The 57671-nt window shown below is 51.2% G+C and carries 53 protein-coding genes (1 of these 53 running past the window's edge); 42 read left to right on the top strand and 11 right to left on the bottom strand.

Annotation, left to right across the window (positions count from 1 at the left end; translation table 11 throughout):
• The 4 genes from astD to speD all read left to right on the top strand — a co-directional run.
• Positions 1-779: the 3' portion of a succinylglutamate-semialdehyde dehydrogenase gene (gene astD / locus R3187_RS07125; RefSeq protein ID WP_318965995.1), read on the top strand. Its footprint begins 691 nt before the window's first position; only the last 779 of its 1470 coding nucleotides appear in the window; its start codon lies off the left edge, out of view; it ends in the stop codon at positions 777-779.
• 107 nt (positions 780-886) lie between these two features.
• Positions 887-1237, top strand: coding sequence for a DUF3802 family protein (locus R3187_RS07120; RefSeq protein ID WP_318965994.1), 351 nt, complete (start codon positions 887-889; stop codon positions 1235-1237).
• Between the two features lie 85 nt (positions 1238-1322).
• On the top strand, positions 1323-1751 hold the full coding sequence (locus R3187_RS07115; protein ID WP_318965993.1) for an OsmC family protein: 429 nt from the start codon (positions 1323-1325) through the stop codon (positions 1749-1751).
• A gap of 48 nt (positions 1752-1799) precedes the next feature.
• Positions 1800-2606, top strand: a complete 807-nt coding sequence (speD, locus tag R3187_RS07110; RefSeq protein ID WP_318965992.1) for an adenosylmethionine decarboxylase — start codon at positions 1800-1802, stop codon at positions 2604-2606.
• A 56-nt stretch (positions 2607-2662) separates the two neighbouring features.
• On the opposite strand, the gene R3187_RS07105 is transcribed toward speD, so the two are convergent.
• The 4 genes from R3187_RS07105 to R3187_RS07090 all read right to left on the bottom strand — a co-directional run bounded on the left by R3187_RS07105 (position 2663) and on the right by R3187_RS07090 (position 7633).
• On the bottom strand, positions 2663-3559 hold the full coding sequence (locus tag R3187_RS07105; RefSeq protein WP_318965991.1) for a phosphoribulokinase: 897 nt from the start codon (positions 3557-3559) through the stop codon (positions 2663-2665).
• A 137-nt stretch (positions 3560-3696) separates the two neighbouring features.
• Complete coding sequence (locus R3187_RS07100; protein WP_318965990.1) at positions 3697-5496, bottom strand: ExeM/NucH family extracellular endonuclease; 1800 nt, start codon at positions 5494-5496, stop codon at positions 3697-3699.
• 3 nt (positions 5497-5499) lie between these two features.
• Positions 5500-6795 (bottom strand): phosphoribosylamine--glycine ligase, encoded by a 1296-nt coding sequence (gene purD, locus R3187_RS07095; RefSeq protein ID WP_318965989.1) that lies wholly within the window; start codon positions 6793-6795, stop codon positions 5500-5502.
• A gap of 13 nt (positions 6796-6808) precedes the next feature.
• Entirely contained in the window at positions 6809-7633 is an 825-nt protein-coding gene (locus R3187_RS07090; protein WP_318965988.1) for a methyltransferase, read from the bottom strand.
• Positions 7634-7865: 232 nt separating this feature from the next.
• Between R3187_RS07090 and trmJ the strand changes: the two genes are divergently transcribed.
• The 23 genes from trmJ (at position 7866) to R3187_RS06975 (ending at position 31694) form a co-directional block, all read left to right on the top strand.
• A complete protein-coding gene (gene trmJ / locus R3187_RS07085; protein WP_318966323.1) occupies positions 7866-8627 on the top strand; it encodes a tRNA (cytosine(32)/uridine(32)-2'-O)-methyltransferase TrmJ in 762 nt (253 codons plus the stop codon).
• A 4-nt stretch (positions 8628-8631) separates the two neighbouring features.
• On the top strand, positions 8632-9441 hold the full coding sequence (cysE, locus tag R3187_RS07080) for a serine O-acetyltransferase (protein WP_318965987.1): 810 nt from the start codon (positions 8632-8634) through the stop codon (positions 9439-9441).
• Positions 9442-9541: 100 nt separating this feature from the next.
• Positions 9542-10024 carry a Fe-S cluster assembly transcriptional regulator IscR gene (gene iscR / locus R3187_RS07075; protein WP_318965986.1) on the top strand — a complete coding sequence of 161 codons (483 nt, stop codon included), beginning with the start codon at positions 9542-9544 and terminating at the stop codon, positions 10022-10024.
• Between the two features lie 19 nt (positions 10025-10043).
• Positions 10044-11258 carry an IscS subfamily cysteine desulfurase gene (locus R3187_RS07070; RefSeq protein WP_318965985.1) on the top strand — a complete coding sequence of 405 codons (1215 nt, stop codon included), beginning with the start codon at positions 10044-10046 and terminating at the stop codon, positions 11256-11258.
• A 30-nt stretch (positions 11259-11288) separates the two neighbouring features.
• Positions 11289-11672: a Fe-S cluster assembly scaffold IscU gene (iscU, locus tag R3187_RS07065; protein ID WP_019675682.1), complete on the top strand. Its 384-nt coding sequence runs from the start codon at positions 11289-11291 to the stop codon at positions 11670-11672.
• A gap of 6 nt (positions 11673-11678) precedes the next feature.
• Positions 11679-12002 (top strand): iron-sulfur cluster assembly protein IscA, encoded by a 324-nt coding sequence (gene iscA / locus R3187_RS07060; protein WP_217669865.1) that lies wholly within the window; start codon positions 11679-11681, stop codon positions 12000-12002.
• Positions 12003-12031: 29 nt separating this feature from the next.
• On the top strand, positions 12032-12556 hold the full coding sequence (gene hscB, locus R3187_RS07055; RefSeq protein WP_318965984.1) for a co-chaperone HscB: 525 nt from the start codon (positions 12032-12034) through the stop codon (positions 12554-12556).
• 8 nt (positions 12557-12564) lie between these two features.
• Positions 12565-14421 carry a Fe-S protein assembly chaperone HscA gene (hscA, locus tag R3187_RS07050; protein WP_318965983.1) on the top strand — a complete coding sequence of 619 codons (1857 nt, stop codon included), beginning with the start codon at positions 12565-12567 and terminating at the stop codon, positions 14419-14421.
• A 2-nt stretch (positions 14422-14423) separates the two neighbouring features.
• Positions 14424-14762, top strand: coding sequence for an ISC system 2Fe-2S type ferredoxin (gene fdx / locus R3187_RS07045; protein ID WP_318965982.1), 339 nt, complete (start codon positions 14424-14426; stop codon positions 14760-14762).
• A 92-nt stretch (positions 14763-14854) separates the two neighbouring features.
• Positions 14855-15286 (top strand): nucleoside-diphosphate kinase, encoded by a 432-nt coding sequence (gene ndk / locus R3187_RS07040; protein ID WP_318965981.1) that lies wholly within the window; start codon positions 14855-14857, stop codon positions 15284-15286.
• Positions 15287-15404: 118 nt separating this feature from the next.
• The gene (locus tag R3187_RS07035; protein ID WP_318965980.1) at positions 15405-16532 is read left to right on the top strand and encodes a bifunctional tRNA (adenosine(37)-C2)-methyltransferase TrmG/ribosomal RNA large subunit methyltransferase RlmN; all 1128 of its coding nucleotides are present in this window, start codon (positions 15405-15407) and stop codon (positions 16530-16532) included.
• 21 nt (positions 16533-16553) lie between these two features.
• Positions 16554-18581 carry a type IV pilus biogenesis/stability protein PilW gene (pilW, locus tag R3187_RS07030; RefSeq protein WP_318965979.1) on the top strand — a complete coding sequence of 676 codons (2028 nt, stop codon included), beginning with the start codon at positions 16554-16556 and terminating at the stop codon, positions 18579-18581.
• Positions 18578-19510 carry a RodZ domain-containing protein gene (locus tag R3187_RS07025; RefSeq protein WP_318965978.1) on the top strand — a complete coding sequence of 311 codons (933 nt, stop codon included), beginning with the start codon at positions 18578-18580 and terminating at the stop codon, positions 19508-19510. Before pilW ends, R3187_RS07025 begins: the two co-directional genes overlap by 4 nt.
• 2 nt (positions 19511-19512) lie before the next feature.
• Positions 19513-20625: a flavodoxin-dependent (E)-4-hydroxy-3-methylbut-2-enyl-diphosphate synthase gene (gene ispG, locus R3187_RS07020; RefSeq protein ID WP_318965977.1), complete on the top strand. Its 1113-nt coding sequence runs from the start codon at positions 19513-19515 to the stop codon at positions 20623-20625.
• Between the two features lie 76 nt (positions 20626-20701).
• Positions 20702-21991 (top strand): histidine--tRNA ligase, encoded by a 1290-nt coding sequence (hisS, locus tag R3187_RS07015; protein WP_318965976.1) that lies wholly within the window; start codon positions 20702-20704, stop codon positions 21989-21991.
• A gap of 90 nt (positions 21992-22081) precedes the next feature.
• Positions 22082-22711 (top strand): YfgM family protein, encoded by a 630-nt coding sequence (locus R3187_RS07010; protein WP_318965975.1) that lies wholly within the window; start codon positions 22082-22084, stop codon positions 22709-22711.
• Positions 22712-22723: 12 nt separating this feature from the next.
• A complete protein-coding gene (gene bamB, locus R3187_RS07005) occupies positions 22724-23899 on the top strand; it encodes an outer membrane protein assembly factor BamB (protein WP_318965974.1) in 1176 nt (391 codons plus the stop codon).
• Between the two features lie 71 nt (positions 23900-23970).
• Positions 23971-25455 (top strand): ribosome biogenesis GTPase Der, encoded by a 1485-nt coding sequence (der, locus tag R3187_RS07000; protein WP_318965973.1) that lies wholly within the window; start codon positions 23971-23973, stop codon positions 25453-25455.
• Positions 25456-25471: 16 nt separating this feature from the next.
• Positions 25472-27727, top strand: coding sequence for an arginine/lysine/ornithine decarboxylase (locus tag R3187_RS06995; RefSeq protein WP_318965972.1), 2256 nt, complete (start codon positions 25472-25474; stop codon positions 27725-27727).
• Positions 27728-28038: 311 nt separating this feature from the next.
• Positions 28039-29046, top strand: coding sequence for a DUF2795 domain-containing protein (locus tag R3187_RS06990; RefSeq protein WP_318965971.1), 1008 nt, complete (start codon positions 28039-28041; stop codon positions 29044-29046).
• A gap of 1 nt (position 29047) precedes the next feature.
• Positions 29048-29572, top strand: coding sequence for a DUF2795 domain-containing protein (locus R3187_RS06985; RefSeq protein WP_318965970.1), 525 nt, complete (start codon positions 29048-29050; stop codon positions 29570-29572).
• A 180-nt stretch (positions 29573-29752) separates the two neighbouring features.
• Positions 29753-30868 (top strand): DUF2157 domain-containing protein, encoded by a 1116-nt coding sequence (locus R3187_RS06980; protein ID WP_318965969.1) that lies wholly within the window; start codon positions 29753-29755, stop codon positions 30866-30868.
• Positions 30861-31694 carry a DUF4824 family protein gene (locus R3187_RS06975; RefSeq protein ID WP_318965968.1) on the top strand — a complete coding sequence of 278 codons (834 nt, stop codon included), beginning with the start codon at positions 30861-30863 and terminating at the stop codon, positions 31692-31694. The genes R3187_RS06980 and R3187_RS06975 overlap by 8 nt, the downstream gene beginning before the upstream one ends.
• Here R3187_RS06975 and R3187_RS06970 read toward each other — a convergent pair.
• From R3187_RS06970 to xseA, 3 genes are all read right to left on the bottom strand, one after another.
• Entirely contained in the window at positions 31678-32265 is a 588-nt protein-coding gene (locus R3187_RS06970) for a gamma-glutamylcyclotransferase (RefSeq protein WP_318965967.1), read from the bottom strand. The genes R3187_RS06975 and R3187_RS06970 overlap by 17 nt on opposite strands.
• 24 nt (positions 32266-32289) lie before the next feature.
• Positions 32290-32925: a hypothetical protein gene (locus R3187_RS06965; protein WP_290619084.1), complete on the bottom strand. Its 636-nt coding sequence runs from the start codon at positions 32923-32925 to the stop codon at positions 32290-32292.
• A gap of 87 nt (positions 32926-33012) precedes the next feature.
• A complete protein-coding gene (xseA, locus tag R3187_RS06960; RefSeq protein ID WP_318965966.1) occupies positions 33013-34344 on the bottom strand; it encodes an exodeoxyribonuclease VII large subunit in 1332 nt (443 codons plus the stop codon).
• Positions 34345-34497: 153 nt separating this feature from the next.
• Here xseA and guaB point away from each other — a divergent pair, with 153 nt between their 5' ends.
• The 6 genes from guaB to R3187_RS06930 all read left to right on the top strand — a co-directional run bounded on the left by guaB (position 34498) and on the right by R3187_RS06930 (position 44848).
• Complete coding sequence (gene guaB / locus R3187_RS06955) at positions 34498-35967, top strand: IMP dehydrogenase (RefSeq protein WP_290619079.1); 1470 nt, start codon at positions 34498-34500, stop codon at positions 35965-35967.
• Positions 35968-36023: 56 nt separating this feature from the next.
• Positions 36024-37601, top strand: coding sequence for a glutamine-hydrolyzing GMP synthase (gene guaA, locus R3187_RS06950; RefSeq protein WP_318965965.1), 1578 nt, complete (start codon positions 36024-36026; stop codon positions 37599-37601).
• A gap of 296 nt (positions 37602-37897) precedes the next feature.
• Positions 37898-38806: a VacJ family lipoprotein gene (locus R3187_RS06945; RefSeq protein ID WP_318965964.1), complete on the top strand. Its 909-nt coding sequence runs from the start codon at positions 37898-37900 to the stop codon at positions 38804-38806.
• Positions 38790-41243 (top strand): efflux RND transporter permease subunit, encoded by a 2454-nt coding sequence (locus R3187_RS06940; RefSeq protein WP_318965963.1) that lies wholly within the window; start codon positions 38790-38792, stop codon positions 41241-41243. The genes R3187_RS06945 and R3187_RS06940 overlap by 17 nt, the downstream gene beginning before the upstream one ends.
• 95 nt (positions 41244-41338) lie before the next feature.
• The gene (locus tag R3187_RS06935; protein WP_318965962.1) at positions 41339-43993 is read left to right on the top strand and encodes an ATP-binding protein; all 2655 of its coding nucleotides are present in this window, start codon (positions 41339-41341) and stop codon (positions 43991-43993) included.
• An 18-nt stretch (positions 43994-44011) separates the two neighbouring features.
• On the top strand, positions 44012-44848 hold the full coding sequence (locus R3187_RS06930; protein WP_318965961.1) for an HDOD domain-containing protein: 837 nt from the start codon (positions 44012-44014) through the stop codon (positions 44846-44848).
• Positions 44849-44855: 7 nt separating this feature from the next.
• On the opposite strand, the gene R3187_RS06925 is transcribed toward R3187_RS06930, so the two are convergent.
• Both R3187_RS06925 and R3187_RS06920 read right to left on the bottom strand, forming a co-directional pair.
• On the bottom strand, positions 44856-45764 hold the full coding sequence (locus R3187_RS06925) for a recombination-associated protein RdgC (protein WP_318965960.1): 909 nt from the start codon (positions 45762-45764) through the stop codon (positions 44856-44858).
• Between the two features lie 45 nt (positions 45765-45809).
• Positions 45810-47558: an ATP-binding protein gene (locus R3187_RS06920; RefSeq protein ID WP_318965959.1), complete on the bottom strand. Its 1749-nt coding sequence runs from the start codon at positions 47556-47558 to the stop codon at positions 45810-45812.
• A gap of 242 nt (positions 47559-47800) precedes the next feature.
• Between R3187_RS06920 and R3187_RS06915 the strand changes: the two genes are divergently transcribed.
• From R3187_RS06915 to ung, 7 genes are all read left to right on the top strand, one after another.
• Entirely contained in the window at positions 47801-48166 is a 366-nt protein-coding gene (locus R3187_RS06915) for a response regulator (RefSeq protein WP_318965958.1), read from the top strand.
• Complete coding sequence (locus tag R3187_RS06910) at positions 48163-48777, top strand: chemotaxis protein (RefSeq protein ID WP_318965957.1); 615 nt, start codon at positions 48163-48165, stop codon at positions 48775-48777. Before R3187_RS06915 ends, R3187_RS06910 begins: the two co-directional genes overlap by 4 nt.
• Positions 48777-49745 carry a diguanylate cyclase gene (locus R3187_RS06905; protein ID WP_318965956.1) on the top strand — a complete coding sequence of 323 codons (969 nt, stop codon included), beginning with the start codon at positions 48777-48779 and terminating at the stop codon, positions 49743-49745. Before R3187_RS06910 ends, R3187_RS06905 begins: the two co-directional genes overlap by 1 nt.
• Before the next feature lie 254 nt (positions 49746-49999).
• On the top strand, positions 50000-52468 hold the full coding sequence (gene thrA, locus R3187_RS06900; RefSeq protein ID WP_318965955.1) for a bifunctional aspartate kinase/homoserine dehydrogenase I: 2469 nt from the start codon (positions 50000-50002) through the stop codon (positions 52466-52468).
• 5 nt (positions 52469-52473) lie between these two features.
• Positions 52474-53469, top strand: coding sequence for a homoserine kinase (thrB, locus tag R3187_RS06895; protein ID WP_318965954.1), 996 nt, complete (start codon positions 52474-52476; stop codon positions 53467-53469).
• 2 nt (positions 53470-53471) lie between these two features.
• The gene (thrC, locus tag R3187_RS06890; protein WP_318965953.1) at positions 53472-54752 is read left to right on the top strand and encodes a threonine synthase; all 1281 of its coding nucleotides are present in this window, start codon (positions 53472-53474) and stop codon (positions 54750-54752) included.
• A complete protein-coding gene (ung, locus tag R3187_RS06885) occupies positions 54749-55417 on the top strand; it encodes a uracil-DNA glycosylase (RefSeq protein WP_318965952.1) in 669 nt (222 codons plus the stop codon). Before thrC ends, ung begins: the two co-directional genes overlap by 4 nt.
• A 35-nt stretch (positions 55418-55452) precedes the next feature.
• Here the strand turns inward: ung and R3187_RS06880 are convergent, their stop codons facing one another.
• Entirely contained in the window at positions 55453-55626 is a 174-nt protein-coding gene (locus tag R3187_RS06880) for a DUF3545 family protein (protein WP_019675643.1), read from the bottom strand.
• A 165-nt stretch (positions 55627-55791) separates the two neighbouring features.
• On the opposite strand from R3187_RS06880, the gene R3187_RS06875 reads away from it, so the two are divergent.
• Positions 55792-56520: an SDR family NAD(P)-dependent oxidoreductase gene (locus R3187_RS06875; protein WP_318965951.1), complete on the top strand. Its 729-nt coding sequence runs from the start codon at positions 55792-55794 to the stop codon at positions 56518-56520.
• A gap of 26 nt (positions 56521-56546) precedes the next feature.
• The gene (locus R3187_RS06870) at positions 56547-57443 is read left to right on the top strand and encodes an amidohydrolase family protein (RefSeq protein ID WP_318965950.1); all 897 of its coding nucleotides are present in this window, start codon (positions 56547-56549) and stop codon (positions 57441-57443) included.
• Positions 57444-57457: 14 nt separating this feature from the next.
• On the opposite strand, the gene R3187_RS06865 is transcribed toward R3187_RS06870, so the two are convergent.
• Positions 57458-57671, bottom strand: a 214-nt coding sequence (locus R3187_RS06865; RefSeq protein ID WP_318965949.1) for an enolase C-terminal domain-like protein, incomplete at its 5' end; no start/stop codon positions are given.

The raw sequence follows: 57671 nt of genomic DNA, 5'->3' as shown, positions 1-57671 counted from the left end.
TACATCAGCAATTTGCCGGTCGGCCAGAGAAAATTCTGGCACTGGAAATGGGCGGAAATAACCCGCTTATCGTTCAGGACGTCAGTGATATCGATGCAGCGGTGCATGATATTGTGCAATCGGCTTTTATTTCAGCAGGTCAGCGTTGTACTTGTGCCCGTAAACTGTTTTTACCAGCCAATGCCCAGGGTGATGCTATTCTTACCCGCTTAATTGAAGTAACCCGTAATATTAAAACCGGCCTGTATGATGCAGATCCGCAGCCCTTTATCGGCGCGATGATTTCTGTTGCTGCCGCCAAAGGCATGCGTGCTGCACAGCAGCAACTGGTAGAACTCGGCGCTGAGGTTTTGGTTGAACTACAGCATTTGCAAAGCGATACGGCGCTGGTATCCCCTGGTATTATCGAATGCAGCAATGTGAAGAACTTCCCAGATGAGGAGCATTTCGGCCCGCTGTTAAAAGTGTTCCGGTTTAACGACTTTGATGCGGCTATCGATGCGGCTAATAACACCAGTTTTGGTCTATCGGCAGGCTTGCTCAGTGACAGCCAGGAATTGTATCAGCATTTTTACCGGCGGATCCGGGCGGGTATTGTTAACTGGAACCGGCCAATCACTGGTGCCAGTTCAGCAGCGCCATTCGGTGGCATTGGTGGCAGCGGCAATCACCGGGCCAGCGCTTATTATGCGGCAGATTATTGTGCCTATCCGGTGGCGTCCGTAGAATTAGATCAGGTGTCGATGCCTGAGCAGCTGTCTCCCGGTCTGACATTTTAACCAGTAATTTCGGGGCTGCGGCCCCGATTTGTTTTCTTGCCGACATTTTGGTTAAATTGGGCTATTGTAATGGCTTTTAATGCCAAGTAATGCAGGTATCCTTTCACATGGTGACTGATCAACCCGGCTACGAGCATCTTATTCAGTTTTTAACTGAACATCTCGCGCTGTTTACTGAAGAAGGCACCGAATTGCCCTCTGCTAAAACAGTGGGCGTGATCCTGGAAGAACGTATTGCCGAGCAAATTATAACGCTTTGCACCCAGCATACCGAGCTGGAGATGAATCATCGCAGCATGATAATCCGCGAAGTGGATGGCATTATGTACGACTTTCAGGAAGTGCTGAGTAGTGTGCTGGAAAAAAAAGCAACCGCGGAACAGGCAGAGCTGATTAACGAAATTGCATTGTTAATCAAAAACCTGTTTGATAGCGCTATCGCCAGGTTGATGGACTAGCACTTGTTAGTGCTGGATTAATGCTGGCTACCCGCCCTATATTTCCGTAGAATATCCAGCCTAAAATTTCGTGTCAGGATCGGATATGCAAGCAAAAGTCAGCTGGGTTGATAACCTGAGGTTTATTGGCCGTTCTGCCAGTGGGCATTCGATGGTGTTTGACGCGGACAGCGCAGACAGCACGGCGCCAAGTCCAATGGAAATGGTGCTGATGTCGGCCGGTGCCTGTTCGTCCGTAGATGTGGTCAGTATTTTACAAAAAGCCCGCCAGCAGGTGCTCGGGTGTGAAGTGGAACTGACCGCAGAGCGGGCAGAGAGCGTGCCCAGGGTGTTTACAAAAATTCACCTGCACTTTGTCGTGTCAGGCCATGATCTCAGCGACAAACAAGTGGCTCGGGCAGTTGATTTATCTGCGGATAAATACTGCTCAGTGTCTATCATGCTGGCCAGCAGTGTTGCTGTAAGCCATTCCTATAGTATTAACAATGCAAACCAGACCGCCGCGTCTGCGTAATTGCCCAGCTAAACAATACAGCAGCGGCTGTAGTGGAGATTGCAGAAATTGGTAAAGCCTTTTGAAAAACTGAAACTGCACGGGTTTAACAACCTGACTAAAAGTTTAAGCTTTAGCTTATACGATATTTGTTATGCTAAAACCGAGCAGCATCGGCAGGAATATATCGAGTATATTGATGAGCAATATAACGCTGATCGACTGACCGATATCCTGACAGAGGTTGTTGATATTATTGGCGCTAATGTCCTGAACATCGCCCGCCAGGATTATGATCCGCAAGGGGCCAGTGTGACTATTCTGGTCAGTGAAGAGCCGGTACTGGTTGATCCTGATAATTCAGAAAATCCGGGCCCGTTGCCCGAGGCGGTCGTCGCCCATCTGGATAAAAGCCATATCTGTGTTCATACCTATCCGGAAGTGCATCCGCACGATGGTATCTGTACGTTCAGGGCCGATATTGAAGTATCGACCTGCGGCATTATTTCACCGTTGAAAGCACTGAACTTTCTGATCCACAGTTTTGAGTCAGACGTGGTAACAATTGACTACCGGGTGCGCGGTTTTACCCGCGATATCAGTGGTACTAAGCACTATATTGACCACCCAATCAGTTCGATCCAGAACTTTATGGACAGTGACACCAAGCAGGCGTTTCAGATGATAGATGTTAACGTTTATCAGGAAAACCTGTTTCATACCAAGATGATGTTAAAAGAGGCCGATCTGAATAACTACTTGTTTGGCATGGGCACCGACAGCATGACAGCTGACGAGCAGAAAGTGATCAGTAAGAAAGTGTTCAAGGAAATCCGGGAAATTTTCTACGGCCGCAATTTACCCGAGATGAAATAAGCTCAAGACTGCTAATAAAGCAAAGCGGCGCCAGCCGGCGGTAAGTGCAGCGGGGCTTATTTACCCAACCAGTCTGCCTGACCACGAGCCTGGCGCCGCTTTTGCATTATGGCTTCAATTAACGGTGTTAAAATCAGCTCCATTGCTAAGCCCATTTTGCCGCCTGGCACGACCAGAGTATTGACCCGTGACATAAAGGAGCCGTGGATCATCCGCAGGTAATACGGGAAATCAACATGTTTGATGCCGCGAAAGCGGATCACCACAAAGCTTTCATCCAGTGACGGAATGTCTTTGGCACTGAACGGGTTAGAGGTATCTACCGTCGGCACCCGCTGAAAGTTGATATGGGTACGGGAAAACTGGGGGGTTATATGATTTATGTAATCGTCCATACTGCGCACAATACTGGCCTGCACAGCTTCACGGCTGTGGCCCCGCTCTGAGGTGTCCCGGATAATTTTCTGGATCCACTCCAGGTTAACTATCGGTACCATGCCAATCAGCAAATCGACATGCTGCGCTACGTTGTGCTGCTCGGTGACTGCCCCGCCATGTAAACCTTCATAAAACAACAAATCGGTATTGGCGCGCAAGTCCTGCCAGGGGGTAAAGGTGCCTGGTAGCTGATTATAAGGTACGGCTTCATCAAAAGTATGCAGATAATGCCTGATCCGGCCGGTACCGGTTTCAGCATAGCTGGCAAAAAAGCTCTCCAGCGCGCCAAAGTCATTGGCTTCCGCCCCAAAATAACTGATATAGCGCCCGGCTTCTTTGGCTTTTCGCATGGCCAAGTCCATTTCCGGCCGGCTGAAACGATGAAAACAGTCACCTTCAACAAAAGCGGCATCAATACCGAGAGTGCGGAAAATATGCTGAAATGCGATCGTAGTAGTGGTGGTGCCGGCGCCTGACGAACCGGTGATCGCAATAATTGGATTTTTATGAGACATAAGCGGCACCATTAGCAAAGTTGCAGATACCATAAAGCAACATCGCTACCGGCTGCAACTTTTATCTGGTTAAGGGGTACCGCAGATGCGGTTCGGCAGCGGCCAGCATTCTGTTGCTGACCGCATTGACTATGAAGTTAAAAGCCGAAAGTGGCAATTATCGGGTTATGATCAGATGAACGGTACGGTGTTGGCCCGTATAAACGCTGCTGTGCTGCTGCTGATTTATAGCGACCGCTGTAATCAAGCAATACCGGTTCATCGGCATTAATAGCCCAGTGCCTGAGCGAGCGCAGGTTTTCTGCCAGCGGTTCAGTGGCCAGGGCATGGTCGAGCGAACCCACGCGGCCTCTGAATGCATAAGAAAAGCCAGAGTGTTGCTCATCGTCTAAATACTGCCAGCCAGCCTGCTCCAGCGCCCTTACCGGGTCTTCCATCCGGTAGGCATTTAAATCGCCGACTATCAGCTGGTAAGGGGTGTTAATCCCGGTGGGGGTCGTCGCTAACCATGCTGATAAAGCCTGGCTGGCTTCAACTCTGGCCGCATTCCAGCATGCCTGGCCATCGTTCTGATCAGCCTGCAGCTGTAACTGCGGGCTGTCATCGCGGGGGCAGCTGCCTTTAGATTTAAAGTGATTAACGGCGACGGTGATATTGTTACCACTGGCCTGATGTTGAAACGTCTGGGCAACCGGCGCCCGGTTTAGCCGGGTAAAAGGCTCAGCGGTCTGGGTAGCCGCAGTACCGACCTGACTGACGGCTGCCGGGCGGTAGATTAGCCCCACTTTTATTGCATCACTGCCGGGTGTCTCAGTGGTTTCCACCAGGGTGTAGGGTGAGCTGACAACCTGATTCAGCGCTCCAACCAGTGTCGCGATAGCACTACCACTGCCGTAGCCATTATTTTCCAGCTCGAGCAAACCAATAATGTCGGCATCCATTGCCGCCAGCGCACTGACCAGTTTCGCCTGTTGGCGGGCTAATTCGGCTGGGGTACGGGCGCCCCGGCGGGTGGGGAAGGGCTCTGCCTGACCATGGCCGGTAAAAAAGTTCAGCACATTAAAAACCGCTATTCGCAGCTCATCAGGTTGTCTGGCAGCAGGCGCTGCTGGCCGCGGATTGGTATTAATAAACTCAGGGGTATCAGTGGGAATAAGCCGGTAGCCGCGTTCATCCTGAAACAGCACGCCGGTTACGCCGCGCACGGTATCACCCAAGCGTAAACTATTATCTGCCGTCAAGCCGCCTGCTGGATAAGGCACCGGATCAGGGTTTTCCTGCCAGCGGCCATCATCCAGTACCAGCATCTGCCGCTGTTGCTGTTGCTCATACTGGCGGGCTTGCTCGCCTGGTTGCTTAACTTCAGTCGGCACAACTAAGCGTTGATCAGCGAGGATTAGCTCGCCATACCGGCCCAGTTGATAGCTGTCATTAACAATCAAATCCTGGCTGAAGCTCAACCACATCCCCTCTAATGCTTCAAAGCTCAGCTCTGGGCTCAGCGGCAGGGATACGGTCGTTGGCTCTGGTTGGCGGCTGCTGCCACAACGGGTCAGCTGGCTGATATCAACCAGCGATGTCAGCTCATTAATTTCAGCTACCGTGCCTTGCAACAGCAACACTTCGCCACGCTGGTAACTGCCGCTATCCGCCAGCTGAATAAACAAACCTTCTGAGGTGAGTGGCTCGTCATCTGCTGCCAGGCTTTGTAGCATTAATCCGGGAAATGGCGAGTCAGCATATACCTCGCTGATGACGACCCCCTGAGTGACGACTTGCTGGCCGAGTAACGGGCTTTGCTCTGCAACGCCCTGAATAGCAGAAATAGTGACCACGGCCCGCGACGGATTATCGCAGCTTAGCTGCTGTTCGGGTTTACTGCACGCTGTAAGACCCAGCAGTACCGCAATAAACGGAACTAATGACAATTTACGCATAATTCAGCCTTGCTGCTCTTGTTCACGGGCTACTGCGCGATAACCGATATCGCTGCGATAAAACATGCCATCCCAGCTGATATTGCCGGCTAATTGGTAGGCTGCCTGACGGGCGGTACTGACATTACTGCCAAGAGCCGTGGCGCAAAGCACCCGGCCACCGTTAGTCAGCACTGTAGTGTCTTTTAGCTCAGTACCGGCATGGAATACTTTGGCATTGTCTGTGTCTATACCATCCAGCCCCTTGATTTCCAGACCTTTGGCGTAGCTGTCAGGGTAGCCACCAGCGGCCAGCACCACCCCTACCGCTGCCTGCTCGGTAAAGTCAATATCCACCTGATCCAGCTTGCCGTCCACGGCTGCCTGACACAGCGCCACCAGATCTGATTTTAATCTGAGCATAATCGGCTGGGTTTCCGGATCGCCAAAGCGGCAGTTAAATTCCAGCACCTTAGCCGAGCCATCAGGGGCAATCATCAGACCGGCATATAAAAAGCCGGTAAAAACATTACCCTCAGCTGCCATACCGCGCACTGTCGGGTAAATAACCTGCTGCATTACCCAGTCATGTACTGCTGGTGTAACGACAGGGGCAGGAGAGTAAGCCCCCATGCCGCCGGTATTCGGTCCCTTATCACCATCATCACGGGCTTTATGATCCTGGGATGAGGCAAACGCCAGGGCATGTTCGCCATCGACCATAACAATAAAAGACGCTTCTTCACCGTGCAGAAATTCCTCGATGACCACTCTGCTGCCAGCATCACCAAATTTATTCCCTGCCAGCATATCGTCAATTGCAGCAAAGGCCTCTGCTTCGTTTTGGGCAATAATAACGCCTTTACCGGCTGCCAGACCGTCCGCTTTAATCACAATCGGTGTGCCCAGTTGTTTGACAAAAGCTTTAGCCGGGGCAATGTCGGTAAAGTTCTGGTAAGCGGCGGTCGGGATCTGATGGCGCGCCAGAAAATCCTTGGCAAAGGCCTTGGAACTTTCTAACTGCGCAGCCGCCTGGGTTGGGCCAAAAATAGCCAGCCCCTGCTCGCGGAACGTATCGACCACCCCTTTGGCCAGTGGGGCCTCGGGGCCAACGATTGTCAGCGCTATCTGCTGCTCTGTGGCAAAAGCCAGCAATCCCGGGACATCATCTGCCGCTATGGCTACGTTTTGCAGGTTGGCTTCGCGGGCTGTGCCGGCATTGCCGGGGGCCACAAAAACCTGGCTGACCAGAGGAGATTGCGCTGCCTTCCAGGCCAGGGCATGTTCGCGGCCGCCGCCGCCGATTACCAGTACTTTCATCGGGTTTTCCGTTTTATTGTGCTACAGGTTTACGAAATTTTAAGGTCATACGATCGCTTTCGCCAATCGCCTGATATTTGGCTTTGTCCTCATCACCTAATCGCAATACCGGGGGCAAAGTCCAGACACCCCGCGGGTGCGCAGCGCTGTCTTTCGGGTTGGCATTAATATCGCTGCGCTGCTCCAGTTCAAAGCCTGCTTGCTCAGCCAGACGAATGGTCAGTTGCTCAGGAAAATAACCGGTTTTAGTCCAGTCACCTTCTGCCTGTGCTGCTGGCAGACGATGTTCAACCACGCCAAGCACACCACCGGGTTTCAGGGCGGTATAAAAGTCTTCGAATATTGCTACCATGGCTTCATCGCCACCCTGACCATACCAGTTATGCAGGTTGCGAAAAGTCAGCACCACATCTGCGCTGCCCGCCGGAGCAATTGCATCACTGTTACCCGGAGCAAATTCAGTCAGTTTTACCCGGCTGTAAATCGGATCTGAAGCCAGCTTTTCTTTAAACGCGGCCAGATTTTTTTTGTAATAATCAGAGCTGCTGTCAGCCGGGAAATGCGCGGCATAATAAGTACCATGCGCGGCCAATAACGGCGCCAGAATTTCGGTATACCAGCCACCGCCCGGTGATATTTCCACTACGGTGCTTGTTGGGGTAACTTCGAAAAACTGCAGCGTTTGCACAGGGTTACGATACTTATCCCGGCTTTTATTTTGTTCACTGCGAACATGATGATCGGCAGCTTGCTGCAGGGCATCAGTAGTGCTGTCTGCCAATAGTGGCAGCGACAAGAGTATTGCTGATAACGTTATAACTTTACTAAGTGTTTTCATCTTCAGGCTCTCTTTGTTAAAAGTGGCGCTAGTTTAGCAAAGCAATCAGCTAATTGCAGTGATTATCGATAACTGCCATTTCTCGTATTTAGATGGCCAGACTGCTAAATTTCAATCAACAATTGGCGGGGCCTATGCTAGAATGCCTGCCTTTTTCAACAAGCGTTATCGGGTTATCACTATGGACAACACTGGGGGCACTGCTGTGACAAATGATATTGTGACAAACAATATGGCAAGCGGTATGCCGTCTGCCCTGGACAATATCAGAGTGGTTCTGGTGGGCACCACCCATACCGGTAATATTGGCTCGGTTGCCCGGGCAATGAAAACCATGGGTTTATCCCGGCTGTGCCTGGTAGCACCGAAAACAGCGCCTGACGGCCAGGCGTATGCGCTGGCCGCCGGAGCCAGTGAAATTCTGGCCGCTGCCACCACCTTTGATAATCTGGCGGAAGCAGTGGCAGATTGCGCGCTGGTTGTTGGCAGCAGTGCCCGCTCCCGCACCCTCAGCTGGCCAATGCTGGAACCGAGGCAGTGCGCTGAGCTGGCGATAGCTCAGAGTGACAAACCGGTGGCAATAGTGTTTGGCCGTGAGTCCAGTGGGCTGAGTAACGACGAGCTTCAGCTGTGCAATTACCATGTCTGCATTGCCGCCAACCCGGAATACAGTTCGCTGAACCTGGCAATGGCAGTGCAAATACTCTGCTATGAGGTACGGATGGCGCATCTGGCCGGTGTGCCAACTGCTGCAGAGCCTGAGCAGGTAAACTATCCGAGCTCAGCCCAAATGGAAAACTTTTATCAGCATCTGGAAGCTGCGCTGCAACACACCGGTTTTATTATTAAGCAGCACCCTGGGGTGGTGATGACCAAATTAAAGCGCTTGTTTAACCGGGCGCGGCCGGAAGAAGCCGAATACAATATTTTGCGCGGCATTTTAAGCTCGATGCAACGACTTGAAAAAGTTGATGGCAATACTCACAAGGAGTAAGGCGATGTTTGCGGGTATCAGAGAAGATATAAAAAGCGTATTTGACCGTGACCCTGCGGCGCGTAGTACTTTTGAAGTGCTGACCAATTATCCGGGCCTGCATGCCATCTGGTGGCACAGGCTAAATCATAAATTGTGGCAGGCTAATCTTAAATGGCTGGCCCGTTTTTTAAGTACCATCGCCCGCTGGCTAACCGGGGTGGAAATTCATCCGGGGGCGAAAATTGGCCGCCGCTTTTTTATTGACCATGGCATGGGCGTGGTGATTGGTGAAACCGCTGAGATTGGTGACGACTGCACGCTATATCACGGTGTTACCCTCGGTGGCACCAGCTGGAACCCCGGCAAGCGCCACCCGACGCTGGCTAATGGCGTAGTCATTGGCGCGGGGGCAAAAGTGCTGGGGCCGTTACAGGTTGGTGAAAATGCCCGTATCGGTTCTAATGCGGTGGTGGTGCGGGATGTCCCGGCCGGCGCTACTGTAGTGGGTATCCCGGGCCGGGTTGTCGCCAAAGTGGCAGCAGAAGTCAGCGAGCAGCGCCAGCATCTGGCAAAGAAATTTGGCTTTGATGCTTATGCGGTATCAGCAGATAACCCCGATCCGGTAGCCAGTGCCATTGGTACCTTGCTTGATCATATTCATCTGCTGGATAATAAAGTGGCCGAGTTATGCAGCAGCGTTAACAGCCTCGGTGGCAATGTCTGTGCTGAAATGCCCGAGCTGGACTTACCGGAAGAAGACTTTAAGCGGGCCGAACTGCAGGCTGCAGAGCAGCGACGCAGAGAAGTAGAGGCGTTTGACCCGGGTATTTAAGATCCGCCGTTGCCTAATACCTGACTACCGTGCTGGGATAAATACTTGACTAAAATAGTCAGGATTGTACAATAGCCAGCATGAAGTCAGGGAGCCTGTTATGAGATTAACCTCGAAAGGTCGCTATGCTGTTACTGCCATGCTTGATGTGGCGCTGCACGCCGGGCAGGGTCCGGTGCCACTGGCCGATATTTCGGAGCGGCAGGGTATTTCGCTATCTTATCTTGAACAATTATTCGCCCGCTTGCGTAAACAAGGTTTAGTCAGCAGCGTGCGGGGGCCGGGCGGCGGTTATCAGCTTGGACTGGCACCGGAAGCCATTTCTATATCAGCGGTTATTGCCGCAGTTGATGAGTCGGTTGACGCCACACGCTGTCAGGGCAAATCAGATTGCCAGAGCGGTGCCAAGTGTCTTACCCATACACTGTGGCACGATTTAAGTGATCGGATAGAAGACTTTTTAACCAATATCAGTCTGGCGGCGCTGGTCAGCCAGCAAGATGTGCAGAATATTGCACAGCGGCAGAACAGCCGCAATGTTAAGAATCCTGCAACTGACATCAAAGTCAGTTGCCAGTTGTAAACGCATTACGGAGCCAACAATGAAGCTACCTATTTATCTGGATTATGCGGCGACCACCCCGGTTGACCCGCGTGTGGCCGAAAAAATGATGCAATACCTGACGATGGATGGCGAGTTTGGTAACCCGGCATCCCGCTCACACCGTTTCGGCTGGCAGGCCGAAGAGTCAGTGGAAATTGCCCGCAGCCAGATAGCCGAACTGGTCAATGCCGATCCGCGCGAAATCGTGTTTACCTCTGGCGCAACCGAATCAAACAACCTGGCCATTAAAGGCGCCGCCCAGTTTTATAAGAAAAAGGGCAAGCATTTAATTACCGCCAAAACCGAACATAAAGCCGTACTGGACACCATGCGCCAGCTGGAGCGTGAAGGTTTTGACGTGACTTACCTTGATGTAGAAAGCAACGGCCTGGTTGATCTGGCTAAGCTGGAAGCTGCAATGCGTCCTGAAACATCAGTGGTCAGCATTATGTTTGTCAATAACGAGATTGGTGTTATTCAGGATATCGCGGCCATTGGTGAGTTATGTCGCAGTAAAGGCATTGTTTTTCATGTCGATGCTGCCCAGGCTACCGGTAAAGTAGAGATTGACTTACAAAACCTGAAAGTCGATTTAATGTCATTCTCAGGCCACAAAACCTATGGCCCGAAAGGCATAGGCGCATTATATGTTCGCCGTAAACCGCGTATTCGCTTAGAAGCGCAGACTCACGGTGGTGGCCATGAACGCGGTATGCGTTCAGGTACCCTGGCGCCGCATCAGATTGCCGCGATGGGCGAAGCATTCCGGCTGGCCAAAGAAGAAATGGCCGCCGAACGTGAGCGGATCACTGCATTACGTGATCGGTTATGGGACGGCATCAAAGATATTGAACAGGTTTATTTAAATGGTGGTAGCGCACCACGGGTGCCGGGTATTACCAATATCAGTTTTAATTTCGTGGAAGGCGAGTCGTTGATCATGGCATTAAAAGATATTGCCGTATCTTCAGGTTCAGCCTGTACCTCAGCCAGCTTAGAGCCGTCCTATGTGTTGCGGGCGCTGGGCTTAAATGATGAGCTGGCGCATAGCTCTATCCGGTTCAGTATTGGTCGTTTTACCACTGAAGCGCAAATTGACCACACTATTAAGATTGTCCATCAGGCGATTGATAAATTACGTGAAATGTCGCCGTTATGGGACATGTTCAAAGATGGTATTGATTTAAACACAGTGGCATGGGTTGCGCATTAAGCGTAGTCCGGCCCAACGAGGTAACAGATCATGGCTTACAGCAATAAAGTAATCGATCATTATGAAAATCCACGTAACGTGGGTTCTTTCGCTAAAGATGACCCAAGCATTGCCACCGGTATGGTGGGTGCACCGGCCTGTGGTGACGTAATGAAACTGCAAATCAAAGTAAATGAGCAGGGCATTATTGAAGATGCCAAGTTTAAAACCTATGGTTGTGGCAGTGCAATCGCCTCCAGTTCTCTGGTAACCGAATGGGTTAAAGGCAAAAGTCTGGACGAAGCCCAGCAAATCAAAAATACCGATATCGCCCACGAGTTGGCGCTGCCACCGGTGAAAATTCACTGTTCTATTCTGGCGGAAGATGCGATTAAAGCGGCGATTGCTGATTATAAGCAAAAGCGCGGAGGTTAATGCGATATGGCAATATCGATGACCACAGCGGCAGCTGAAAGAGTACGTAACTTTCTGCAAAATCGCGGTAAGGGCCTGGGTTTACGGGTAGGTGTTAAAACCACCGGTTGTTCCGGCCTGGCCTATGTGCTGGAGTTTGTCGATGAGCTGAACGATGATGATCAGGTATTTGAAGAGCACGGCCTGAAGCTGATTGTCGACGGCAAAAGCCTGGTGTACATCGATGGCACCCAGCTCGACTTTGTTAAAGAGGGTCTGAACGAAGGGTTTCAGTTTAAGAACCCTAATGTTAACGGCGAATGTGGCTGCGGCGAAAGCTTTACCGTTTAATTTTCCGACTGCTGTAAGGCCGATATTAGATGAATTATTTTCAGTTGTTTGATTTGCCGGCTACCTTCGAGCTGGACTTAACTGAACTGGGCTCACGCTATCTGGCGTTACAACGCAAATTTCATCCTGACAACTATGCGGCTGCGTCTAATCGTGACCGGCTGCTGTCGGTACAGCAAACCGCCAATATTAACGATGCCTACCACAGTCTGAAACATCCGTTGCTGCGGGCCGAACATCTGTTGGCGCTGCGTGGTTTAAAAATCAGCCATGAACAGCGCAGTTTTACCGATCCGGTGTTTTTAATGCAGCAAATGGAGTTGCGGGAACAACTGGAGGACATCAGCAGCAGTGATGATCCGGACGACGCCATTATGGCGGTTGAGCAACAACTACAGCAGCAACGAAAGCAGTTATTCAGACAACTGGCCACCGCACTTGAAGCTAATACGGCTGAGCAGAACCAGCTGGCCGCGGAACTGGTGCGTAAACTCAAATTTTTCTTTAAACTGCAGCACGAGCTGGAGTTAATTGAACAGCAATTACAAGACTAAACAAAGCTATGGCGTTACTACAGATTGCAGAGCCCGGCCAGAGTGCTGCGCCCCATCAACATAAACTGGCAGCAGGTATCGATTTAGGTACTACTAATTCACTGGTGGCTGCTGTGCGCAGTGGCCAGGCCGGTACCCTGCATAATGCTGCCGGCAGCGATATGATCCCGTCGGTAGTGCGCTACGGCCCGGATAAAACTGAAGTCGGCCGGGACGCCGTCGCAGCGGCAGCAGCCGATGCCAGCAATACCATATTTTCAATAAAACGCCTGATGGGCAAAGGCTATGCTGAAACTCAGCCACTGGCTGAACTCCTACCTTATCAGTTGGTCGATCAGGGCGGTCTGGCCGCCGTTGCCACCCGCGAAGGTGTAAAAAACCCGGTTGAAGTTTCGGCTGAAATACTGGCCACCCTGGCCGATACGGCCAGTCAGGTACTGGGCGGTGAATTGAATGGTGTAGTAATTACCGTGCCGGCGTATTTCGATGATGCCCAACGTCAGGCCACCAAAGACGCGGCCAAACTGGCCGGTTTAAACGTACTGCGTTTATTAAATGAACCTACTGCGGCGGCACTAGCCTATGGCCTTGATTCCGGTCAGGAAGGGGTTATTGCGGTTTATGATTTAGGCGGTGGCACCTTTGATATTTCCATTTTACGGTTAAAGCGCGGCGTATTTGAAGTATTGGCCACCGGGGGTGACTCAGCCTTGGGTGGTGATGATTTTGATCAGATTATAGTCAGCTGGTTCCAGCAGCAAAGCGGTCAGCAGCAGTTAAGCCATACCGGCCGGCGTCAGTATTTAACCGCAGCCCGTAAGCTTAAAGAACAGTTAACCGAAAACGAGACTGCCGACTACCGCTTCAGTGCTGATGACCAGCAGCTTAGTGGTAGTCTGAGCCGCACTGAATTTGAAAACCTGTGCTCAGCACTGGTGAAAAAAACCATTCGCAGTTGCCGTCAGGTGTTACGCGATGCTGATTTAACGCCCGATGACGTTGCTAAAGTGGTGATGGTTGGCGGCTCAACCCGGGTACCGCTGGTACGCCAGTTAGTCGGCCAGTTTTTTGCGACTGAACCGTTAACATCAATTGACCCGGATAAAGTAGTTGCCCTGGGCGCTGCAATTCAGGCTAATGTGCTGGTCGGTAATAAGGCCGAGCATGAAACTCTGCTGCTGGATGTTATCCCACTATCGCTGGGCCTGGAAACGATGGGCGGCCTGACCGAAAAAGTCATTCCGCGCAATACGGTGATCCCGGTAGCCCGGGCGCAGGAATTTACCACCTTTAAAGACGGCCAGACCGCGATGGCTATTCATGTGCTGCAAGGAGAGCGCGAGCTGGTTGAAGACTGCCGCTCGCTTGCCCGCTTTGAGCTGCGCGGTATTCCGCCTATGCCGGCCGGTGGCGCCCATATTAAAGTCACCTTTCAGGTTGACGCCGATGGCTTACTTAGTGTCAGTGCCGAAGAAAAATCGACTGGTGTAGCTGCTGGTATTCAGGTTAAACCATCCTATGGCTTAACTGACGATCAGGTCGCGGCAATGATCAGTGGCTCAATGCAGCATGCCAGGCAGGATATGCAGCAGCGTTTATTGCGCGAGCAGCAGGTGGAAGCAGATCGGGTGCTGGAAGCGGTAAGCGCAGCGCTGGCTCAGGACGGCGTGCTGCTCAATGAGCAGGAGCTGGCAGAAATAGAGTCAGCCCTGACAACCTTAGCGCAAGTGCGCCAGCAGCAGGACACGGCAGCTATTAAAGCCGCCATCGAACATACCAATACTTTAACAGATGACTTTGCTGCCAGGCGCATGGATAAATCAATCCGGCAGGCCTTGCAGGGCCATAAAGTCGACGAGGTTTAACGATGCCAAAGATAGTGTTTTTACCCCACGCTGAATTATGTCCAAAGGGCGCGGCTCTGGATGCCAATACCGGCGAAACGGTGCTGGATGTGGCGCTGAAAAATGGCATTGCTATCGAGCATGCCTGTGAAAAATCCTGTGCGTGCACCACTTGTCATGTCATTGTCCGTGAAGGTTTTTTCTCATTGAATGAAAGTGACGAGCTGGAAGACGATATGCTGGATAAAGCCTGGGGGCTGGAGCCGGAATCACGACTGGGCTGTCAGGCCCGGATTGCCGATGAAGATCTGGTGGTGGAAATTCCGAAATATACCGTCAATATGGTTAGCGAAGGCCATTAGTCTGAAATAGTAGCCACTGTAGGTTTTTTCCGGCAATTAGCGTATAATTTGCCGCCTTAAAAAATTTAACCCTTTAATGACAGGAGCCTGACATGGCCTTAGAACGTACTTTTTCAATCATTAAACCCGATGCAGTAGCAAAGAACCTGATCGGTGCTATTTACCACCGTTTCGAATCAGCCGGCCTGAAAATTGTTGCTTCTAAAATGCTACACTTAAGCCAGGAACAAGCTGAAGGTTTCTACGGCGAGCATAAAGAGCGTCCGTTTTTCAAAGCGCTGGTAAGCTTTATGACGTCTGGCCCGGTGATGGTTCAGGTATTAGAGGGTGAAGATGCTGTGCGTAAAAACCGCGAAATTATGGGTGCAACTAACCCGAAAGACGCCTTAGCCGGTACCTTACGTGCCGACTATGCCGACAGCATTGATGAAAATGCTGTTCACGGTTCTGATGCTGCCGCGTCTGCTGCCCGTGAAATTGCATTTTTCTTCACTGAAAATGAGCTGTGCAGCCGTACCCGTTAATTCCGGGGAACGATGCTGTGTAGGCTGAAGGAAAGGGGCGTCAGCCCCTTTTTTTTCAAAGTAAGATACTGTTTGTAATAGTGAGTTATTGATAGGTGTCAGCAGGAGTCATCAGGGTATGAACAAGCCGCTAAACAAGGTAAATTTGTTAGATTTTACCCGTGCTCAAATGCAGGAGTTTTTTGTCTCCCTTGGTGAAAAACCGTTTCGGGCCGATCAGGTAATGAAATGGATTTACCACTTCTGTGTCGATGATTTCGACAAGATGACCAATATCAATAAAACACTGCGCGATAAATTAAAAACGCTGGCAGTCATTGCTGCACCTGAAGTGGTAACCCGCCAGGACAGCAGTGACGGCACTATCAAATTTGTAATGGGGCTGGCTGGCGGTCAGGAAGTGGAAACAGTCTGGATCCCGGAAAAAGACCGGCGCACCCTCTGTGTTTCATCGCAGGTTGGCTGCGCGCTGGACTGTACCTTTTGCTCGACCGCGCAGCAGGGTTTTAACCGTAACCTCAGTGTCAGTGAAATTATCGGCCAGGTCTGGCGGGTAGCGCAGATTATTGGCAGTTACGGCGATACCGGCGAAAAACCGGTGACTAACGTCGTGATGATGGGCATGGGCGAACCGCTGTTAAACCTGAATAATGTGGTACCGGCGATGGAACTGATGCTGGAAGACTTCGGTTTTGGTTTGTCGAAACGCCGGGTCACCTTAAGTACCTCTGGTGTGGTACCTGCGCTGGATTTACTCCGCGAGCGGATTGATGTGGCGTTGGCTATCTCCTTGCACGCCCCGAATAATGCGTTGCGGGATGAGCTGGTACCGGTGAATAAAAAATACCCGATGGAGCAGTTTTTAGCGGCCTCACGTCGTTATGTCGAGAACTCTAAGGCCAATGACAAGGTCACAGTAGAGTATGTTATGCTCGATGGCATCAACGACAGCATGGAACAGGCGCATGAGTTAGCGCAGGCATTGCAAGATACGCCGGCAAAGATTAATCTTATCCCCTTTAATCCGTATCCGGGCTCACCTTATAAAAGGTCCAGCAATTCGCGGATTGACCGTTTTAACAAGGTGTTACAACAGCACGGTTTTACTGTTATGGTACGGAAAACCCGGGGCGATGATATCGATGCAGCCTGTGGCCAGTTGGTAGGCGATGTGATTGATCGAACCAAGAGACTGATAAAGAAGCAGCAGAAAGGCCAGCCTATTCTGGTTAAAATGCTGCCGTAACCCAAGGGATGACCAGTGGTAATGCAGAAATTTTCGGTTGGGCTCGCACTCTGTGTGTCATTAACCCTGACGGCGTGCGTATCAGAAAGCAGTTATGTCGGGTCTGACCGCCAGGTTGGTGAACGAAGTCTTGATAACAGCGAGGCTGCCCGTACCCGTATTTCTCTGGGCTTAAATTATCTGCGTCGTGGCGATACCACTCAGGCGAAATACAATTTAGAGCGTGCCAAAGCCTTTGCCCCGGATTTACCTGAAGTGTATAACGCCCTGGCATTTTATTATCAGAGTGTTGGTGAGCATGTCCAGGCAGAAGATGCTTACAAACAGGCACTGAATAAAGACAGTGATAACGCTGATGCTTACAATAACTATGGCGCCTTTCTGTGCCAGATTGGCAAATATGACGAAGCGGAACAACTGCTGCTAACCGCCATCTCAAGGCCGGGTTATATCCGGGTAGCAGAAAGCTATGAAAATCTGGCCCTGTGTCAGCTGGATCAGCAAGGCTTCAGTAAAGCAAAAACCTTTCTTGAATCTTCAGTTTCACACAATGGCACCCGCATCAGCTCGCTGATTAACTTAGCTGCGCTTAACTATGCGATGGGCGACAATGTTGGGGCCAAAATTTCACTACAGCGGATCCAGCGCTTAGGCCGGGTTTCTGCCCGCAGCACCCTGCTGAATTATCTGGTGGCAGAAAAGCAGGGCGATATCAGTACCATGAAACACGCTGAGCAGCTGTTACTGACCCTGTATATTGATACCCCGGAAGCCAGGATGCTGTTGCAGCAACGATTGCTGGAAAGTGAGTTTGAACAGTTACGTGAACAATACAAATTAAGCCTGATGGCGAATATCGTGTTGCCTGACAGCACGCTAACCGACGTGGTGCCAACCGGCCCGGTTGCCAACCCAAGATTAAGAGTGGTCAGACGGAAGACACCCGGGCAGTCAACATCTGACGAAGAACCTGTTGAGCAACCTTCGTCGCAAATGGCGCAGAAGGCAGCGCGGGCGGCAACTGCGGCCAGCTCTGTCAGTAGTCAGGCTATTGCCGGTGCCCTGGTAACCAGTGAGCCGACTGCTGACGACGAAGCCGCGCTGGAAGCACTGGCCGCGCAACAACGTGCAGACAAGCAAGCCGCCGAGACCGCCAGCCAACTGGCAGCAAAACAGGCCGCAGAGCAACAAGCTATAGCTGACGAATTAGCCGCGAGGCAATTAGCAGAGCAGCAGCGAGCTGAGCAATTAGCAGCAGAGCAGTTGGCAGCTGAGCAATTAGCAGCAGAACAACTAGCCGCTGATAAATTGGCTGCCGAGCAACGGGTAACCGATCAGCAGGCTGCTGACGAAATTGCCGCCAACCAACTGGCAGAGCAGCAAGCTGAAAACCCGGCAAAGCAGCCAATAGCTGAACAGCGGGCCGCAGATGCTGCCCCGGCACAAATCGCCGGAGAACTACCTGAGCAGAGCAACGCCAGTCAGCTGGTGTTAGCCGCAACGCCACCGCTGAGCCTGCCGGCCGAAACGGTATTAGCTGAACCGGCTGCAGCTACCGTTGCTGCATCGGCAGGATCAACCGATTCAGCAGCAGACATTGCAGCAGCAAAGGTTGTAGCAGAAAACACAGCTGTGACAGAGATCAGCCCTCCAGCAGAGCTGCCGGCAGAATTTCATATCGTGCAGGAAGGCGAGTCACTGTATGCCATTTCGGTAGCGCATAATATCAGGCTGGCCAGATTAATGGAGTGGAACCAGCTGACTCCTGAATCCGTGATTAAAACCGGCCAGCGGATCTGGCTGGCTGAAGTTGGCGATGAGCATTTGCAGCAACAGCAAACGGTTGCCAGGCTGGCAGAGTTCAGTGAGCCTGTTGATGCTTCAGAGCCTTACCATCAGGTTGCCGCAGGCGAAACCATGTTCGGAATTTCATACCGGTATAATATCCGCCTGGAACGCTTTATGGCCTGGAATAACCTGACTGAGCAAAGCAAGCTACAGGTTGGTCAGCAGGTGCTTGTTATCGACCCGGCCAATATTGAACCATGAGCACTACAGACGCTCCAGCCACTACAGCACTGACGGCTGGTCAGTTATTACGCCAGGCCCGTGAGCAACGTAATATGAGCGATGCAGACGTGGCATTGCAGTTAAATTTACGCCTGGCTCTGGTGCAACAGATCGAAGCGGATCAACTTGACAGTTCAATCCTGATAACCTTTGTCCGTGGCTATCTGCGAGCCTATGCCCGGCTGGTTAAACTGCCAGAGCAGCAGGTGTTGCAGGCGTTTGAGCAACAGAATGCCGGCAATGCTGAGCCTTCTAAACCGATGCAGACCTTCTCCAATCGAACCGGCCATCAGGCAACGGAAAACCGCTTTATGTGGTTGACCTATGCCATCGGTTTTATATTGGTGCTGATGCTGGTGTTGTGGTGGTGGCAGACTACCAGCCCCGGTGCAGGTGACGCATCGCAGCCGCCAGCAGCTGCAGCTACTACCGACAGTTTGCTGGCTACTGACAACAGTTCCAACAGCATCAATAGTTCAGATAGCTCAGAGAATTCTGAGAATTCAGAGAGCTCAGACACTGCAGTTATAACCCCGGACAATGTGGCTGCCGGCAGCAATAACGCTGCTGCCGTTGTTGACAGTCAGGCTGATTTTATGGCTTCACAAACCCTGCCGTCCCTGACCAGCGAGCCGTTAGCTGAAGAGGTTCCTGCGGCCCAGCAAGATGTGATCACGATGAATTTCCAGGATAACTGCTGGATAGATGTGCTGGATGCTGATGGCAACCGTATTGCCTATGGTACCAAGGAAGCAGGTTACCAGATGACGGTAAGCGGCAAGGCACCCTTTGTGGTAACCCTGGGAAACCCCAGTGTGGTGCGGATAACTTTGAATAATCAACCTTTTGACATGTCATCGCTGCCTGATGGCAGAGTGGCTAAATTTACCCTGGCGGAACCTGACTAATCATGTTTGCTGACAATCCTATTACCCGGCGCTTAAGTACGCAAATCCATGTAGGTAGTGTTGCCATTGGTGGTGATGCGCCTATTGCCGTGCAATCAATGACCAACACCCGGACAACCGATGTGGCCGCGACGCTGGCGCAGATAAAGGCTATTGCCGATGCCGGTGCTGATCTGGTCAGAGTATCGGTGCCCACCATGGAGGCCGCCGAAGCGTTTAAGCTGATCAAACAACAAGCAACCATTCCACTGGTGGCGGATATTCATTTCGATTACCGCATAGCCTTGAAAGTAGCAGAATACGGTGCTGACTGTCTGCGGATAAACCCGGGCAATATTGGCCGCGAGGATCGGATCCGTGCCGTGGTGGATAGTGCCCGTGATCATAATATTCCGATCAGGATCGGCGTAAATGGCGGTTCACTGGAAGCTGATATTCAGGAAAAATATACCGAGCCAACCCCCGAGGCCCTGGTGGAATCAGCGATGCGCCATGTTGAAATTCTGGACAGGCTGAATTTCGACCAGTTTAAAGTCAGCGTCAAAGCCTCAGATGTGTTTCTGGCGGTAGGCGCTTACCGGCTGCTGGCCAAACAGATTAAACAACCGCTGCACCTGGGGATAACCGAAGCTGGTGGTGCCCGTGCCGGTGCCGTTAAGTCGGCAATTGGTTTGGGTATGCTACTGGCAGAAGGGATAGGTGACACGCTGCGTATTTCGCTGGCGGCCGATCCGGTTGAAGAAGTGAAAGTCGCGTTCGATATTCTAAAGTCACTGCGTATTCGCCAGCGCGGTATCAATTTTATCGCCTGCCCCAGCTGTTCGCGGCAGGAGTTTGATGTTATCAAAACCATGAATGAACTGGAGCAACGGCTGGAAGATATTGTCGAGCCATTAACGGTGTCAGTTATTGGCTGCGTAGTGAATGGTCCGGGCGAAGCGCTGATTTCAGACTTAGGCGTAGCGGGTGCTAATCGCAAAAGTGGCTTTTATTTAAATGGCCAGCGCCAGAAACTGCGGCTGGACAATAACAACATTGCAGAGCAGTTGGAGCAGCAGGTACGCCAGTATCTGGTGGCCCGGGAGCAGCTGATTGGCATAAAACAACTGGATTAATAGCGCGGCGGTTTGGTGTTATTAACGATACCTCTTATAATCGGCCGGTTTTTAGTATGGCAGTGAGAATTTAATTTTGGCAAAAAATATTCAGGCAATACGTGGCATGAACGATTGCCTGCCACAGGATACGCCGTTATGGCAGCATCTGGAGCAGGTATTGCGTAGTACCGTCGCCCGCTTTGGCTACAGCGAAATTCGCTTTCCTATCGTTGAGATGACTGAGTTGTTTAAGCGCTCTATCGGCGAAGTGACCGATATTGTAGAAAAAGAAATGTACACCTTTGCGGATCGTAATGGCGACAGCCTGACGTTGCGCCCGGAAGGCACAGCCTGTTGTGTCAGGGCCGGCAACGAGCATGGCTTGCTGTACAATCAGGAACAACGGCTGTGGTATATGGGGCCGATGTTCCGGCATGAGCGGCCGCAAAAAGGCCGGTACCGCCAGTTTCATCAGTTCGGGCTGGAAGCCTTTGGCATTGCCAGCAGTGATATTGATGCTGAAGTGATTATGCTGACCGCGAATTTATGGCAGCAACTGGGGCTGGCACCTTATGTCAGTTTGCAACTGAATTCACTGGGCTCAAATGAGGCCCGGGCGGTTTACCGTGACGCACTGGTAGCGTATCTGGAGCAGCATAAGTCGCAGCTAGATGAAGACAGTCTGCGCCGGATGCACAGTAACCCCCTTCGGGTGCTGGACAGTAAAAATCTGGCATTAGCTGAGGTTGTCGCAGCTGCGCCGCAATTAAGTGATTATCTTGATCCGGACTCAGCAGAACATTTCAGCCAGTTAAAACGCCGGCTTGATGCCGCAGGGATTGCTTATACGGTTAACCCGACTCTGGTACGCGGCCTTGATTACTACAATAAAACCGTGTTCGAGTGGGTTACCACCGAGCTGGGCGCCCAGGGAACGGTATGCGCCGGTGGCCGCTATGACGGCCTGGTAGAACAACTTGGCGGCAAAGCCACGCCGGCAGTAGGTTTTGCTCTTGGTATGGAGCGGCTGGTGTTATTGCTGCAAACCTTGCAGTTGGTAACCTTGCCTGAGGCAACTGCGGATATTTATCTGATGCCAATGGGAGAGGCCGCGGAACTTGCAGCCATTGCGATTGCCGAACAGCTGCGTAGCGAGTTAGCGCCAAAACGTGTTATCTTGCACTGCGGCGGTGGCAACCTGAAAAAGCAAATGAAACGGGCTGATAAATCCGGCGCGGAAATTGGGTTAATTCTTGGTGCAGATGAACTGGCCCGCGGCGAAATAACCCTGAAATGGCTGCGGCAGGATAAGCCTCAACAAACGCTGACCCTGACCGGGTTAGCGCAGTTGCTATCTGCAGCGGTTCAGCAGGATTTAAGTTAAATACTGTAAACAGTACTGGCAGAGAACGGCTCTCTGGCGTTTAGCAGCGGGTACTTAATCGGATAAGCAGGATATTACGGAGTAGTAACATTGGAAATTTACAGCAGCGAAGAACAACAGGTAGAAGCCATTAAGCGCTTTTGGAACGACTACGGTAAAGCCATTTTAGCAGGCGTGACCATCGGTCTGGCTGGGTTGTACGGCTGGCGCTATTTTCAGGCAGAGCAACGCGAACAGGCCGAGCAGGTATCAGCCGAGTATAGCCAGTTGCTTGAACAGCAGCAAACCGAAGGCAGTGACTGGTTAGCCAGCGCCCAGGGATTTATTGATGCCCAAAGTGACACCAGCTATGCCGTATTCGCAGCGCTGCTGGCCGCCCGCGAGGCAATTGACAGTCAGCAGCTTGCAGTTGCTGCTGAGCATTTAAGTTGGGTGATGAATAACGCCAAAGATACTCCGGTCCAGGCTATTGCCCAGTTGCGGCTGGCACGGGTGCAGCGTGAGCAGGGCAACTATGCTGATGCGCTGACAACATTGCAAAAGCCGGTCCCTGCCAGTTTTGCTGGCCAGCAGGCCGAGTTAAAAGGCGATGTTTTGCAGTTAACCGGTGAGTTAGCCCAGGCAAAGGCGGCGTATCAGCAAGCATTAGCCAGCAGCGAGCAAGCCCAGCCGTTATTACAGGTAAAACTGGATGAATTGGCACATATTACAGCCAGTTAACAAGGGGTAGGCGTGAAATTATTCGGAAAAATTACAGCGGCCGTTGTCGTGGCGCTGGTGTTAACTGCCTGTTCCAGTAAAGAAAAACTGGTGCTGCCTGATGTCCAGAACAGCATTAACCCGGAAAAGGTCTGGCAAAGCAAAGTCGGTAAAGGCGTTGCCCATTATGAGTCAGGTTTAACGCCGGCTATTGTTGGTGACAAAGTGTATGCTGCCAGCCGTGATGGCATTGTTGTGGCTAAAAACCTCAGTAACGGCCGCACTATCTGGAGTTTTGACTTACGCGATGAAGGCAACAGCTCATTACTGGCCCGGTTTAGCGGTGAAACCGCCCGGATTGCCGGCGGCGTCACCTTTGCCAATGATAAATTGTATCTGGGTACAGAAGATGGCGAAGTGTTTGCGCTAAACGCTGAAAACGGCCAGTTGCTGTGGCGTGCTGCGGTCAGCGGAGAAGTTATCGCCAGTCCGGCAGCTGGCGATGGCCTCGTCGTGGTGACAACGACTGCCGGCACTTTAATAGCTCTGGATCCGGAGACCGGTGAACAGCGCTGGTTTTTTGAAGATGAGCAGCCGCCGCTGACCATTCGTGGCGTCAGCGAGCCGGTGATCGAGGCCGGTGGCGTGATTTACGGTAGCGGCACAGGCCGGGTTGGTGTGCTGATTGCTGAGCGCGGCTATCAGGCCTGGGAAGAAGTTATCGCTACCCCGCAGGGCAGTACTGATTTATCCCGGTTGGTTGATGTTGATGCAAAACCTATCGTCATTGCCGGCACGTTATATACCATTGCCTATAATGGCGAACTGGTAGCGATGGAGCTGCGAAGTGGCCGCCAGATCTGGAAACGTGATTATGCCAGTTTCCGCAACATGGCGGTTGCCGGCAATATTTTATATCTGGTTGACTCTACCGGCGGTATCTATGCAGTAGACCGGCGCAATGGCAGTGAAGTCTGGGGCCAGCAGGGCTTGCAGCGGCACTTTTTAACCGGACCGACTGTTTATAAAGACTATCTGGTGGTAGGTGATAATAAAGGCAATCTGCACTGGCTGAACCGGGAAACCGGCGAGTTTGTTGCACGTCAGAGTTTCGATAGCTCTGGTTTTTATCGCCAGGCTGTGGCAACTGATGACTATCTGTTAGTGACAAGCCGCAATGGTGAGCTAGTCTTATTACAAGTACCTTAACCGGTACCCTAGGCATATAACTGAAGGAACAGGCCTGATTAGGCCTGTTTTCTTATTTTGAGGTTGACTGAATGTTACCTGTAGTGGCCCTGGTGGGGCGCGCCAATGTTGGCAAATCCACACTGTTTAATCGTTTAACCCGCACCCGCGACGCTCTGGTTGCCGACTTTCCTGGCTTAACCCGGGACCGTAAATATGGCTCGGTCAATTTCGAAGGCCTGGAGTTTATCGTGGTTGATACCGGCGGTATTGACGGCAATGAGCAAGGCATTGAAGTAGAAATGGCCGAGCAGTCGCTCAAAGCTATTGCTGAAGCTGATGTGGTGCTATTTATGGTAGATGCCCGGGCAGGCGCCACCGTAGGTGACAGCGCTATTGCCGCCCATATTCGCCGGGTAGAAAAACCGGTGTTTCTGGTGGCTAATAAAACAGACGGCCTGGATGCCGATACGGCTATTGCCGATTTCTATAGCCTGGGTGTCGGTGAGGTGTATCCGATAGCCGCCGCCCATGGCCGCGGCGTGTCATCGCTGCTGCAGCATGCGTTATTGCCTTTTCTGGCTGATAGCGTAAAGGCAGGTGCTGACAGTGCTGCTGAAGCAGATGCCGGCCCGGCACTGGAAACCCTGACTGAAGAGCAGGCTGATGCAGAGGCGGCAAGACTCCGCAGCGAGCATATTAAACTGGCGATTGTCGGCCGGCCAAATGTTGGTAAGTCTACCCTGACTAACCGGATATTGGGCGAGGAGCGGGTTGTGGTATTCGATATGCCAGGCACCACCCGTGACTCGGTGTTTATTCCGATGCAGCGCAACGAGCGGAACTACACGCTGATTGATACGGCCGGGGTGCGCCGCCGCGGCAAAATTGATGACATGGTAGAGAAGTTCTCGGTGATCAAAACCCTGCAGGCCATTGAAGAGGCTAATGTGGTGTTGCTGGTGCTGGATGCCCGTCAGGGCATTTCCGATCAGGATTTAAGTATTCTGGGTTTTGCGTTAAATGCCGGTCGCTCGTTAGTTATTGCCGTCAATAAATGGGATGGCCTGAATGACAGTATTAAAGACGAAGTAAAGCGTGAGCTGGACCGCCGCTTAGGCTTTATTGATTTTGCCCGCTTACATTTTATCTCGGCGTTACATGGCTCCGGTGTCGGCAACTTGTTTGAGTCGGTGGAAGAAGCGTTCGATTCGGCCACCAAACGGGTCAGTACCTCATTGCTTACCCGCATTATGAAAATGGCGCAGGAAGATCATCAGCCCCCCATGGTCCATGGCCGCCGCGTTAAACTGAAATACGCCCATGCCGGTGGCTATAATCCGCCAATTATTGTCATTCACGGTAACCAGGTAAAAGACTTACCCGATTCTTATAAACGCTATCTGATGAACTATTATCGTAAGGCGTTGCAAATGATGGGTACGCCGGTCCGGGTCGAATTCCGCGAAGGGGAAAACCCCTTTACCCCGACCAAGAAAAACACCGAAACCGCGCTGCAGAAATACAAGCGTGAGCGGTTAATGAAGGCGCGCCAGAAAGTGGCGAAAAAAGATTAACAGCAAGGACTGACTGATGAAATTTCGTTTTCCGGTAATTGTTATTGATGAAGATTTCCGTTCAGAAAATATCTCCGGCTCGGGCATCCGTGACTTAGCTCAGGCTATTGGCATTCATGGCTTTGAAGTGGTTGGCTATACCAGCTACGTTGATTTAACCGCCTTTGCTCAGCAAGCCAGCCGTGCTTCCTGTTTTATTTTATCTATCGACGATGAAGAGTTTGGTAGCGGCAGTGATGCCGATGTTAATACCGCGCTGACCGAGCTTCGGGCCTTTGTTAAAGAAGTGCGCAAGCGTAACGCCGATATACCGATATTTTTATACGGTGAAACCCGTACCAGCCGGCATATTCCAAACGATGTGCTGCGTGAGCTGCACGGTTTTATTCATATGTTTGAAGACACCCCGGAATTTGTCGCCCGCCATATAATCCGCGAAGCGCAGAAATACCTGGATGCGTTAGCCCCGCCGTTTTTTAATGCGTTAATGGATTATGCGTCAGACGGCTCTTACTCGTGGCACTGTCCGGGTCACTCCGGTGGCGTGGCATTTTTAAAAAGCCCGGTTGGCCAGATGTTCCATCAGTTTTTCGGCGAAAATATGCTGCGCGCCGATGTCTGTAACTCGGTTGACGAATTAGGCCAGCTGCTCGATCACACCGGGCCGGTGGCTCAGAGCGAACAAAATGCTGCCCGCATTTTTAATGCTGACCATTTGTTTTTTGTCACCAACGGTACCTCTACCTCAAATAAAATGGTCTGGCATTCGGTGGTCGCACCGGGTGATATTGTGGTGGTAGACCGCAACTGTCATAAGTCGATTTTACATTCGATTATTATGACCGGTGCCATCCCGGTGTTTTTAATGCCAACGCGCAACCATTACGGCATTATCGGCCCTATTCCGAAAAGTGAATTTTCTGCCGAAGCCATTGCCAAAAAGATTGAAGCCAATCCTTTTGCCCGTAATGCCAAAAACAAAAAGCCACGTATTTTAACGTTAACCCAGAGCACCTATGACGGTATCTTGTATAACGTTGAAGAAATTAAACAACAGCTGGGCTCCAGCATCGATACGTTGCATTTTGACGAAGCCTGGCTGCCACATGCCAGTTTTCATGATTTTTATAAGAATATGCACGCCATTGGTAAAGACCGGCCGCGCTCTGACGAAACTCTGGTGTTTGCCACGCAGTCTACCCATAAATTGCTGGCAGGCTTATCGCAGGCCTCGCAGATCCTGGTGCAAAATGCCACTAATCGCACGTTAGATACCCATCGTTTTAACGAATCGTATTTAATGCACAGTTCTACCAGCCCGCAGTATGCCATTATCGCCAGTTGCGACGTTGCCGCTGCGATGATGGAAGCCCCGGGCGGCACTTCACTGGTGGAAGAAAGCTTATTTGAAGCGATGGACTTTCGCCGGGCGATGCGCAAAGTCGATGCCGAGTTTGGGGATGATGACTGGTGGTTTAAAGTCTGGGGCCCCGAGCATTTACCGGAAGAGGGCATAGGCGAGCGCGATAACTGGGTACTGCATGCTACAGACAGCTGGCATGGTTTCGGGCCGATAGAGTCGGGCTTTAATATCCTGGATCCGATCAAGGCCACTATTATTACCCCGGGCCTGAATATGCTGGGCCAGTTTGATGAACAGGGCATTCCGGCCACTATCGTCAGCAAGTATCTGGCAGAGCACGGTATTATTATTGAGAAAACCGGGCTGTATTCGTTCTTTATTATGTTTACCATCGGCATTACCAAAGGCCGCTGGAATTCGATGGTTACTGAGTTACAGCAGTTTAAAGATGACTACGATCAGAACCTGCCAATGTGGCGGGCCATGCCGGAGTTTGTCGCGAAGAACCCGCGTTATGAGAAAGTCGGTTTGCGTGATTTATGTCAGCAAATTCACAATATCTACCGCCAGTTCGACGTGGCCAAAGTCACCACTGAGATGTATTTATCGACCATTGAAACAGCTATGACCCCGGCCAATGCCTGGGCCAAAATGGCCCACCGGGAAATTGAGCGGGTATCGATTGACGATATTACCGGCCGGGTAACCGCCATGTTAGTGACCCCTTACCCACCAGGTATCCCGCTAATGGTGCCAGGCGAGCGCTTTAACCCCACTATTGTCAATTACCTGAAGTTTACCCGGGCCTTTAATAGCCAGTTTCCGGGCTTTGAGACCGATGTCCATGGTCTGGTCCGCGAAACGATCGCCGGTGAAAGTCATTACTTTATCGATGTGGTAAAAGAGTAAAAATCTGCAGTGGTTGCCACCGGTAAAAAGTGCGGTCCGGTGGCAATATTTTCATAATAGCCAGCGAAGCAGCTGGCTGCGACCTGTCTGTTACTTATTGCTTGTTCCCTGCCTGCTCACTAGCACAGCGCCTGCCACTGATAATTGCTGCTGTCTCCCCTTGACTAACCGTCTGCTGTCCCAGCGGCTGTCTGGTATGTTTTTTGAATATGTCTGGTATGTTTTTTGAATGTTGTATTGCTATGTTCAGAGCAGTACTCCGGATTAACACGAACCCACATTCTGGATGATGCCAGCAGGAGGTCAGCGTTATGACAGCAAAGCTTGAGCAAGGCGATATTTATTTCTTTTACCGCAGCAAAATAGACAGCAAACAGGTTAACAGCATTGATGATGTCCAGCGTTTTCATCTGGTGATGGTGCCGGACAATGATGACAAAGCACGCTTATTTGTCGTCGGCAAAAAACGCCTGCCAGAAATCAGCGACGGCTCGTCCAAGTCGACGCAGCGGGAGTGGATGCTGAATTACCTGACGGCCAGCCCGCAGCAGATTGGTAAGGAGCTTGGGCCGCTAGAATATCAAACATCAACCGAAGGCGAGCGTGAGCAGGGTGAAGCTATTCCGGCAGGAGCCGGTCGCTATCTGATGTTTGAGCATCACGATAGCACAAGGCTGGCTTACCGGTTATATCAGCCTGATAAGCCGGGCAAGGCTCAGCAAGAGCTTGGTATATTAGCTGAGGCCAGTTTTGTTATTTCAGTCCGAAACCCCGAAATAGATGTACCCGGTTTTCCTGACGAAAAGCCGGACTATCCGCAACAGCTCAAAGATAAATTTGCCGACAAACGCTGGATTGATATCAGCGACACCAGACTGCTGGATTACGAAAATGCCCAGTTGCTATTAATTGGTGCCCACGATGATTTAGCAGATACTGACGCGGATACTGAAGCAGACATTAGCGGTAAGCCTGCGCTTTTTGATACCCTGGGATTAAAACCGAAAAACTGGCCTGATGCAGCAATTGAGGAGGGCAAATTTACCACGCCTGACTTTAAGCTCGACAGTAAGTCGCCGCGGGGCGATCCAACCAAAGGTGGCCGGCATGGCGGTAAAGCAGCATTAGAAAGTGCTTCGGCTGCAGGTATTGCTCAGGCGCTGAAAGGTATCGATTTCCCCCGCGACCGGGATCAAGTGGTTAAATTTGCTGAAAAACATAATGCCAGTGCTGAGATTATCGATGTATTGCAAGAGCTGCCTGAGCGCAAATTTAACACTATGGCTGATCTGGAAAAAGCCGTAGGGGAGGTAAGATAACATGGCCCAGTTTTCCTGCGACATTTGCGATGCAACCTTTGAACAAAAATCGCGGTTAGAGCGGCATATGCTGACGTCTCATCCGCAACAGGCGATATCTGCAGCCGATATTGAAAAAGCGCTGAAAGGCATTGCGTTTCCGGCGTCCCGCGACGAGCTGGTAGCGGCCATTGACGATAGTAAACAGCGTGCCGGAGAAATTGCTGACATATTAAAGCAGCTTCCCGACCAGCAATACCGTGACGCCGCTGAAATCAGCCGGGCCTTTGGCGGCCTGCGCAGCCATCAGGATAAACCGGACGATCAGCCCAGTAAAAAAGGCGGTGCCCGGGCAATGGAAGTAGCCTCCGCAGCGAATATTGCCAGCGTATTTGCCGGCATGGATTTTCCGGCCAGTGGCGATGAACTTAAAGCGTATGCCCGCGATAACGCCGATGCTGAGCAAATGAGGATTATTGAGCAGTTCAGCGATAAGACCTATCACAGCATGAAAGACGTAGCCAAAGAGTTTGGCCGGGTGTCGTGATACCGTTGGGCAGAGAATAATTAGAATAATTAGAATAATTAGGGTCAGATAACAAATAAATTAGTCTTTAACATTTAATTGTTATCTGACCCCAATTTCTCTGAATTTGCTCAGCAGTATCTGTGACCTGATTCCGGTTTTGTTAGTTTTCAGGTACTCTGTTGTTCAGGCGCTGACAGCATGGATGAAACGAAGCCCGTGACTACAAATACCCCCCTTAACAAAACCCAGGCTCAGGCCAGAGCCGATCAGGTGCTGGCTTTTCGGGCTGAACAGCAGATATTAGTCGAACAAGGCGTGTTGATACTGGCTGATGATAAAGCAGCTCAGGTTCGCGATTATCACGATGCCTTGTTGCAGCAAATGCAGCAGGAGCAGAATGTCGACTTAAACGCCCAGGCCCGCCATTTGTCGCTGGGTATGCAAATTGTCTCATTTCTAGGTGCAACAGCACTTGCCGCCAGTTTATTCTTTCTGTTTTTCCAGTATTGGGGTTATTTCTCTACCGTTAGCCAGGTTGCGCTACTCATTGCTGCGCCGCTATTAAGCCTGGCACTGGCGGTATGGCTGCAGCGGGTTGATGATTCGGGCTACTATGCAAAACTGGCTGCGTTAGTGTCTTTTACTGCCTGGGTACTGAATATCATCATGTTGGGCAGCATTTTTAATATCACGCCATCAGCCAATGCTTTTGCTGTTTTTGCATTATATGGCTTTGTGCTGGCGTATCTGCTGCACGTCCGCTTACTGTTGGCGGCAGCGATACTCTGCAGTTTTATGTTTATCGGCGCGCAGTTTGGCAGCTGGATGGGCAGTTACTGGGTGCATGCCGGCGAGTATCCCGAGCATTTTTTATTAGCCAGTGCAATGTTTTTTGCAGTGCCTATGGCGTTTAAACAGCAACGGTTTGATGGCTTTGCCAATATTTATCAGACACTGTCAGCCGTGGTGTTTTTTATAGCGGTGCTGGTTTTAGCCAATTGGGGCAGTGCCAGTTATTTGCCCTGGTCAGCCGATTTAATAGAAGGGGTGTATCAGGTAGTGGGGTTTGTTGCCAGCGCACTATTGGTACTGTTCGGTATTCGCACACATGCAGCGAAACTGATGCTAACCGGCAATGTGTTCTTTGCGCTGTTTTTATATACCAAGTTTTTTGACTGGTGGTGGGACTGGCTACCAAAATATCTGTTCTTTTTACTGGTCGGCCTTACTGCAATTCTGGCACTGACGATGTTTAACCGTTTTCGCGCTATCCAGCACGCCTGGATGCAATCAGCCGGAGGTGAACATGTCTGAACAGCCTTTCAAAAAACTGCTCTGGTTAGCGGTTGCCACTGTAGTGGTAGTTAATGGCGTAATACTTAGCAAAGTGTTTATTAATCGCAGCGCTATCTTAGCTGAATTGCCTTTAACCGAGCGGGAATTACGCTTGCCAAATCAATATGGTTTTGCCGGCGAGAATTCCGGTAAACGGATCGGTCTGAAGTGGACCACGCCAAACCCTGAGCCGATAAGCGACGAATGGCAATATCAATACCGGCATACTAACCGCGCTATTTCTGTTAGTGATGCGCACTTTGCCAGTTTTCAGTTTCAGCCATGCCAGCCCGGGCGCTATCGGCGACAGCAGCAAAGGGCCTGGGTGTTACTGGAGTTTAACGGTCAAAGTTACTCTGATTACCTTACAGAAGCTGAGCAATATTACGCATTCGTGCAGCAGGCAAATTCGGAACTCACAGCCGAAGTGCAACTGGAACAGCAGCAGCGGGCGGCGGATTTGCTGCAAACCGCAAATGAACGGGCGACCCGTTTATATGTTATCGATGCTGCCGCTACTGCTGAGCTATTGCAAACAGTGTTAGCCGCGCGGCCAACCACACCTGACAGTAAGCTGGTAATTGTGCCCGCTGAAATCCAGGCCAGTTATAATCGCTGTGCTAAAACCGAACAGACAAAATCTAATGAAATTATCGTCACCAGGCTGGCTGTGCAGTCACTTTATGTACCCAGGCGGCTGGCAGCGGCCCTACCGCAAAATAATGACAATATCGAAAGTGAGCCTTTGCAGGCGACTATTTACTACGGGAAATTGCATGAGCCATGGATTAGCACTCTGGAGTAAGTTTTAGCAGCTCGCGCTCTATCGCAAATACATGCTCTTCGTGCTCATTCATATCGCGCAGGGCCTGCGCCAGGTTAAGTAAGTATTCACTATTGGGGCCGCTGGGGCCGGCACTACGGGCGATATGAGCAGCGATTGCTTCGTCACTGGCCGGGCCCAGGTAGGCCTCATTATCAGCGCTGGCTAAATACACCAGACCTTTGGTCTGAACAGCGGCCTGGCCTGGCTCATCCAGCCAATGCAATTCAGTAAATACCCGCAGATAACCATTTTTTTCGCGATGATCCAAATGTTCAAAGGTATCCGGGGTTACCTGATACGCCATACCGGCACAGCGTTCGCCAGGTGCTTCTATCAGAGTAAGCACCCGTCCCGGCGCCTCTGGTGTGCCGCGATGGTCATGCGAGCCCTGCCAGAAACGGCGCTGCCAGCCGTAAATACAGGCGGGCTTTTTATTGAGAAAAGGAAAGTCGGCTTTGTAAATTAATGAACCATAACCGAATAGCCAGACCGATTCGAGATGGTCCAGCGGCTGGCGCTGTTTATTCAGGGCAGCGGTGTTATGTGACATGTTTCTCCACTTAGTAAGCTGAGGTTAGTTGGCAAATGTTTCATGTTGAAAGTCAGGACAGGCGTCGACAGGTTCAGGATCGAGTACCTGTGACCGGCTATCCGCCAGCCAGCAGTCGTCGAAAATCGAACAATAGCAAAAGGTAATTGCGGTTTGTGGATTACCAACAGCAGCTTGAAATTTTCTGGCTAAAGCAGGCTCGGCAACCGACAGTAAATCAATTTTCCGACCAGGGCTGAGCACACGGTTGCTGATGGTATTCCGGCCGACGTTTTCATCAAAAGTGCCACCAAGATACGTTACCACCTGAGCCCAGTCACGCATTGGTTTGCCATCGACCTCGACTTTCACCGCGCGAATAAGCGCCGGCCCCACACCGGTGTTAGTGAAAGTAAGGGTAAAGCTGGCATCCTGGCCAAAATCATAGTCTGCAATCGATATCTGGATAAAAGGCCAAACGGCTGCTGATGTTTGCTTGCGTATTGCTTCAGACTCAGTAAGAGCGGCATAAAGTGCCAAAACGGCAATAAATATGCCTACAACAGATAAAATCGTTTGCCAGAAAGACAAACGAATAAAAATTTTTTCACTGGCAGAAGGTATTTGCGCAGGTTCAGTATCTGAAAGATAGTTATGAGATTCTGCATGCTGTTCAGGCATTGCTTTAACCCTCATTGTAAAACAAGCTGTGTTGAAATAATCTCGATGCTGATTAAGCTTAGCCTGAGTCAGCCCAGATGACTAACCTCAATTCAGCTTTTTAACCTCAGCATCAAAACCACCCTCTGCCAGTTTAATGGCTACCTTATCGCCGGTTTTTAATTGTTTACTGCTGGTAAGCACCTGCTGTTTATCGTCAAAAGTAATACTGTAACCACGCGCTAAGGTAGCCAGTGGGCTTACTGTGTTCAGCTGGTTGCTTAAGCGGCCGAGGGTTTGCTGTTGCTGGCTTAGCTGCTGGCTGATGCCGCGTTGCAGCCGTTGTTGCAGCTGTTGTAGCTGTTCGTGCTGTTGCTTAATGGCTTTAGCAGGGGACAAATGCTGCAGGCTTTGCTGTAAATACTGCTGCTGGCGTTTGGCATTGGCCAGTTGCTGATTAATAGTGCGGTTTAAGCGTAGCTGCAGCTCGTCCAGCCGCTGTTGCTGTTGCTGCAGGCGCCGTTTCGGGTGCAACGCTAACAGGCGTTGTTCCAGTTGTTTAAGGTCTGGCTTTAAGTGATTAAGCTTACTGCGCTGGGCTTGCACCAGCGCGCTTTGCAGGCGGCGCAGCCGCTCCAGTAAATGGCTTTGATCAGGCGATACCAGCTCTGCTGCGGCAGACGGCGTTGGGGCCCGCACGTCGGCAACAAAGTCAGTCAGGGCAAAATCTATTTCATGGCCGACCGCACTGACTATCGGAATAGGGCAGGCAGCGACGGCGCGGGCCAGCTGCTCGTCGTTAAAACACCATAAATCTTCCAGCGAACCGCCGCCACGGCCAATTATTAGTACATCTACTTCGTCACGTCGAATCGCCGTGCTAAGCATTTGTCTAAGCTGGCCAGCAGCCTGTTCGCCCTGCACTAAGCAAGGGTAAATAATCACTTCAATACCCGGCGCGCGGCGCTGTAATACGCTGACAATATCGCGAATAGCGGCACCGGTGGGCGAGGTAATAACGCCCACCCGGTTAATATGGGCCGGTAGCGGCTGTTTGCGCGCTTCATCAAACAGCCCCTCAGCCTGCAGCCGGTTTTTAAGTTGCTCGTACTGTTGCTTTAGCAGGCCGTCACCGGCCGGCTCGATCATTTCTGCCAGCAGCTGATACTCACCCCGTGGCTCGTATACGCTGATGCGGGCCCGGATCAGTATCTGCTGGCCGTTTTGCGGTTTGACGCTGGCATTACGGTTGGCCTGCTTAAACATTGCTACTTTTACCTGGGCGGCCTGATCTTTTAATGAAAAATACCAGTGACCCGATGCTGCCTGCACAAAATTAGACACCTCTCCCACCAGCCACAACCGCTGAAACTGCAGCTCCAGAATAAGCCTGACTTCGCTGTTTAAACGGGAAACGGTATAAATATCGGGGTTTTGCATCTTTTACTCAGGGTTAGCTGCTTTGAGGCTAGTTTACGCCAAGGCTCAGTGTTAACACAAAAAGAAAAAACTGATTGTTCTGTCGCCATAAATCCTTTAAAATTGCGCCGCAACATTCCCTATCTTTTCATCCTTCACAGCGAGATTGTTGCAATGCTCAGGATCAAGAAAGAAGCCCTTACCTTTGACGACGTGTTATTGGTACCGGCGCACTCTACCGTTCTACCCCACACTGCGGATTTACGCACTCAACTGACCAAAAGCATCACGCTGAATATTCCTATGGTATCGGCCTCTATGGACACGGTAACCGAAGCCCGTTTAGCTATTGCGCTGGCACAGGAAGGTGGTCTGGGTTTTATTCATAAGAATATGACTATTGAAGAGCAGGCCGCCAATGTTCGCAAGGTGAAAAAATATGAAAGCGGTGTGGTCTCTGATCCGGTAACAGCCCTGGCCGATATGACGGTACGTGAAGTGCAGGCATTAGCCCAGCAGCATGGTTTTTCCGGCTTTCCGGTACTGGATAAAGAGCAGAACCTGGTGGGTATTGTTACCGGCCGGGATATGAGCTTTGAAGCCGACTTGCAAGCTAGCGTTACCTCTGTGATGACCCCACGTGAGCGACTGGTTACCGTTAACGAAAACGCCCCCCGTGAACAAGCCTTTAAACTGATGCACCAGCACCGGATTGAAAAAGTGCTGGTAGTGGATGACAACTTTAAATTAAAAGGCCTGATTACTGTACGCGACTACTATAAAGCCGCCAGTAAGCCAAACGCCTGTAAAGATGAATTAGGCCGGCTGCGGGTTGGCGCTGCAGTAGGCGTTGGCCCGGGCACTGACGAGCGGATTGCCGCCTTAGTGGAAGCCGGCGTCGATATTCTGTTAATTGACACCTCCCATGGCCACTCTCAGGGCGTGATTGAACGGGTGAAGCAAACCCGTGCTCAGTACCCTGATTTACAAATTGTTGCCGGTAACGTCGCCACCGCTGAAGGCGCTAAGGCGCTGGCAGAAGCCGGTGCTAATGCCGTTAAAGTCGGTATTGGCCCGGGCTCCATTTGCACCACCCGGATTGTTACCGGTTGCGGCGTGCCACAAATTACCGCCATTTCTGACGCGGTAGAAGGTATTAAAGGTACTGACGTTTGCATTATTGCCGATGGCGGTATCCGCTTCTCCGGTGATGTGGCCAAAGCCTTAGTGGCCGGTGCCCATTGCGTAATGGTCGGTTCAATGTTTGCCGGTACCGAAGAGGCGCCGGGCGAAGTAGAGCTGTATCAGGGTCGTTACTATAAGTCGTACCGGGGTATGGGCTCACTGGGTGCAATGGCGCAGCGCAATGGCTCGTCTGACCGTTATTTCCAGGGCAGCAACAATGCCGAAAAACTGGTGCCGGAAGGCATTGAAGGCCGGGTGGCTTATAAAGGCCCGATTGAAAATATTATTCATCAGCAAATGGGTGGCCTGCGCTCTGCCATGGGCTTAACCGGTAGCCCGGATATGCTGACCCTGCGCACCAAGCCTGAGTTTGTTAAGGTTACCGCCGCCGGTATGGGGGAGTCGCACGTGCATGATGTGCAAATCACCAAGGAAGCGCCTAACTACCGGTTAGGCTAACAACATTACGTTTACGCGGCGGGCCTGGCCCGCCGCCTTATTTTGCAAAGGTTGTTATGAGCAAGAACATTCACCACCATCGTATTTTAATTCTGGATTTCGGTTCGCAGTACACCCAGCTTATTGCCCGCCGGGTACGCGAAATTGGCGTGTATTGTGAATTATGGGCCTGGGATGTCAGCGACGAGCAAATTCGCGAATTTAACCCCACCGGCATTATTTTATCGGGTGGCCCGGAAAGCGTACCTAACCCTGACTCGCCGCGGGCGCCGGAATACGTGTTTAACGCCGGTGTACCTGTGCTGGGCATTTGCTACGGTATGCAAACCATGGCCGAGCAGCTGGGCGGCAAGGTGCAGGGCTCGGATTTACGTGAGTTTGGCTATGCTCAGGTTGAAGTGATTGCTGCCAACGACTTTTTTGCCAAGATTGAAGACCATATCGGTGGCAACGGCAATGCCTTGCTCGATGTGTGGATGAGCCATGGCGATAAAGTGATGAGCATACCTCCTGGCTTTGTAACCTGCGCCCAGACCACCACCTGTCCGCATGCCGGCATGGTTGATGAAGCGCGTCAGTTCTATGGCGTGCAGTTTCACCCGGAAGTAACCCATACCCGGCAGGGGTTGCGGATGCTGGAGCATTTCGTTGTTAACATTTGTGGTTGCGACAAACTGTGGACGCCAGCCACCATTATTGAAGATGCGGTGGCCCGCTTAAAACAACAAATTGGTGATGACCGGGTTATTCTCGGCTTATCAGGCGGCGTAGACAGCTCGGTTACCGCCATGCTGCTGCACCGCGCCATTGGTGCTAACCTGACGTGTGTGTTTGTTGATAACGGTTTGCTGCGGTTAAACGAAGGCAAGCAGGTAATGGATATGTTCGGCGACCACTTTGGCCTGAACATCATTAAAATTGATGCCGAACAGCGCTTTTTAGATGCCTTAGCCGGTGAAAATGAGCCGGAAGCCAAACGCAAAATTATTGGCCGGGTGTTTGTTGAAGTGTTCGACGAAGAGTCGCAAAAGCTGGAAAACGCCAAGTGGCTGGCCCAGGGCACGATTTATCCGGACGTGATTGAATCTGCTGGTTCTGCTACCGGTAAAGCCCATGTGATTAAATCGCACCATAATGTCGGGGGCTTACCGGCTCATATGAAGCTGGGGTTGGTAGAGCCGCTGCGTGAGCTGTTTAAGGACGAAGTGCGCAAAGTAGGCCTGGAGCTGGGGCTGCCGTATGACATGCTGTACCGTCATCCTTTCCCGGGGCCGGGCTTAGGCGTGCGGGTACTGGGTGAAATAAAAAAAGAATACTGTGATTTACTGCGCCGGGCCGATGCCATCTTTATTGAAGAGCTGCATAAAGCGGATTTATACAATAAAGTCAGCCAGGCCTTTGCGGTGTTTTTACCGGTGAAATCAGTGGGCGTAATGGGCGATGCCCGTAAATACGACTGGGTTATTTCGCTGCGCGCAGTGGAAACCATCGATTTTATGACCGCGCACTGGGCTCACTTGCCTTACGAGATGCTGGGTAAGGTGTCTAACCGGATCATTAATGAAATTAATGGTATTTCCCGGGTAGTTTACGATATATCTGGCAAGCCACCAGCCACCATCGAGTGGGAATAGTTTTGGCGTCGTCTTTGACGCTATAGCGGTATTGCCGGCAGATTTTACCCCGGTCACATACTTTATGTATGCTCCCGGGGCTAAAACCTTTGGCGGCTTTGCTATAGCACCAAATCCATAGCCAAAACTGTTTTATTGTATGCTCCCGGAGCTGATCAAACATTATTTTAGGTAATGTTGATGTTAAATTTATTTTAAAAGGCGCCTAGGCGCCTTTTTTGTTTATCATGTTATGCTGCTGTTTTGATTTGGGGCGCAAGCAGGCGCGTTCAGTTAAGTTAATACGGAGTGACAGGATGAACTATCGTTATACCCTTATCTGGCTGCTGGCATTCGCCCTGAGCGGCTGTGCTGCAAAACCTGAAGCTAACGACAATGCTGCGGCCATCACTAATGCTGCGCCTGGCAGCAATCAGGCAGATAAGCCAGCCCCGACAACTGACGAGCCGTCAGCCGCTGAGCAGCTAAGCGCCGGCCAGACTACTAAAATAGTAACCTCGCAGGGTACGCTGGAGCTTGAGCCCACCGTCGTCGATATGGAGCCGGTTGCAGCAGATAGTGAGGTTGCCCGGAGTGGCCAGGCAGCGCCGTTATATGATGACCCCCTTGAGGGCTGGAACCGGGCAATATTCCGTTTTAACCATGTCTCGTATAGCTATGTTTTAATTCCTATCGCTAAAGGCTATCAGAAAGTACTGCCGGCGCCGGTCCGCGATAAAGTGGGCAATGCCTTTGCCAATATTCGAGAGCCTCTTAATCTGCTTAATAATGCCGTGGCTGGAAACTTTAAGGGGGCCGGCACCAATCTGGGGCGCTTTGTCATTAACTCTACTATTGGCATTCTGGGGCTGTTTGACCCGGCCACGTCCTGGTTTGAAATCCCCAAGGCAAAACAAAGTATTGCCGATACCTTAAGCCATTATCAGGTCGGTAATGGTCCTTATTTAGTGTTGCCGATCCTTGGGCAGAGCGATGTTCGCGGCGCCAGCTCGGTACTGGGTGAAGCGTTTTTACATCCGCTGAACCAGCTGGTTAATACCCCCGAGTTGTATTATCTGCAGGGCGTCAATGTGATAAACAGTTTTTCTGATCGCGCTGACTTATACCAGACCTTATATAAACAGGCTGACGATCCTTATATCTATTTCCGCAACCAACATTTACAAGGACTGAAAAGGGACGAAGCTTATGTCAAACCTGAGTAAGCAAAGCGGTTTAATCAGTTGGCTGGCGAATACGATTGTCCGGCTGCGCTGGGTTTTGATTGCGCTGTTTATCGCGCTGCTTGCCGGCGCGACGACCTTTTTAAGTCAGTTCCGGATAGATGCGTCGGCCGAAACGCTGCTGGTCAAAAACAATGCGTTGTATATCGAAAGCCAGCTGGCAAACCAGCGGTTTGCCCCGGATGAATTTATTCTGGTTGCTTATCAGCCCAAAGACGGTGAGCTGTTTTCTGAGCAAACTTTTGCTGATATTGCCACGCTAAGTGCTGATTACGCCACGCTTGAGCGGGTAAGCTCGGTGACGTCAATGCTGACGGTGCCGCTGCTGAGCGATGCCAGTGCCTTTACCTCTGGTGCCGACGTTGCAAGCCTGACCTGGCAACAACAGCAATATACGCCAGCGCAGATGCGTCAGCTGCTAACCAATCATCCGATTTTTACCGATTTACTGCTGAATAAAGCGCAAACCGCTGCCGGGATTCAGATAGTTTTTAAAGCTGATGCAGAGCTTAGCGAACTTGAGCGCCAAATTCTGGCTATTCAGCAGCATACATTAAACCGCGAGCTAACTGTTGCCGAGCAGAATGAGCTTGAACAATTAAAGCAGGCTGCAGACCCGATCCGCCAGCGTTTAATTACCCAGCGGCAGCAGGAAATTGAACAGATTGAGCAATTTAATCAGCAGGTTAACGAGCGCGCTGCCACCTATGTCGGTGGCGCTTATGTGGTAGGCCAGCATCTGGTCGATATGATTAAAAGTGATTTAACCAGCTTTGGCCTGGCTATCGCCCTGATTATTGCCGTGTTGCTACTGCTTATCTACCGCAGCTGGCACGGCGTGTTTTTTCCGCTACTCAGCTGCAGTGTCAGTGTGCTGCTTACCTGTGGCTTGTTTGGCATGCTGGATATCCGTACCACGGTAATTTCAGCAAACTTTATCGCGCTGCAGTTAATCCTGACCCTGGCGGTGATGATCCACCTGCTGGGTGCCTATCGGGAAATCGCCCGCGATGAGCCGGAACTGGATCAGCAGCAGCGGGTAACCGGCATGCTGGTGCAGAAACTATCGCCTTGTTTTTATGCCACTCTGACTACCTCGGTTGGCTTTGGCTCGCTTATTTTCAGCGGTATTCAGCCGGTAGTCGATTTTGGTTTTATGATGCTGATAGCGATGTTGATCACGATGAGTGTCAGCTTGCTGCTATTTCCGGCACTGCTCAGTTTATTAAAAGCCCGGCCTGAAACGGCCGACTTTGCCTGGCTGGCCCGCGCGCTTAAGCACACTGCTGGCCTGGTTCAGCGCCGGCCTTATCCGGTAATAGTGTTAGTTGTGGTTTTGTTCAGTGGCCTGGCAACCGGTATCAGCAGGCTGAATGTAGAAAACAGTTTTATCAACTACTTTGCCAAAGACACCCAGGTGCACCAGGAGCTGGCCTTTATTGATCAGCAGTTTGGCGGCTCCACACCACTGGATATCGTGATAACCCTGAATCCGGCACAGTCTAAACCTGACCTGGTCATTGCTGCAGATCAGCTTAATCAGTTGCATCTGGCCCATGCCGCAGTAGTGGCTTTTGAGGCCAGCGGTAGTGTGACGTCACTGATTAATTTCACTACGCTTGCCAGGCAGTTGAATGACGACAAACCGCTGACTGAATATGAGCTCGACACCATTTATGAGATGCTCAGCAGCAAAGTCACTAATCAGCTGGTTGGTGCCTATCTTGCAGACTCGCCAAAGCAGGTGCGGATTGCCAGTCGTATTCAGGATACCACCGCTGATTTAAACCGTGAGCAGTTAATGCAGCAGTTGCATCAGGATTTGCAGGCCGTTGGCCTGGCAGAGCAAGACTATAAGCTGACCAACTTGTTTGTGTTGTATCAGGATATTTTATCGAGGCTGTTTGATTCACAGGTAACGACGTTAGGGCTGGTGTATCTGGCGCTGGGATTAATGCTGCTGGTAATTTTCCGTTCAGTAAAAATTGCTGTAATAGCACTTATTCCCAATGTCCTGACTACGCTTGGGATCCTGGGCTTGATTGGCTGGCTGAATATCCCACTGGATTTAATGACGATTACTATTGCCGCCATAGCCATGGGGATTGCGGTCGACGATACCATTCATTTTGTTCACAACTACTTGCAGCAGTCTGCGGACAATGCGTTAAGCGCCACGTTCGGTCATACCGGTATGGCCATTGTGTTCACCTCGGTTATTATTGCTGCTGGCTTTGCCGTGTTTGGTTTTTCCGACTTTCTGCCCAGCGTCTATTTCGGTATTCTGACCGCTGCAGCGATGTTAATGGCGTTACTGACCGATTTAACCATTTTGCCGGCTTTGCTCAGTCGGTTTGTCAAAGACAAAACAAAAAGTCAGCCGCTGCAGCCGGCAACTGCTGATAGCGGGAAAAGTTAGCAATTACGGCGGGTAATATGCTTGTAGCCTGACGGTTAGCTGGTTATGCTGTGGCCATGATTAGTTTGTGAAGGGCAGGTCAGGCTCGTGCTGTTATGAGGTTAAGAGAAACGCTGGTTGCCTATATGTTGCCGTTGCTGGTGTTGCCAGTATTACTGTTCGGCTATCTGGCATATCAGTACAGTCAGCGTTATATGCAGCAGCAAACCTATTATCAGGTGCGCAGCGCCCTGGCTGGGCAACAGCAACAGTTGCACGACTTCATCAGTACCCAGCAAACGCAGTTGCAAATGCTGGCACTAAACCCTGATTTGCAGCAATACCTGCAAACCGGTGACAGCGCGCTGTTATCGCCTTTGCGACAGCACTGGCAGCGATTCAGCGCAGAACAGTCGAGTATTGAAGCGATTAAACTGGTGCAGCTTAATGGCGAGTATGCGCTGCACCTGCCTGAAATAACCGCCAATATTGCCGTGCCAAACCGGTTTCGCAACGAGTATTTTTCGCCGTTACAGGCGATGATTGATGAGCAGGGCTATTTTCTGGCACCGTTACCCGATAGTCGTGAGCGCAAATTGTACTTTGCCAGAAAACTCTATGTCAGCTCCCTGACTGAATCGCGCCGCCTGTGGGGATATCTGGTTATCATGGTCAGCCCGGGCTTACTGGATAACATCGTTAATACGCCTTTTACCAGTAACAGCGTCAATCTGATGATCAGCAAAACGGCGACTATCGCCTATGCGGCAGATCCGGTGCTGATAAACAGCGCCTTTGCGCCGACGAATTTCAGACAAATACAACGCAGTATCGGTGCCGACAGCTTGCAAAGGGTATTATTGCTGGGCCAGTATCGCGAGTTACTGGGTGTGCCGCTGCCCGGCAATTATCAGTTGTTGTACGGACTGGACCCGGCTCAGTTGTACGACGAGCAACGCTGGCTGTCCCGGGTGTTACTGTTGCTGATGGTATTGATATGCCTGCTGTTGCCATTACTGGTGTACTGGTTGCTGATCAAGCATATTTTTAATCCGGTTAAGCAACTTACTGCCGCTAAAACCGCGGTTGGCCGCGGCGATCTGTCAGTATTGCTGGAAGTGAAAAAGCAGGACGAACTGGGCGATATGTTTGCTGCTTTTAACGTTATGGTGCGCCAGCTGCGGGTTTATCGTGAGCGCGAGCGCGCTTATAAACAGCAACTGGAAGATAAAGTATTGCGCCGCACGCAGGATTTAGCCCGGGCTAATGATGATTTAGCTGCCGCGAATCAGGAGTTAATTTTAGCCAGAGAAACCGCAGAGCAGGCTAACCGGCTGAAAAGTGTTTTCCTGGCTAATATGAGTCATGAAATCAGGACGCCTTTGACGGCCATCATTGGGTTTAGTGATCAGGCGCTGCAGGAAAACGACCCGGACAAACGGCAGGATTATTTAAAGCGGGTGTTGAAAAGCGGCGATCATCTGCTGGGCCTGATCAACGATATTCTGGATTTATCGAAAATTGAAGCCGATAAACTGGAGTTAAACCGTGAGCAGTTTGACTGCCTGACAGCCATTGATGATATTTATCAGCTGGCATGTGAACAGGCCCAATCGAAAGGTTTGAGCTGTCAGTTAAAATGGCAGTTTCCACTACCCAAAATGCTCTACAACGACAGTCTGCGCTTTCGTCAGGTACTGCTGAACCTTAGTAGCAATGCGGTGAAATTTACCCAGAAAGGCAAGGTGGTGTTTCAGGTCAGTTATGATCAGCTGGCCAGACAATTGTCGGTAAAAGTAAAAGATACCGGGATCGGCATGAGTGATGATGAACTGGCCAGGATTTTCCGGCCTTTTGTCCAGGCGGATGCGACCGTCACCCGCCATTTTGGCGGCACCGGCCTGGGCCTGGTTATTTCCAAAAAGCTTATGGAGCAAATGGACGGTGATATCCAGGTAGAGAGCGTCAAAGGTATTGGCAGCTGTTTTGAAGTGATTTTACATTGCCAGCAGCAGGATATTGAGTTGGTTGACAGCTATCAGCCGCAGCAGAAGCTGGCGGAGCAGAGCAGCCCGTTGCCGGCTGACAGCTCAGTAAAAGTGCTGGTGGCAGAAGATAACCCTGATAATCAGTTATTACTGAAGTTATTACTGGAAAAAAGTAATGCCAGCGTGGTAGTGGTGGATAATGGCCATAAAGCGGTGGAAATGGTGCTGCATGATGAGTTTGATCTGGTATTTATGGATATGCAGATGCCGCTGATGGGAGGGGAGGAAGCCACCCGGCTTATTCGTCATGCCGGCATAGAAGTGCCGATTATCGCCGTAACCGCCAATGTGATGAGTGAAGACGTGGAACGCTACCGCGAGGCGGGTTGCCAGGCACTGCTGGGCAAACCGGTGGTGCAAAGTGAATTTCTGGCCATTCTCAGCCGGTTTGCCAAAGTGCGAAAAGACAGTGAGCAGGACTGGTTGCAGCGGTTGGAACAAGATCCGCAAATGCAGGCACTGAAACGGCAGTTTGGCCGGCAATTACCGGAGCTGCTGGCTGAATTGCAGCGGCATTTTCAGGCCAGAGACTTTTCGGCATTGCGCTTTGCGGCGCATAGCCTCAAAGGCAGTGCCGGCAGTATGGGCTATCCGGAGGTAACCCGGTTAGCAGGCGAAATTGAACAAGCGGTGTCTGAACAGCCAGCAGAACTTGCCGGCTTGCTGGCTGAGCTGGAACAGTATATTAACGATGCACAGCTAAGCAGCGAGCAACACTATTAATCGCGGGCAGGAGACAGTATGAGTGCACAACGGGCTTTATTAATTATTCTGGATGAAAAAATACGCTCAGATCGGCTGGTTTTACCAACCTTGCCCGATATTGCGCTCAGAGTGCGCGAACGGGCCGATGATCCGCAAATCAGTTTGCAGCAAATGGCTGACGTGATCAGTCAGGATCCGGCCTTGTCGGCCAGAATGATTAAGGTCGCCAACAGTGCTTTTATGGGGCGATCAATTCAGGTAAACAGCTTAAATCAGGCAGTTACCCGGATTGGCCTGAGCCAGATTAAAAATATTGCTATCGCCATGGCGATGGAACAACTGTTTGTATCGCAGCATAAGCAGGTTCAGCAACAGCTGGACAGGTTATGGCGGGACAGTGTGCAAACCGCCAGTGTCGCCGTCGCTTGCCTGCAGTTTTATAAAGCCAGACATCGCGACTGCAAACTAAATAGTGATGTGATGGCGCTGGCCGCGCTGGTCCATAATATAGGTGCGCTGCCGGTACTGATTGAAGCAGAGCGCCATCCCGATGTATTTGGTCATCCGGCCTTTATGCAGGTGCTGATAGATAAAATTGCTGCCCCGGTGGGCCTGAAAATTATTCAAAGCTGGGGCTTTGGTGATGAATTTATGCCGGTGGTACAGCACTGGCGCAGCCCCCGCAGTGAGCCTGAGCCAGGCTATACCGATTTTATCCGGCTGGCAGCAATTAATCGTAATTACTACCTGCCAGAGCTGGCTCAGACGTTATTAGCGGACTACGTAACCCGCGAGCTGGTGCCGGTGCCGGAATTTATGCAGCAACGGGAAATTGCCGATACTTACCAGGATGTGCGGGCGTTGTTTAATTAAATGCCGTTCACTGCTCGTTGCTTACCTGTTGCAGTTGGTTAGCAATAGCCAGTAACGCCTGGTTCAGGCTGTTGCTCATCAGCAATAAGTCGGCATCAAGCCGTAAGCTTAAATCTTCCCAGCCCAGCTCTTCATTCTGGCCGGTCAGCAGTTCGTGGTATTTGATACCTTTAATACTGCTGTCATCACTGACATGCAGGCTTAAGCCTTCAGCTTGCTGTAAGCCAATTTTTGTCACCAGTTTATCCTGCAGATGGCTTTGTACTTCATCGGCACTGAGCAGGTGGTTAGTAAATTTGACTTTGGCGCCTTCTTCGTCCGGGGCTTTTAATTCAGCATCATTGCCGAGCAAAAAGCCGTCAGGCAGTGCCTGATTTTGCAGCCATAACTGCAGATGGGAATTCAGCTTATGGTTATCCAGCCACGGCAGGGCTGGCAGTGATCCTAGGGCCTTGCGCAATAACGCCAGAATGTCTTCAGCTTTGCCAGCACCGCCGGTGTTAATAACCAGCCAGTTATGTTCTGCATCGTAATAACCATGGGTCAGGGTAGAGCGGCTGAATGCGCGCGGCAGTAAAGTCTGGATCAGCTCTTCTTTTAAGCTTTGTTTTTCTTTGCGGTTAAGTGGCCGGCCCTGTTCAGCGGCCATGGCATCAATTTTCGGTTGCAGTTCTTCGTTGATAACGGCGGCAGGCAATACCTTCTCTTGTCGTTTAACAGCAAACAACCAGCCGTGAGCCATTGGATGGCAATACTGCTTAATGCTTTGGTGCAGCGGAAAACTAAAACCGGTTCTGACTGCTTCCTGGCCAGTGCAGGGAGCAAATTTAAATTCAGCCAATGCGGCTTCCAGTTGCTGCGGATCAGTGCTTAGCGGGGCACTTAATTTGTAAACCCGGATATTTTTAAACCACATAACAAACCTGTCCTTCTTTTAACAAGCTGGCGAGTATAACGCGGATCAGCCGTCGAGTTTCAGGTTTTTTGGAAAGCGAATATGGTAGTGCAAACCCTGGCCTGGCTCACTGCTGACAGTGATACTGCCGCCCAGCGTCTGGCGTACCAGGTTGTAGGTGATATGAGTACCCAGGCCGCTGCCACCCTGTTCACGCTTGGTGGTGAAGAACGGATGAAACAGCTTTTCCAGTTGCTCTGGTGGCAGGCCTTTGCCGTTGTCACTGAAGCGAATATCAACGTTGTTATCTTCATCCAGCACGGTGATCCGGATCAGGCCTTCTTTGATATCTTCAAAGCCATGGATCAGTGAGTTCATCAGTAAGTTGGTGAAAATCTGCGAAATAGCGCCGGCCGGGCAGCGCAGGGTAATGTTATCGGGGCAGTTTACTTCGATCTGATGCTGGGTTTTCTTAAAATTTGGCTGCAGTGAGCGGATCACTTCATTTATATATTCTGCCAGGTTAATGGTGCGGATAGCTTCACTGGCCTGATCAACGGCAATTTGTTTAAAGCTGGCGATAAGCTCCGATGCCCGGCTTAAGTTTGACTGCAGTAAATCAGTGCCTTGTAAGGCTTCAGTAATAAACGCTTCCAGTGTTTTTGACGTCAGCGACTTATCATTAAATGCCTGCTGCAGGCTGGTCAGCTTTTCGCTCAGAAAGCTGGTAGCGGTGACGCCAATACCCACCGGCGTGTTAACCTCATGGGTAATACCGGCAACCAGACCACCCAGCGCTGCCATTTTTTCTGACTGGACCAACCGGTCCTGGGCCTGATTCAAATGCTCAACCAGTTGTTCCAGCTCGGTCTGCTTGCTGCGCAACGCATCTTCAGTATGGCGGCGCCGTTCAATTTCTTCCCGCAGGCTTTGCTGCTTCAGTTCCAGTTCCTGCTTTTGCTGTTGTAAGTCCATCATGGCCTGACTGAGGCCGGATGTTTTGCGGGCGACTTCCTGCTCCAACACCAGATTCTGCTGGTCCAGCTTTTCATTGGAGGTAAGCAGTTGCTTCTGGGTGTTGCCCAGCTGTGCCTTGTAGTCCTGCACCCGGTTAATTAACCTGTTATACGCATCGGCCATCAAGCTCAGTTCAGAAGATTGACCTTTATCAATTTCAACCCGGGCGCCATCAAGCTGATCCAGCTCCAGGTCTTCGATTTGCCGGCTTAACTCGGCCAGCGGTTCGGTAAGCTGTTTGCGAAATGCCATTAAAAACAGAATAATCAGGAAGGTGGTTTTCAGCATGGCATTGCCAATCAGAAAGTAAATGCCCACTTTAATCCGGTCGATCACCACCGCACGGCTGGAAAATAACGTGACGTCACCGACCTGGGTCGCCCGGCCTGAAAATTCGAAAATCAGCGGGAAGGTATAGCCAAAAATGCCGGATTGTTGCTCGGTTAAACGCACGCCTTCACGTACCAGCTGACTGCTGAAACGTTCTTTAACATCAATGTAACGGCCCAGCTGGGTAATAACAGCGCCGCTATCGTCACGCACCACTATGCCTTCGACCGCCGGAATAGACAGCAGACCATCAGCGATAATTAAAGCCTGGGGCGTGTTCAGCTCCCAGATAGCCCGGGTTAAGCTGCCGGAGAAGGTTTGTTGCAGGGTTTCTAAGTCACTGTTTATCAAGTTTTTGGTGTTGTAATACTCTGCCACTATCTGCGCGAGAGTAACAATTAAAGTCAGAATAAAATAAACTGACAACACCTTAGTAAGCAGATTGCGGGACAGGCTCTTTTGCTGCATGCAATAACCTTTTTTCACCGGATTATTATTATACTTAGTCTGACCTACCTTAACGAATAAACCAGCTTTTTAAAATAGCTGATGCTAAATATCTGTAATAGCGCAGCGCTGCGCGCCGCAGGCTGTTAACCTGCCCGTCAACTATAAGCGCTAAATAGTGACCGGATATTGCTTTATGCTGACCATCTGTATATATTTTTTAACCAAACAGGCATAACTACAACTTAACACAGGCAGTACTGATGGCTTTAACCGCTTTAATTTGTGATGACTCTCTTTTAGCCCGCAACCAAATGAAGAAATCCCTGCCGCCGGCATTTGATGCCGACATTGTTACGGCATCCAACGGTCTGGAGGCATTAGCTGTATTACGCAGTCAGGAAATTGGTGTGGTATTTCTGGATTTGACTATGCCGGAGCTGGATGGTGTTGGCGTGCTCGAAGCAATTAAGGCTGAAAAAATGGATGTTTTTGTCATTGTGGTCTCAGCTGATATTCAGCCGGAAATGCAAAAACGGGTAATGGAACTCGGTGCCCTGGCCTTTATTCAGAAGCCGGTAAATACCGATAAACTCAGCGCAGTGATGCGACAATATGGTTTGATATGACGGATTTGAGTTTTACTGAAGAGCAGCGCGACTGCCTGCAGGAATTAATTAATGTAGCGATGGGACTGGCCAGTGATAAATTGGCGCGGTTTCTGAATACTTTTGTTCATTTGCAGGTACCTGCCATCGGCCTGGTTAACGCTGCAGAAATTCCTGAGCAGTTCCGTGGCCAGTACCAGGGCCTGCACAGCTCAATGATTAGTCTGGGGTTTTTCGGAGATGGTGGCCTGCGTGGCGAAACCATTCTGCTGTATCAACTGGAAAATGCCGGCAAGATAGCAGCTTTGCTGGGGTATGATGATGATGCCACCAGTGAAGCAGAAATGCTGACCGATATCAGTTCGATTCTGACCACGACTTTTCTGAATGGCCTGGCAGAGCAGCTGGATAACAGCTTCTCCTACGCGGCACCGCGGGTTATTTCCTCGCGGGACAATGATTTTATCGGCAAGCTGGAACAAACGGCGTTTCACTGGCAACTGGCATTAAAAGTTGATATCCGGTATGAGTTAACCGATTACAGTTTTGACTGTAATATGATTTTGCTGATCCCGGGCGAAGCCGTGTTAAAACTGAAAACCATTCTGGATCACGTGCTGGCGGAATTCTGATGAATATAGACTGGCTGTCCGGTCCGTTACTGCAGCAACTGAACAGTGGGGTTATTCTGCTGAATAAGCAGTTGCAGATTGTTTATATTAATCCTTATATCTGTCGCCGGGCCGATATTCAGCTTGAGTCTGTACAGGGCAAAGATTTATTCAGTGTATTCACCGACGCTCCTCAAGCCTGGCTCAGCCGCAAACTTCACAGTGTACTCAGCTTACAAAGTCCGGCATTCAGCTCCTGGGAGCAGCGGCAGTATCTGTTCAAATTACCCCATTTGCGGCCGGTCAGCAGCGCCAATCAGTATATGGCACAAAACTGCAGCATGTTGCCGCTGACAGAGCCTGGTAGCAATGAGCAATATGTTTGTCTGTTAATTGAAGATGCTACTGATGCCTATGTTTATCAAAGCCAGTTGCAGCAAAGTAATCTGCAGTTACAGCAGGTGAACCGGCTGGACGGCCTGACAGGGGTACTGAACCGCAACTACTGGCAGCAGCAGCTTGAGGTAGAGGTGCAACGGGCCGGTCGTTATCAGCATCCATTGTCACTGTTATTTTTCGACTTGGATAAGTTTAAACGTTTAAATGACGAATACGGTCATCAGGCGGGCGATATTGTACTGATTGAAGTGGCTAAATTAATCAGCAGCTTGCTGCGGGAAACCGATTTATTCGGCCGCTACGGCGGTGAAGAATTTGCCATTATTCTGCCTGATACCCCGCTGGAGGGCGCAATTGAAGTGGCCAGACGGATCTGCCGGCGGGTTGCGGCTTCGCCAATCAGCTATCAGCAGCAACAGTTGAAGACCAGTGTCAGTGTCGGCGTCAGTGAATTTAATGCTGCCACTAGTGCAGATGAGTTGATCCAGCAGGCTGATTTAGCGCTGTATCAGGCGAAACGAAATGGCCGTAATCAGGTGGTCACCTATTATCCTGAATTAATAGATTCCCTTAAAAAGGTAAAGTCGTAACGGCGACGATTTTTTGTTTGACAGACGTCTATAAGTCTGTGCATAGTGCAGCTGATGAAAATAAAAACAGCAGACCTCACCACCATTATTATTACCACCAGCCCTTCGGGGTAGGAGGTCGGCGGTGTGTTGTCTGTAAAAAGGCCCGTGACCTCAAACGTCACGGGCCTTTTTTTTAAACATTTACGGGTATTTACCCAGCCTTGGTCGGCAATAACAACATAACGAATAATGGAATGCGCAAGGAGTAAAAAATGAGAGTGCTAAAATTTGGCGGCTCGTCGCTGGCGTCACTGCCACGCTTTGCCGAAGTTGCGCAAATTGTGCAGCGTCAGGCTGCAGCAGGCCCGGTGTGTCTGGTATTGTCGGCGCCGCAGGGCGTGACCAATATGCTGGTAGAGCTGACCGACCTCGCTTATCTGGGATCTGATTATCAGCCGGTTTTGACGGCACTGGCAGAGCGTTATCAGCAGTTGCTGAACGAAGCGACTGGCTTATCTGCACAGCAGGTAAGCCAGGTACAGGCGTTATGGCAGCAGCAGCTGGCAGCTCTGGCGCTGCATTTGCAGGGCATTAGTTTGCTGCGGCACTGTCCTGATCATATTAAGGCGCAGATCCTGGGCCTGGGTGAGCAGTTCAGCGTAGCATTAATGACTGCTGTGCTGGTTAGCGCTAAAGTAAATGCGCTTGCGCTGGATGCCGTTACTCTGATTAAAAGTCAGGGAGATTATCTTAACGCCAGTGCCGATATCAGCGGTTCAGAGCAGACCCTGCAACAGGCTATCGCTAAGCAGAGCGCAGCGGTTTATGTCATCGCCGGTTTTGTCTCGAGCAACAGCCAGGGAGAACCCACCTTACTTGGCCGCAATGGCTCAGATTATTCAGCAGCTATAGTGGCGGCCAGTCTTCGCGCCGCCGCTTGTGAAATCTGGACGGATGTTGATGGTGTTTACAGTGCTGACCCACGTCAGGTTAAGCAAACCCGGCTGATTGACCGGTTATCCTATGATGAAGCAATGGAGCTGTCGTACTTTGGTGCTAAGGTACTGCATCCGAAAACCATTGGTCCACTGGCCCGTTATCAGATCCCCTGTTATATCAAAAATACCTTAAACCCGGCTGCACCAGGCACCTGCATTGATGTCAGTGGTGACGGAGAGGCGCTGGTAAAAGGGATTTCCAGCCTGGAGCATCTGGCGCTGTTTACTGTGTCAGGCCCGGGGTTAAAAGGCGTGGTTGGCATGGCCAGCCGGGTATTTGCCTCAATGGCCCGTGCCCAGATTTCGGTTAGTTTAATTACGCAGTCATCGTCAGAATTCAGTATCAGTTTCTGTGTTTCGCAGTTGCATTTAAATCTTGCGCAAAAAGCGCTGGAGCAGGAGTTTGAGCTGGAACTGCAAACCGGTTTATTGCGGCCGGTCAGTATTCTGGCGGATATGGCAATCGTCAGTCTGGTCGGTGATGGCATGCGCCAGCATCGTGGCGTGGCCGCCAAGTTTTTTGCCTCGTTAGCTCAGGCCCGGGTTAATGTGGTCGCTATTGCCCAGGACAGCAGCGAGCGCTCTATCTCCGCCGTTGTCGATCAGGCGGTCTGTAAGGATGCGGTTCGGGTATGTCATGAAAATTTCTTCAGTCATATTCCCAGTATCGATGTTTTTCTGGTCGGTTGTGGCGTCGTTGGCACCGAGTTGCTGGCGCAAATTGAACGCCAGCAAAGCTTCTTACAACAACGCCAGGTAAAGCTGACCGTCTATGGTATTGCCAATTCTCGGCAGCTGTTGCTGGCAAAAGAGGGGGTGGAGCTGAGCCGCTGGCAGGCTGAATTGAATCAGCCGCAAAGCCAGGAACCGGCAGCGTTTTCACTAGCCGCGCTTAGTGACTTTGTCCGCCAGCAACATCTGACCAATCCGGTACTGGTTGATTGTACCAGTGCCGAGGCCATTGCCAGTCAGTATGCTGATTTTCTGGCAGCAGGATTTCATGTGGTTACCCCGAATAAAAAAGCCAACACCGCCAGCCTGGCTTACTACCGGCAGTTGCGCCAGGTGGCGCAGCAACAACGGCGGCGCTTTCTCTATGAAACCACAGTGGGTGCCGGCTTGCCGGTTATTGATACGCTGCAGGGCCTGCTGAATGCCGGTGACGAGTTGCTGGCGTTTGAAGGTATTTTATCCGGCTCGCTTTCCTATATTTTCGGTGAGTTGGAAACCGGTGCCAGCTTGTCTGAAGTAACCCGTAAAGCCAAAGCGATGGGCTTTACTGAACCGGACCCACGTGATGATCTATCGGGCACTGATGTTGCCAGAAAACTGCTGATCATGGCCCGTGAAGCAGGCATGCCACTGGAGCTGACGGATGTCAGTATTGAACCGGTATTGCCGGCAGATTTTGACAGCAGCGGCAGTACTGATGATTTTATGGCGCGCTTGCCCTCACTGGATGATGCGTTCAGGGCGCGGGTCAAAGCGGCAACAGCAGAGGGTAAAGTACTGCGCTACATTGGCGAAATTCGCGATGGCAAATGTCAGGTGGCTATCAGGGCGCTCAGTCAGGACCATCCGCTTGCCAAAGTAAAAGACGGTGAAAATGCACTGGCTATCCACAGCCGCTATTATCAGCCGATCCCGTTCGTGCTGCGTGGTTATGGTGCCGGCGCTGCTGTTACCTCAGCCGGCGTGTTTAGCGATATTATGCGCACCTTAAGCTGGCAACAGCAGGTATAAACAGCATGACAAATTCAACAATACATCGTTATTTTGCACCGGCTTCAACCGGTAATTTCTCCGTCGGCTTTGATTTACTGGGCGTCGCTTTTGAACCGCTGCCAGTTGGCTCAGCAGAGCCGGAGTTATTGGGTGATGTGCTGGAAATTCTGGCTGAGCAGAGCGAGCTGAGCCTGCACATCAGCGGCCGTTATCGCCATCAGCTGCCAGCAGACCGTAGCGACAATTTAGTGTTGAGCTGCTTTTATGCGTTCGAACAGGCCGTCGGTAAACCCTTGCCGCGCCTCGCGCTGCATTTACAGAAAAACCTGCCGGTGGGCAGTGGTCTGGGGTCCAGTGCCTGTTCGATTGTTGTCGCCTGTTATGCCTTCAATGACTATTTTGGCCAGCCATTAACCCAGCTGCAACTGTTGCAGTTAATGGCAGAGGCTGAGGGTGGGGTCAGCGGCAGTGTCCATTATGACAATGTGGCACCAAGTTTACTGGGCGGTTTGCAACTGATGCTGCCTGGCAGTGAGCAATTAAGCCGGACTTTGCCCTGGTTCAGTCACTGGCGGGTGGTATTGAGTTACCCCGGTACGGTGCTGTCTACCCGGGCAGCCCGCGCCGTGTTGCCGGCGCAGTTAAGTCTGGCCGACAGTATCAGCTTTGCCGGTATGCTCAGTCGTTTTATCAGTGCATTGTACTGCCAGGATGAAGCGGAAGCCGTCGCTGCCCTGCAGGACCTGGTCGCCGAGCCGGCGCGTACGCCGCTTATTCCGGAATTACCGGCACTTCGTCACGAATTAACAGCCAAAGGGGTGTTACATCTGGGCATCTCCGGTGCCGGCCCGACCTTATTTGCACTATGTCCTGACGATGATACTGCCACTGTGACAGCCGCCTATTTGCAGCAGCACTATGCTAAGAATGCTGATGCGTGTACCCATATTTGCCAACTATCTGCTGCGGGCGCCAGAGCGCTGCCAAAGCAAGCGGCCACAAACGGCCAAAGGATTTGATGATGCAATTAACCAATTTAAAAGTAAGCAGTGAGCAAGTGAGTTTTTTACAGGCGGTCCGCCAGGGCCTGGGGCAGCAACAGGGCTTATTTTTCCCGACCCACTGGCCGGTGCTGGATATTGAGCCATTACTGGCAATGCCATTAGTCGAGCGCAGCAGCAAAGTTTTAGCGGCGCTGATTGGTGACGAACTACCAGAAAGCGAGTTGCTGGCGATGGTCGACCGGGCCTTTACGTTTGGCGCACCGTTAGTGCCGGTAACCGATCAAATCAGTGCGCTGGAATTGTTTCACGGGCCAACGCTGGCGTTTAAAGACTTTGGCGGCCGCTTTATGGCCCAGGCGCTGGCTAAAGCGCAACCAGAGCCGACGACTATTGTCACGGCAACCTCAGGCGATACCGGTGCTGCCGTGGCCCATGCATTTTACCGCCAGAGCGGCGTAAAAGTGGTAATTTTGTTCCCTAAGGGCAAAATAAGCAGTTTGCAGGAAAAGCTGTTTACCACCCTGGGCGATAATATTACCACCCTGGCTGTTGATGGCGACTTTGACCAGTGTCAGGCGCTGGTCAAGCAGGTGTTTGACAATAAAGCGCTGGTTAAAGAGTTTAATATTACCTCGGCCAATTCCATTAATATCAGCCGGCTGTTTGCGCAAATTTGTTATTACTTTGAAGCGATAGCGCAAGTGCCGCCGGCGCAACGGGACAAGGTCGTGATATCAGTACCCAGTGGTAACTTTGGCAACCTGACTGCCGGTCTGATTGCCAAGGCCATGGGCTTGCCAATTAAACGGATGATTGCTGCCACCAACAGCAATGATACCGTACCGCGTTACTGGCAGAGCCGGCAGTGGCAACCCAAAGCTACTGTAGCAACCTTGTCCAACGCGATGGATGTCAGTGCACCGAACAACTGGCCGCGGGTAGAAGCCTTGCTGGCGCAGGGGATGATTAACCGATCCGATATTGAAGCGGTTGCAGTGGATGAAGATGACACCCAGCTTGGGGTGCGGCAGTTATGGCAACAGGGCTATTTGAGCGAGCCACATGCGGCTGTGGCCTACAAAGCCCTGAAGCGGAGCCTGGCTGCAGATGAATTTGGTATTTTCTTTGGCACAGCGCACCCGGCTAAGTTTAAAGAGCAGGTAGAAAATATCCTGGGCAGCCCGATAGCGTTACCACCGGCGCTGGCAGCCTGTGCAGTGGAGTCTGGACTTAGCATCGATATTGCGCCAGACTTTGCAGCCCTTGAGCAGGTTATCAGGACATTAAAAAACCCATGACGGACTGGCAGCAACTATTAGGTGAGCAAAAGCAGCAGCCCTATTTTATCGCGCTTTTGGATGAAGTAGCGGCCGCGCGCAGTGCTGGCACGGTGATATATCCGCCCCAAGCAGATGTTTTTAATGCGTTTAAACTGACTGAACTTGACCGGCTGAAGGTGGTGGTGCTGGGACAGGACCCTTACCATGGGCCAAACCAGGCGCATGGCCTGGCGTTTTCAGTGCGGGATGGGGTCAAAGTGCCGCCGTCGCTGCTCAATATTTACAAAGAGCTGGCGCTGGAATACCCGGACTTCAGCCCGCCGGGTCACGGCAACTTACAAAGCTGGGCCGAGCAGGGGGTGTTGCTGCTTAATACCGTACTGACTGTTATTGCCAATCAGCCTAACTCACACCGTAAGTTGGGCTGGGAGCAGTTTACCGATCAGGTGATCAGCAGCATCAGCCAGCACTGCCACGGCATCGTGTTTTTGCTGTGGGGCAGCCACGCCCAGAAAAAAGCCCGGCTGATTGACGGCGAACGCCATCATATTCTGACAGCGCCACACCCGTCGCCATTATCGGCGCACAGGGGCTTTCTGGGCTGTGGTCATTTTCTGCATACCAATAGCCTGCTGCAAGACAGTAACCGGCCTGCCATTAACTGGCATTCGGTATGTCGTTAAAACAGCAACGCCCAATCATTGATTGGGCGTTGGCGTTATAACTCGATATCGGCCAGCTCTGGCTCTATGGTCCAGTCTATGTCGCACAGCTCTTTTTTCAGACGATGGCGCTCTTTTAACTCTTCAATTTCGCGCCATTTACGCTTTACAGCTTTCGGTTTAGCTGCCGGGCGTTCCAACATGTTCAGTAATTCTTCGAAGCTTTCCATAATACGGCCTCTGCTGATGTTGTTGTTATTTTCAACGAAAGTTCTACCACACTTCGTTGCAAAATAAAATAGTTAAGTGACAGCAGCGTTACAGCCATGGTAAAAATTTCAAAAAATACGTAGTTGGCTTATGATGTTTTGTCAGAATGTTGAATGGGAGAGGGCATGAAGAAAGTTGCTATTGTTACCGGCGGTAGCCATGGTATTGGTTATGCCATCGTAGAAAAATTATTAACTGAACAATATCAGGTGTTTAATCTGGATATTGTGCCGGGTGAGCTCGGTGACTACCGCCAATGTGATGTCAGCCGGGTAGAAACAGTTAAAAATGTCATTCAGACCATTGTCAGTCACACTGGCCGGGTTGATCTGCTGGTATCTAACGCTGGCCGCCATATCAGTGCTGATATTGAAGCCACTGACGAAACCACGCTGGATAGCTTATTTGCGCTAAACGTTAAAGGCGCGTATGCGGCAATTCAGGCTGTGCTGCCGCCAATGCGCAGCCAGCACAGCGGTGCCATTGTGCTAATCGCATCCGATCAGGCGCTGGTCGCGAAGAAAAATTCTTTTGCCTACAACCTGACCAAACATGCCCTGGCATCTATGGCGAAAACCACCGCGCTGGATTATGCCCGTTTTAATATCCGGGTGAATGCGGTATGCCCGGGCACTATTGAAACCCCGTTATTTCATCAGGCGATCGACCGCTACTGTGCCAATAGTGGTGCAGATAAGGCCGCTGTAGTGGCCGATGAGGCCGCAGAGCAGCCACTGGGTCGCTTAGGTCAGCCTGAGGAGGTGGCGGCGCTGGTGGCCTTTCTGGGTGGCGACAATGCCCGCTTTATCACCGGTAGCCTGCAGGTTATTGACGGCGGTTATACCTGCCAGTGAGCGACCAGTCCAGTGAGCACACAGTAATGAGCAGAACAGACATACTGGAGATTGTCGACCCGCATCTACATTTGTGGCAGCTAAGCGCCGGCCAGTATCACTGGCTACGACCTGGCAATGCGCCAGACTGGCAGGATAAAGCACTGTTACAGCAAGATTACTTAGTTTCTCAGCTTGAGCTGGCGCCGTCTTTTCGCCTGGCCGGTCTGGTACATATTGAGGCCGGTTTTGATAACCATGCGCCAGAGCGGGAACTGGCCTGGCTGGCGGAGCAACATCTGGCCTTGCCCCATAAGGCCGTAGCCTTTTTAGACTGCAGTCTGGCGCTACCGCAGGTACTGGCAAATTTACAGGCGCTGCTGCCTTATCAACCGGCCGGAGTGCGGCATATTTTTGAAGACGACGATGAGCGCTGGCTGCATGCGCCGCAGTTGGAGCAAATCGCAGGTGTGCTAGCAGAGCATCAACTGGTGCTGGAACTGCAGTGCAGCCTGGCCAACGCAAGAAACATGGCCAGAATTCAGCAGCTGGCACAGCAGTTTCCGGAGTTAAAGCTGGTGCTTAATCATGCCGGCCTGGCCAGGCCAGAGCAGTTCCCAGCCTGGCAAAAGGCGGTGCAAACGCTGGCAGGACAGGCAAACGTGGCAATGAAACTGTCGGGTTTTGAAATGCTGGCAGCCGGACGCTACAGCCAGCCGGATCTGGCCTGGCAGCAGCAGGTATTTGCTGCAGTGCTAAGTGAATGGCCAGCTGAACGGCTGATGCTGGCCAGTAATTTTCCGTTATGTTTATGGCAGGGCAGTTATCAGCAACTGTGGCAACGTTATTATCAGTTACTGACCAATCTGGGGCTGAGCAGCACTGGCTGGCAGCAATTAAGTGCCGGCACAGCCAGGGCATGGTACGGATTTAAAACAAACTAACCAGCCACTGGCGGCTATTTAATCTCCACCCGCTGTGAGCGCATAACGATTTCATCGTTCAGCTCAATACCGATACCGGGGGCTTCGGATACCTGAAAAAAGCCGTTTACCGGTTGTGGATCCTGAATACAGAGTTCGCGGTTCCACTTTTTAATCGCATAAGTATGGTGCTCATGAATTAAAAAGTTCGGTATCGCGGTCTCTAAGTGCAGCGCTGCGGCGGTGGCT

Source organism: Arsukibacterium sp., from assembly GCF_033721375.1.
Lineage (GTDB): Bacteria > Pseudomonadota > Gammaproteobacteria > Enterobacterales > Alteromonadaceae > Alishewanella.
Note: the sequence above shows the minus strand (reverse complement) of the source record. Positions and strands in the feature narration are given on the sequence as shown.

What these genes read in the sequence shown, in the direction of transcription:
- R3187_RS07120 (WP_318965994.1), top strand. Translation starts at nt 887, where the DNA reads ATGGTGACTGATCAACCCGGCTACGAGCATCTTATTCAGTTTTTAACT.
- R3187_RS07115 (WP_318965993.1), top strand. Translation starts at nt 1,323, where the DNA reads ATGCAAGCAAAAGTCAGCTGGGTTGATAACCTGAGGTTTATTGGCCGT.
- R3187_RS07105 (WP_318965991.1), bottom strand. Translation starts at nt 3,559, where the DNA reads ATGTCTCATAAAAATCCAATTATTGCGATCACCGGTTCGTCAGGCGCC.
- R3187_RS07100 (WP_318965990.1), bottom strand. Translation starts at nt 5,496, where the DNA reads ATGCGTAAATTGTCATTAGTTCCGTTTATTGCGGTACTGCTGGGTCTT.
- purD (WP_318965989.1), bottom strand. Translation starts at nt 6,795, where the DNA reads ATGAAAGTACTGGTAATCGGCGGCGGCGGCCGCGAACATGCCCTGGCC.
- R3187_RS07090 (WP_318965988.1), bottom strand. Translation starts at nt 7,633, where the DNA reads ATGAAAACACTTAGTAAAGTTATAACGTTATCAGCAATACTCTTGTCG.
- trmJ (WP_318966323.1), top strand. Translation starts at nt 7,866, where the DNA reads ATGGCAAGCGGTATGCCGTCTGCCCTGGACAATATCAGAGTGGTTCTG.
- cysE (WP_318965987.1), top strand. Translation starts at nt 8,632, where the DNA reads ATGTTTGCGGGTATCAGAGAAGATATAAAAAGCGTATTTGACCGTGAC.
- iscR (WP_318965986.1), top strand. Translation starts at nt 9,542, where the DNA reads ATGAGATTAACCTCGAAAGGTCGCTATGCTGTTACTGCCATGCTTGAT.
- R3187_RS07070 (WP_318965985.1), top strand. Translation starts at nt 10,044, where the DNA reads ATGAAGCTACCTATTTATCTGGATTATGCGGCGACCACCCCGGTTGAC.
- iscU (WP_019675682.1), top strand. Translation starts at nt 11,289, where the DNA reads ATGGCTTACAGCAATAAAGTAATCGATCATTATGAAAATCCACGTAAC.
- iscA (WP_217669865.1), top strand. Translation starts at nt 11,679, where the DNA reads ATGGCAATATCGATGACCACAGCGGCAGCTGAAAGAGTACGTAACTTT.
- hscB (WP_318965984.1), top strand. Translation starts at nt 12,032, where the DNA reads ATGAATTATTTTCAGTTGTTTGATTTGCCGGCTACCTTCGAGCTGGAC.
- hscA (WP_318965983.1), top strand. Translation starts at nt 12,565, where the DNA reads ATGGCGTTACTACAGATTGCAGAGCCCGGCCAGAGTGCTGCGCCCCAT.
- fdx (WP_318965982.1), top strand. Translation starts at nt 14,424, where the DNA reads ATGCCAAAGATAGTGTTTTTACCCCACGCTGAATTATGTCCAAAGGGC.
- ndk (WP_318965981.1), top strand. Translation starts at nt 14,855, where the DNA reads ATGGCCTTAGAACGTACTTTTTCAATCATTAAACCCGATGCAGTAGCA.
- R3187_RS07035 (WP_318965980.1), top strand. Translation starts at nt 15,405, where the DNA reads ATGAACAAGCCGCTAAACAAGGTAAATTTGTTAGATTTTACCCGTGCT.
- pilW (WP_318965979.1), top strand. Translation starts at nt 16,554, where the DNA reads ATGCAGAAATTTTCGGTTGGGCTCGCACTCTGTGTGTCATTAACCCTG.
- R3187_RS07025 (WP_318965978.1), top strand. Translation starts at nt 18,578, where the DNA reads ATGAGCACTACAGACGCTCCAGCCACTACAGCACTGACGGCTGGTCAG.
- ispG (WP_318965977.1), top strand. Translation starts at nt 19,513, where the DNA reads ATGTTTGCTGACAATCCTATTACCCGGCGCTTAAGTACGCAAATCCAT.
- der (WP_318965973.1), top strand. Translation starts at nt 23,971, where the DNA reads ATGTTACCTGTAGTGGCCCTGGTGGGGCGCGCCAATGTTGGCAAATCC.
- R3187_RS06995 (WP_318965972.1), top strand. Translation starts at nt 25,472, where the DNA reads ATGAAATTTCGTTTTCCGGTAATTGTTATTGATGAAGATTTCCGTTCA.
- R3187_RS06990 (WP_318965971.1), top strand. Translation starts at nt 28,039, where the DNA reads ATGACAGCAAAGCTTGAGCAAGGCGATATTTATTTCTTTTACCGCAGC.
- R3187_RS06985 (WP_318965970.1), top strand. Translation starts at nt 29,048, where the DNA reads ATGGCCCAGTTTTCCTGCGACATTTGCGATGCAACCTTTGAACAAAAA.
- R3187_RS06980 (WP_318965969.1), top strand. Translation starts at nt 29,753, where the DNA reads ATGGATGAAACGAAGCCCGTGACTACAAATACCCCCCTTAACAAAACC.
- R3187_RS06975 (WP_318965968.1), top strand. Translation starts at nt 30,861, where the DNA reads ATGTCTGAACAGCCTTTCAAAAAACTGCTCTGGTTAGCGGTTGCCACT.
- R3187_RS06970 (WP_318965967.1), bottom strand. Translation starts at nt 32,265, where the DNA reads ATGTCACATAACACCGCTGCCCTGAATAAACAGCGCCAGCCGCTGGAC.
- R3187_RS06965 (WP_290619084.1), bottom strand. Translation starts at nt 32,925, where the DNA reads ATGCCTGAACAGCATGCAGAATCTCATAACTATCTTTCAGATACTGAA.
- xseA (WP_318965966.1), bottom strand. Translation starts at nt 34,344, where the DNA reads ATGCAAAACCCCGATATTTATACCGTTTCCCGTTTAAACAGCGAAGTC.
- guaB (WP_290619079.1), top strand. Translation starts at nt 34,498, where the DNA reads ATGCTCAGGATCAAGAAAGAAGCCCTTACCTTTGACGACGTGTTATTG.
- guaA (WP_318965965.1), top strand. Translation starts at nt 36,024, where the DNA reads ATGAGCAAGAACATTCACCACCATCGTATTTTAATTCTGGATTTCGGT.
- R3187_RS06945 (WP_318965964.1), top strand. Translation starts at nt 37,898, where the DNA reads ATGAACTATCGTTATACCCTTATCTGGCTGCTGGCATTCGCCCTGAGC.
- R3187_RS06940 (WP_318965963.1), top strand. Translation starts at nt 38,790, where the DNA reads ATGTCAAACCTGAGTAAGCAAAGCGGTTTAATCAGTTGGCTGGCGAAT.
- R3187_RS06935 (WP_318965962.1), top strand. Translation starts at nt 41,339, where the DNA reads ATGAGGTTAAGAGAAACGCTGGTTGCCTATATGTTGCCGTTGCTGGTG.
- R3187_RS06930 (WP_318965961.1), top strand. Translation starts at nt 44,012, where the DNA reads ATGAGTGCACAACGGGCTTTATTAATTATTCTGGATGAAAAAATACGC.
- R3187_RS06925 (WP_318965960.1), bottom strand. Translation starts at nt 45,764, where the DNA reads ATGTGGTTTAAAAATATCCGGGTTTACAAATTAAGTGCCCCGCTAAGC.
- R3187_RS06920 (WP_318965959.1), bottom strand. Translation starts at nt 47,558, where the DNA reads ATGCAGCAAAAGAGCCTGTCCCGCAATCTGCTTACTAAGGTGTTGTCA.
- R3187_RS06915 (WP_318965958.1), top strand. Translation starts at nt 47,801, where the DNA reads ATGGCTTTAACCGCTTTAATTTGTGATGACTCTCTTTTAGCCCGCAAC.
- R3187_RS06910 (WP_318965957.1), top strand. Translation starts at nt 48,163, where the DNA reads ATGACGGATTTGAGTTTTACTGAAGAGCAGCGCGACTGCCTGCAGGAA.
- R3187_RS06905 (WP_318965956.1), top strand. Translation starts at nt 48,777, where the DNA reads ATGAATATAGACTGGCTGTCCGGTCCGTTACTGCAGCAACTGAACAGT.
- thrA (WP_318965955.1), top strand. Translation starts at nt 50,000, where the DNA reads ATGAGAGTGCTAAAATTTGGCGGCTCGTCGCTGGCGTCACTGCCACGC.
- thrB (WP_318965954.1), top strand. Translation starts at nt 52,474, where the DNA reads ATGACAAATTCAACAATACATCGTTATTTTGCACCGGCTTCAACCGGT.
- thrC (WP_318965953.1), top strand. Translation starts at nt 53,472, where the DNA reads ATGCAATTAACCAATTTAAAAGTAAGCAGTGAGCAAGTGAGTTTTTTA.
- ung (WP_318965952.1), top strand. Translation starts at nt 54,749, where the DNA reads ATGACGGACTGGCAGCAACTATTAGGTGAGCAAAAGCAGCAGCCCTAT.
- R3187_RS06880 (WP_019675643.1), bottom strand. Translation starts at nt 55,626, where the DNA reads ATGGAAAGCTTCGAAGAATTACTGAACATGTTGGAACGCCCGGCAGCT.
- R3187_RS06875 (WP_318965951.1), top strand. Translation starts at nt 55,792, where the DNA reads ATGAAGAAAGTTGCTATTGTTACCGGCGGTAGCCATGGTATTGGTTAT.
- R3187_RS06870 (WP_318965950.1), top strand. Translation starts at nt 56,547, where the DNA reads ATGAGCAGAACAGACATACTGGAGATTGTCGACCCGCATCTACATTTG.